We start from the raw sequence: 53,342 nt of genomic DNA, 5'->3' as shown, positions 1-53,342 counted from the left end.
CACCAGACCCCCAACCACAACCCCAGAACAACAACCCCAGGACCACAGCCAAAAACCCAGCACCACAAACCCAACAAAAAGGCACAAAAAACATGACACACTATCGAGATCTCAAACAACACACCCACCGGGCTCGCCACCTGCGTTCCGCAGATCGCTTCTTCCCGGAAGCGCTCGATGAACTTTAGCGAGTCGATTTCCTTGGGTCAAACCGGGAATCCGTGATCCCCGTCATCCCCATTCTCGGCCCTCTGAAGCCATCGACACCCGGAAGGACTTTTAGGATCTCTCCTTAACGGCCCCCGGGCCGCAGAGAACATTACGCACAAGGTCAACGACGGTCAAATGGTCGGGCGGTGACGGTGCCCACACGGCGCCGTCACCGCCCATCACCCGTGTTGGAGGCGCCCGGGAATACCCCGGGCGCGGCTCACGACCGGCGTGCGACTGCCAGGTTCCGCCGCCCCTTGCGCACCAGGATCATGCCCCCGGCCAGCAGGTCGCCGGCGTCCACGGGCCTGTCCTCGTCAGTGACCTTGACATTGTTGAGGTAGGCCCCACCGGCTGCCACGGTCTTGCGGGCGGCGTTGCGGCCTCTCTCCAGGCCCGCGCCCACCAGCAGGTCCACAATGGTCGACTCCCCCACCACGAGGTCGGTGGTTGGCAGAGAGGCCGTGGCCGCCGCAAGGGTTTGCTCGCTCAGCTCGCTCAACTCGCCGCGCCCCCACAGGGCCGCCGTCGCCGCCTGGGCCTGCTCCAGGGCGTCGGCCCCGTGCACCCATGTGGTGACCTCCTGGGCCAGGACGCGTTGAGCCTCACGGGACTTGGGGTTGGCGGCGGTCACCTGCTCCAGGTGTTCAATCTCCTCGCGTCCCAGGAAGGTGAAGACCTTGAGGAAGCGGATGACGTCGGCGTCGTCGGTCTGGAGCCAGAACTGGTAGAAGGCGTAGGGGCTGAGCATCTCGGGGTTGAGCCACACCGCCCCCCCGGCCGTCTTACCGAACTTGGTTCCGTCGGCCTTGGTGATGAGCGGGTTGGTCATGATGTGAACCGAGGCGCCCTCGACCTTGTGAATGAGGTCCATGCCGCCCACCAGGTTGCCCCACTGGTCGTTGCCGCCCACCTCCAGAGTGCAGCCGTAGCGCCGGTACAACTCGAGGTAGTCATTGGCTTGGAGGATCTGGTAGCTGAACTCGGTGAAGGAGATGCCCTCCTCGCCGGCCAGCCGCCGTGCGACGACGTCCTTGGCGAGCATGGTCCCCAGGCGGAAGTGCCTGCCAATGTCGCGCAGGAAGTCGATGGTGGACAGCTGTGCCGTCCAATCCAGGTTGTTGACGATCCGCGCGGCGTTCTCCCCTTGGAAGTCAAGCAGATTCTCCAGCTGCCCCTGGAGCGCCTGAGCCCAAGAAGCCACGACGTCCTTGTTGTTAAGGGTGCGTTCGGTATTGCGGCCGCTGGGGTCCCCAATGAGGCCGGTGGCACCGCCCACCAGGGCCAGGGGCCGGTGGCCGGCGAGCTGGAGGTGGCGCATGACCTTGACCGCCACGAGGTGGCCGTGGTGCAGGGAGGCGCCGGTGGGGTCGAAGCCGCAATAGAAGGTGATCGGTCCCTGGCCCAGCGCGGTGCGCAGGGCATCGAGGTCGGTGTGCTGGGCAATGAGGCCCCGCCACTGCAGCTCGTCAAGAACGTCGGTCACGGTTCTACCTTTCACTTGGAGGGGCTGACTGCCCCGGGCACAGTCTGTCATGACCGCTTTCCCCCGCCCGCGTCAACCCGCCTCCGGAACCGGGCGGGCGCCGCCCCGGCTCAAGCGTCACCCGGCCAGGCCCAGGCGTTGGGCGTAGACCGGCCAGCCGCCCGCCCGCCGTGCCGCCTTGCCCGCCTCCAGCACCAGCCAGTGGAGTTCCTGGTGCTCAGCGGCGCTCAGGGACTCGGCGTTGACCGCTTCCTCAAGCAGACGGCGAGTGGACTCGTAGTCCCGCCCCACTGGGGCGCCCAAGGCCCCGAGCATCCGCCTGGCGTAGGTATCCCAGATGAAACGGGGGCGGTCGTACACGTAGAGGCTGATGACGTCGGCACTCTCCGCCCCAATGCCCCGCAGGCCCATAAGGGAGGAGCGCAAGGCGTCGTCGTCCAAGGAGTCGGCCCCGCGCCCCGGCCCCGTGGTCAGCCAGGTGGCGACGGCGCGCAAGGTGGCGGACTTACCGGTCATGAAACCCGAGGGGCGGATGAGCCTGCTCAGGGAGCCCTCGCCCTCAAGCGGCAGGGCCAGCAGCGCCGTGGGCTCCAGGGCCCCGGCCGCACGCAGGTGCTCCAGGGAGCGCAGCACGTTCCCCCAGGCAGTGTTCTGGACCAGCACCGCCCCAACCATGATCTCGAAGCCGGAGTCGGCGGGCCAGCGGGCGCCCGGCCCCAACTCGGCGCGCAGGACCTCCAGGAGTCGGCGCAGCCGCAGCGGGGCCTGGTTGCCCTCCCCGCTCACCGGTCGACCTCCCGCACCTCGTCCGCCCGGCGGTCCCAGACCAGGGTGTAGCGGTAGTAGAAGCGGCGCCGGAGCCGACTGCCTGGGAGCAGTCGCGCGGCCGCCCGCCGGATCTCGGCCAGGGACTCACGGGGCTGAGCCACCGGCACGCCAATGTCGGGGGTCTCGTGGTGCCAAAGGCTCGCCACGCGGACGGGCAGCACACTCACCCCCGAAACGATCCAATCCCAGGCGCTTGCGTTCGCGGCGAGCCCGACGACGATGAGCCGCCCGCCCGGCGCCACCAGGCCCGCCAGGCGCTCCAGCCCTTCCTCCAGCGGCAGGTGGTGGAGGACGGCCACGCAGGTGACGGTCTGGAAAGTCCCCAGGCCGTCAACCGGCTCCGGATCCAGGACGTCGGCCCGGAGCACCCTCGCTCCCGGCGTGCCCGACAGCCGGGAGCGGGCTCGTTCAACCGAGGGCGGGTCGAGCTCGATCCCCACGACCTCGTCGCACACACCCGCCAGGCGCTCAAGGAGCAGTCCCTCCCCGCAGCCGACATCGAGCGCCCGGCCTCCCCGAGCGGCGGCGTGCGCGACAACCTCGTTATGGAAGGCGGCATTGTGGTTCCAGTAGGTGTTTGGACTCCGGCTCACTGCTTGCTCCTGCGTGGCGAGGCCGGTTTGTACGGGGAGACAGTCGGTTCGCCCTCGCACCAGAAGCGCCAGGGGAAGGCCTCGGAGCCACCGGGTCCGGAGACGCCGGTGCGCGGGCCGGTGCGCACCCGTGCGGGGTCGACCGGCTGGTCGGGCAGGGTCAGGCTCACCCGTGTCCCGGGCGGCCCCAGGGCGGCACCGTCATCATCTCGGGTCAGCCCTAGGGCCGCGCACAGCCGGCCCGGGCCACGAGCCAGATCACGGTCGGTGCGGGCCTTGGGCCGACGGCGGCGTGCTAGCTCCAGCCCCTCGGTGACCTCTCCGGCGCGTAGGAGTACTGCGCGCGAGTCGCCTTCGGGGCCGGTGACAATATTGAGGCAGTGGTGCATCCCGTAGGTGAGGTAGACGTAGATGACCCCGCCGGCCTCGAACATGGTGGCGTTGCGCGCGGTCCGGCCCTTGAAGGCGTGAGAACCGGGATCGGTTTCACCGCGGTAGGCCTCCACCTCCGTCAGACGCACCGAGACGGTGCCGTGAGCATCCGTGGCGGAGACCAGCGCCCCCAGGAGTGCGGGGGCCACCTCCAGGGGGTCACCGGCCAGGAGGCCGGTCAGGACCGCGGGCAGATCGGCGGGGCCGGGCGGCGCCTGCGCCCCGGCGCCCTGGTCCGTCCTGCGGGAAGGCGGCCGGTCCCGGCCGGGTCGGACGACGGCGTCAGGCATCTCGGGTCCCCGTGCCTTGCCCTGTCGCCTTTGAGGCCGGCCGCGCGGGTTCTTCCAGGAGGGGGCCCTCGCCGGAGAAGGCCCGCAATTCGGCGCAGTGGGCGCCGGCGCGGGTCAACTGCTCCGCCACGCGCACTGGAGCGGTGCCGCCGTGGCCGGTGCGAGCCGCCACAGAGCCCTCAAGGCTCAGGACCTGGCGCACCTCGGGGGTGAGTCTGGGGTCAATGGCGGCGAAGTCGGCGTCGGACAGGTCCCACAGTTCGATTCCCCGCTCCTCGCAGACTCGCACGCAGGCCCCGGAAACCTCGTGCGCAACCCGGAAGGGCACCCCGTTCTTGACCAGCCACTCGGCGACGTCGGTGGCCAGGGAGAAACCCTGGGGGGCCAGGGCCGCCATGCGCTCATAGTGGAAGGTCATGGTGCCCACCATGCCCGCTACGGCCGGAAGAAGGAACGTCAGGGTGTCGACGGCGTCGAACACCGGTTCCTTGTCCTCTTGCAGGTCCCGATTGTAGGCCAGCGGCAGGGCCTTGAGGGTGGCCAGCAGCCCGGCCAGATCCCCGATAAGACGCCCGGCCTTGCCTCGGGCCAGCTCGGCCACATCGGGGTTCTTCTTCTGCGGCATAATGGAGGAGCCGGTGGAGTAGGCATCGTCGAGGGTGACGAAGCCGAACTCCTTGGTGTTCCAGATAATGACCTCCTCGCTCAAGCGCGAGACATCCACCGCGACCATGGCCAGAACAAAACTGAGTTCGGCCACAACATCGCGGGCGGAGGTGCCGTCAATGGAATTCTCCACCGAGGCGTTGAATCCCAGGCCCACGGCCACGGTGTCAGGGTCCAGCCCCAGGGTGTTGCCCGCCAGCGCCCCCGAGCCGTAAGGGCTCACGGCGGCGCGCGCATCCCAGTCCATGAGCCGCTCGACGTCGCGCATGAGGGGCCAGGCGTGGGCCAGAAGGTGGTGGGCGACCAGCACCGGCTGAGCGTGCTGGAGGTGGGTGCGCCCAGGCATAATCGCCTTGCCGGCGGCCGCGGCCTGGTTGACCAGGGCGTCCACCACGTCCAGGACCAGCCCGGCGAGGTGGCGCGCTTGGTCGCGCAGGTACATGCGGATGAGGGTGGCGATCTGGTCATTGCGGGAGCGGCCCGCCCGCAGGCGCCCCCCCAACTCCTCGCCGGCACGCTCCATGAGGCCGCGCTCCAGGGCGGTGTGAACGTCCTCGTCGGCGGGGTCAGGGGCGAAGGCGCCGGAAACCACGTCTTCCTCAAGACGGTTCAAGGCGTCGATCATGCCGGTGAGTTGGCCCTGGTCGAGGAGTCCCGCGCCATGCAGGGCGCGGGCGTGGGCGCGGGAGCCGGCAATGTCGTAGCGAGCCAGGCGCCAGTCGAAGTGGGTCGAGACGCTGAGCGCGGCCAGGGCGTCGGCGGGGCCGCCCGCGAAACGGCCGCCCCACAGGCTCAGGGGGGCGGGGGCGTCAGATGTCCGGGACTGCTCACTGCTCATGGCCCCATCATGGCCCATGTCGGTGGCTCGCCGTCATCTCGACCCTCCTGTAGAGTCCCAGCCAGGTGCCCAAGGCGCACACCACCACCCAGTTACCCTCCGAAAGCAGCCGGGACTCAGTCAGCGCCTGCACGGCCAGAGCCGTTGTTAACAGCACGGGAAGAAGAACAGAGGGGTCGGAGTCCAGATACCGCAGCGCCAACCGCCCTGTTTGCAGCAGCAGCTGGACCATGAGCACGACGATCAGCAGCGCGCCGACAATCCCGGTTTGGAAGAGGGCTTCAACATAGGCATTGTGGGCGCTCATGGTAGGGGTGCCGTCGGGGCGTATGACGAGGGTCTGAAAGAGCGGGATCCATGGCTCCCAGTACATAATCCAGCCCCAGCCCAGGATGGGGCGTTCCTGCCACAGCTCGATCACTCGCTCCCAGATCACCCACCGCCCGGTCATGTCGGAGCTGCGCCCCAGGAGCATGGTGACGCCCCTGTGGAAAACCAGTGCTAGGAGCCCCGCGGTGACACCAGCGCCCGCGGCTAAGACAACAGCGCGTCGTCGTCGCCCGCCCTCCAGCCTCCGCAGCCACCACAGCAGGAGGGCCAGGGCCCCGCAGACCACTGCGGCCACAGTGACAGTAGCGGATCGGGTCAAAAGGAGAGTGACCAGGCACAGGGTGGACCACACCAGGAGATGGGAGCGGCTGATCTGATCGTCACGCCACCGCACCACCACGCAAATGAGCGTCAGGAGGGCCACGAAGGCCAAGGGGTTGCGGTTGCCGATAATGCCCTGGATCGGCCCGCCCTGGAGCAGGCGGGCCTCGCTCCAGTAGTACGACGGCGGGATGTGCTCCCAGTGCCGCATATACAGGGGCGGAAGGGGACGGCCCAGGATCAGGGCCACGTACGCCTCCAGGGCCAGGCTCAGGGCAATGGTCGCCTCGAGGGCGCGTCCGAGGGCCACGGTGAGTTGGCGCAACGATAGGCCGCAGCCCAACAGGATGCCGGTGGCGCTGGTGGCGGCCATGAGCGCCGCGGCCAGCGCGGTCTCATGGGGGAACTGGGACCAGGCCAGGCTGAGCACGCATAAGGCGGTGTAGGCGCAGGAGGCCACGGGCAGGCTGCGCCAAGGGATGCGGTGCCCCTCGCGCACGAAGACGAGCAGGAGGAGGATACCGCTGACGGCGGCAATCCCCCCGAAGGGGACCCAGCCAACGATGTTACGAACCCCTTGTCCGGAAAAGGTCAGGAAAAACGCCCAGGTGCCCAGTGCGGGCAGAAACCTGCGCGACTCCTGCCGCGCAGGAGCGGCGTGCGTCCCTGTCTGCCCCATGCGATCCTTCGGCCGTCTGCTGCGTCGGCAATGCTCAGGCACGGCCGAGGGCGGTTAAGGCCCGCCGAGACTCCATAGTAGAAGGTTTTCACACTAGCGAGTGGCACAACGCGTTGACGGTGCTCTGGTAGAGGCCCCCATGAGCATGGGGAATCTGCGATTGAGGTTCTTATGTCTCCTGTGTTTCGGGCCACAACATGAAACCATTGGTTCATGTCTGAGTCTCCAAACGCCCTCTTCCCCGGCAAGCAGTTCATCTCCACCGTCCTTGAGGCCCTGGACGCCAAGACCAGGATGACCGGCACCATCGCGCACCGCTACCTCATGCGCGCCGCCATGGCCGGCATGATCGTGGCAGTGTTCTACATCGTCAACTACGCCATTGTGGGCGTCTTCGACGGCATTAAGGTCGGCGACGCCTCCTTGGCGGGCCTGGGACGCATCCTGGGCGCTCTGTGCTTCGGCCCGGCCCTGGTGTTCATCTACTACACCAAGTCCGAGCTGCTGACCTCCAACATGATGGTGGTGGTCATTGGCGCCTACTACCGCAAGATCTCCTGGCTGCGGGGCTTGCGCGTGCTGGGCATGTGCCTGCTGGGCAACTTCGTGGGCGGCCTGGTCTTCGCCGTCATGTACCACTTCTCGACCCTGGTGGACAGTGCCACCGGCGACCAGGCAGTGCATTCAGTGGAGGCCAAGCTCGCCTATCTCGACTCACTGTCCTCCATGGGGGACCTCTTCGTGCGGGCGATCCTGTGCAACTTCATGATCAACCTGGCGATGCTGCTCATCTACAACGGCTTCATCAAGGAGGACTGGTCCAAGATCTTCTCCATGATCATGGCCGTGTTCGTCTTCGCCTTCCTGGGCCTGGAGCACTCGGTGGCCAACACGGTGCTTTTCTCGGTGGTGGGCCTGACCCACGGGGTTAACGTGCCCTTGGCGCTGGGGAACGTGGCGATCGCACTGCTGGGCAACTTCGTGGGCGGCGGGCTGCTCATTGGCGCCTACTACGCCTACGCCAACGACGACACCCGCTGGCTGCGCAGCCACCCGGAGACCGCGGCCCAGGGGGCCCAGACCCCGGCGCGCGCCTCGGGCAATGGCCGCAAGTCAGGGGCGAGGAAGGGCAAGCAGCGCCGCCGCTGAAAGACTCCGCGAGCCGTTCATCGATAACCGGGATAACCGGCTCCGGGCGCGCAATGGTTTCCCATTGCTCCTGCGCGCCCGGAGCCGCAATCGGGGTGGATGAGCCCTTGGAAGAGGAGCCCCTTGAGGGCCGCGCGCAGCAGCGCCCTCATCTCAGGAACCCCGACGAACTCAGAAGCCGACGCCCTGGCCCATGCGCACGTCGCGGGCGGCCGCAAGTTTGGACTGCATGCCATAAATCTCGATGAAGCCGCGCGAGGATGACTGGTCGAAGGTGTCACCGGTCTCGTAGGTGGCCAGATTGAAGTCGTACAGACTCGACTCGCTGCGCCGCCCATTGACGGTGGCCCTCCCGCCGTGCAGGACCATGCGGATCTCGCCGCTGACGTAGCGCTGGGTGTCCTCGATGAAGGCGTCCATGGAGCGCTTGAGCGGGGAATACCACTGGGCCTCGTAGACCAGTTCGCCCCAGACCTGCTCCATCTGACGCTTGTAGCGACGCTGAAGGCGCTCCAAGGTCACGGCCTCCAGGGCCCGGTGGGCCTCAATGAGGGCGACCGCTCCAGGAGCTTCGTAGATCTCGCGGGACTTAATGCCCACCAGGCGGTCCTCGACCATGTCAATGCGCCCCACGCCCTGGGCCCCGGCGCGGCGGTTCATCTCCTGGATGGCCTCCAGGGGGGTCACGGGCTTGCCGTCAATGGCCACCGGGATGCCGGTCTCAAAGGTGATGACGACCTCGTCGGGGAGCGGCGGGTAGGTGGGGTCGTCGGTGTAGACGTAGACGTCCTTGGTGGGAGCGTTCCACAGGTCCTCCAGGAACCCGGTCTCAATGGCACGGCCCCACACGTTCTGGTCAATGGAGAAGGGGTTGTGCTTGGTGGTCTCAATGGGCAGATCGTGCTTCTCGGCATAGTCAATGGCCACGTCGCGGGTCAGGGCCAGGTCGCGCACCGGGGAGATGCAGTCCATATCGGGGGCCATGGAGGTAATGGACACCTCGAAGCGGACCTGGTCGTTGCCCTTGCCGGTGCAGCCGTGGGCCACGGTGTGGGCGCCGAACTGGCGGGCGGCCTTGACCAGGTGCTTGGCAATAACCGGGCGCGACAGGGCCGAGACCAGCGGGTAGGTGCCCTCGTAAAGGGCGTTCGCCTTCAGGGCCGGCATGCAGAAGTCGGTGGCGAACTCATCGCGGGCATCGGCCACATACGCCTCCACGGCACCGCAGTCCAGGGCCCGCCGGCGGATAACCTCAAGATCCTCCCCGCCCTGGCCGACGTCGACGGCGACGGCGACGACCTCGCGACCCGTCTGCTCGCCGATCCAGCCAATGGCAACAGAGGTGTCCAGGCCTCCGGAGTAGGCCAGGACGACGCGGTCCTTGTGGATGCTCATGGGTTCTGCCTCCTGAGTGCAGTGCTGGCGTAGTCCAGCGGGTTCGGTTGGGGAGCTGGTGGGGTTACGGCCCGGTTCCATGGCCGCCTCCCGGAGGCCGGGCGGGTGAGTCGAGAAGGTCGGCCGGGAAGGCCGGCCGGCGGACGGCGGCGCCCGGGTGCCGCCGTCCCGCACCGGGCTCAACGGCGAGCGCCGGGGTCGGCCAGGGCCAGCAGGTGGGCGGCGACCTGGGCGGCCGCCCGCTCGGAGCGGGTAATGACCAAGACGGTGTCGTCCCCGGCAATGCAGCCGAGTACATCGGGCAGGATGGCGTCGTCGACGGCACTGGCCAGCAATTGAGCCGCCCCCGCGGGGGTGCGCAACACCAGTTGGCTGCCGGCCCACTCCGCGGTGACCAGCAGGTCGGCGCACCAGCGGGCCAGGCGGGGTGTGGTGTGATCCGCCAGGGACTCATCGCCCCCCACGGCGCCGGTATTGACCTGTCCGGGCGCCCCGGCCTCCGGTATGGCGTAAACCTGGGCGCCGCCGGCAGATCGGAGCTTGGTGGCGCGAAGCTCAACCAGGTCGCGTGAGAGCGTCGCCTGGGTGGTGGATACGCCTCGAGCGGCCAGGGCGCCCCTGAGTTCGGCTTGAGAGCGAATCCGCTCCTTGGTGAGGATTTGGGCAATGAGGGCGTGGCGGGCGGCCTTGGTGGCTGGTGCCGCCGGGCTTGGGGACTCGCTCATTGGGCACCTTCTGTGGCAGTTCTAGTGGCGAGGATGTCGGTGAGCACCGCGGTGAAGGCATCGGCATCGGCATCGGACAGGATGAAGGGCGGAGCCAGGCGCAGGGTGTCCGGGCGCGGTGCGTTGACAATAAAACCGGCTCGGACCAGATCCTGGACGACCTGCCCGGCCTCCCCCACACCCGCGGCCAGGCCCAGACCGAGCAGCAGACCGCGGCCGCGCACCTGGGCCACGCCGGGCACGGAGGCGAGTTGCCCGGACCAGCGCCGGCCCAGAGCACCGACTCGCTCCAGCAGGCCCTGCCTGGAGATGGTGTCGATGACGGCCAGGGCGGCGGCGCAGGCCACGGGGTTGCCGCCGAAAGTGGTGCCGTGCTGACCGGGGCCGAGTAGGTCCGCCGCCGACCCGGTGGCCAGGGTGGCTCCAATGGGCACTCCCCCGCCCAAGCCCTTGGCCACGGTGACAACGTCGGGCACCACCCCGGGGGCCAGGAGGTGGTGCGCCATCCAGGCCCCGGTGCGGCCCATGCCGGTTTGGACCTCGTCGACAATGAGCAGGGCGCCCGCTCTCTCAGTGGTCTCGCGAGCGGCCTCCAGGTAGCCGGCGGGCAATTCGCGCACACCGGCCTCCCCCTGGATGGGCTCCAGAACCAGGGCGGCGACGTCGGGGCCCATGGCCTCGGCCAGAGCGGCCGCGTCCCCGGCGGGGATGAACTCGACCCCGCCGGGCAGGGGTTCAAAGGGCTCTCGGTAGGCGGCCTTGTGGGTCAGGGCCAGGGCGCCCATGGTGCGGCCGTGGAAGGCGCCCTGGAGCGCCAGAATGCGGGGGCGCTGCGCCCCGCCATGACGGCGGGCGATCTTGAGGGCCGCCTCGTTGGCCTCAGTACCAGAGTTGGCCAAGAAGACTTTGGAGGAACCGGCCGGCGTCCGGGGGAAGGTCAGATGGGCCAGCTCCTCGGCCAGAGTCACCTGGGCGGGGGTGGTGAAGAAGTTGGAGACGTGCCCCAGCGTGCTGAGCTGCTCGGTGACGGCCGTAACAATGGCGGGATGGGCGTGGCCCAGGCAGTTGACGGCAATGCCGGCCAGCAGGTCAATGTACTCCGCACCGTCGGCATCCCAGACGCGGACGCCGCGGCCACGCACCAGGACGCGGTCGGGGGTGCCGAAGGTGTTCATGACGGCCTCGGCATAACGCCTGCGCCATGTCGTGTTGTCCGGCGCTTCTCCGGCCGCGGCACCGGTGGCAGAAGGGGCGCTCATAGGGTTGGGCCCCCCTTGGTGCGTGAGCACCCGGTAACCTCGGGGTGGACGACGGTGCCGACGCCGTCGTCGGTGACGATCTCCAGGAGCATGGAGTGGGGCTGACGCCCATCGACAATATGGGCCTGCCCCACTCCCCCGCGCACGGCCCGCAGGCAGGCCTCCATTTTGGGGATCATGCCCGAGGAGAGCTCGGGCAGAAGCGCCTCCAGGGCGTCCACGCCAATGCGCGAGACCAGGGAGGCGCGGTCGGGCCAGGCCGAGTACAGGCCCTCGACGTCGGTGAGCACAATGAGCTTCTGGGCTTTAATGGCCACGGCGATGGCGGCGGCGGCCGTGTCCGCGTTGACATTGAGGACGGTGGTGGAGTCCGCGACCATGGGCGCCACCGAGGAGATGACCGGGATGCGGCCCTGGGCAATGAGGTCGAGGATGGGGCGGGGGCTCACCTCGACGACATCGCCGACGAGACCCACATCCACGCTCTCCCCCTCCACGGTGGCCAGGCGCTGGCGGGCGCGCAGGAGCCCGCCGTCCTCGCCGCTAATGCCCACCGCCGCCGATCCTTCGGCATTGAGCAGGGAGACGAGCTCGCGCTGGACTGAGCCGGTGAGGACCATGCGCACCACATCCATGACCTCAGGGGTGGTGACGCGCAGGCCACCACGGAACTCCGAGGAGATGCCCAGGCGCGAGAGCATGGAACTGATCTGGGGGCCTCCGCCGTGAACGACGACGGGCTTGAGGCCGACCTGGTGGAGGAAGAGGACGTCGTCGGCGAAGGCCCGTTTGAGGTCCTCGTCGATCATGGCATTGCCACCGTACTTAATGACAATGGTGGCGCCCTTGTAGGCGCGCAGCCAGGGCATGGCCTCCAGAAGGACGGAGGCTTTTTGCCGGGGGGTCAGGTGCTTGGTCAGAGAGCTCATGTTGTGTAGTCCGCGTTAATGGTGATGTATCCGTGGGTGAGATCGTTGGTCCAGACGGTGGCCTGGGCGTCACCAACGTTCAAGGCGATGTCGATGCGGGTCTCACGGGCGCTCATGTCCACTTCGGAGCGGCTGGTGGCCGGCTCGCCGTGGCTGAAGATGGTGACGCCATTGATGGCCACGTCCACCTGCTCGGGGTCGAAGGGGCACGCCTGCTCGGGGACGGTGCCCAACTGGGACAGGACACGGCCCCAGTTGGGATCGCCCCCGGCCACGGCGCACTTCAGAAGGTTGGAGGCGCTCACGGTACGGGCGGCGATCTCGGCGGCGGCCTCGGTGGCGGCGCCGGTCACGGTGATGGCGATGTCGTGGGTGGCGCCCTCGGCGTCGGCCACGAGGCGCCTGCCCAGGCGCCCCAGCACCTCGGTGACGGCCTTGTCGAACTCGGCCCGGCCGGGGGTGGCACCTGAGGCGCCGGAGGCCAGGAGCACAACAGTGTCGTTGGTGGACATGCACCCGTCAGAGTTAATGCGGTTGACGGTGCGGGCCACGGCCGCGGACAGGGCGGCGCGGGCGGTCGGGGCGTCAATGACCGCATCAGTGGTCAGGACGGCGAGCATGGTGGCCATGCCGGGGGCGAGCATGCCGACCCCCTTGATCATGCCGCCAATGGTCCACCCGCCGGCATCCAGGGCGTCCTCCTTGGGGACGGTGTCGGTGGTCATAATGGCGCAAGCGGCCTCATGGGCGGCCCGAGAGGTCGTTTCCAGGGAGGCGGCCGCCTCGGCGGCACCGCCCAGGAGCGCCGCCATGGGCAGGGGCTCACCAATGACCCCGGTGGAGCACACCAGCACCTCCTCGGCTTGACAGCCCAGCAGCTCGGCGATGCGGGCGGCGGTGGCGGCGGTGTCGGCGGTGCCGCGCTGACCGGTGCAGGCGTTGGCCGAGCCGGAGTTGAGTATGACGGCCCGCGCCACGCCGTCGGCCACCGCCTGCCGGGACCAGACCACGGGGGCGGCCACAACTCGGTTGGTGGTGAAAACGCCCGCAGCCACGGCCAGGGGGCCGTTGTTGACCACGAGGGCCACGTCGGGCCTGCCGGAGGCCTTGAGCCCGGCACGCACGCCCGCAGCGGAAAAGCCCGTGGCAGCGGTAACACTCATGGTGCAACTCCTTGGGTGAGGATGCCGGTGGTCTCAGGCAGACCGCGGGCCAGGTTAAGGCACTGGAGTGCCGCGGAGGCTGTGCCCTTGCCGAGGTTGTCAATGGCGCACATGGCGATAACGGCGCCGGCTGTGCGGTCAATGGCGACCTGGACGGTGGCCAGGCCGGACCCGGCGACGGCGCCAGTGGTCGGCCAGGTGCCCTCGGGGAGGAGATGGACGAGGGGCTCGCCACCGCCGGCCCGCCCGTAGGCGGTCTGCCAGGCATTGCGCAGGAGGGGCCCGGGGTCGGGGGCCCGGCGCAGTGCGGGGGCCATGGGTGCGGTCACGGTGGCCAGGATGCCGCGGCTCATGGGCACCAGGACGGGGGTGAAGGACAGGCGGATGCCGCCCGGGGCGCCGGCGACCCGGAGGTTTTGGATGATCTCGGGGATGTGTCGGTGGGTGCCGCCCACGGCGTAGGGCTGGGCCGAGCCCAGCGCCTCGGCGGCGCTCAGGTGCGGTTTGAGGGACTTGCCCGCCCCGGAGTAGCCCACGGCCAGGACGGCCGTGATCGGCGGGGCCTGGGGGCCGGTGTCAATGAGTCCCGCGGCAACGCCGGGCTGGAGGGCCAGGGTGACCGCGGTGACATTGCACCCGGGCACCGCAATGCGGGCGGCGGCGGCGAGTTCAGCGCGCTGGGCGGCCGCGGCGCCCTCCCCGGCGTGGAGGAGTTCGGGCATGCCGTAGGTCCACGCCTCGGCGTAGGGGCTGTGCTCACCGTAGAAGGCGGTCCAGGAGGCGGAGTCGGTGAGGCGGTGGTCGGCGCCGCAGTCGATCAGCAGGGAGGTGGCCCCTTGGGCGGGGGCGGCCTTTTCCAGGGCGGCCGTAATAGCCCCGGAGGCGCCGTGCGGTAGCGCCAGAACCACAATGTCGTGGCCGGCGAGGTGCTTGACGTCCGTAGGGGCTACGACTTTATTGGCCAGGCCCACGAGGTGGGGGTGGTGGTCGCCCAGGGGGGTTCCGGCTGAGGAGTTAGCAGTGACGGCGCCAATCTCAATGCGGGGATGCTGGGCTAGGAGACGAAGGACCTCTCCCCCGGCGTAACCGGTCGCGCCCGCGACAGCTGCTGTCCACGTCATGCGAAGACCATACGTCGTCATGCATAGAAATACGAAATAGGGTGGCGTGAGTCTGCTCGTCGCCTTGCTCACAGCGCCCCAAGGCGTCAGCACAGGCCTGTGCCAGGGGCGGCGCACGCCTCGGTATGCGGCGCATACCTTGGTTATCTTGCTTGGTTATCTTGGTATGGGGCGGCCGGGCGGCGCACACCGGGCGCAGCGCGGTGGCGGGATGCATACCGGATCGACCGGGCCGCCCATCGGGCGCGTGCCGCCAACGACATGGAAACGACATGGACCAGGCGCGGGCGCCCTTCGAGTTCAGGCGCGGGCCAGGACCGTGGTGGCGATAGCCCGGCCCCACTGGCGCACCGAGTCCCAGTCGCGGAAATCGCCCTCGGACGCTCCACCGAGGCGGGCAATGGAGCGCTCGCGCAAGGAGAGCTCAGTGGGGGCGAAGCGGCCCGGGAAGGTGACGTGGTCCTCGGGCTCAATGAGGAGCAGCACCGGGCCAATGCGGTTGGGGTCGGCGATTTCACCCTTGGGCAGACCTGACAGGCCCACTGAGAAGGCCCACACGGGATGGGCGGCCAGCTCGTCACGGAAGCGCTCAGTAAAGGCGACGGCCTCAGGGGTCCACTTGGTCATGTACACGGCACTGCCCAGGATGAAGGCGTCGTAGCCCTCGACAGTGGTGACGTCCTCGGGGTGGGCCTGGTCGACGTCAATGCCGGCAACGCGCAACTCCTTCGCGATCGCGGCACCGATCTCGTCCGTGGAGCCGTGGCGCGATGAGGTTGTGAGCAAGAACTTCATGCGGCAAGTATCCCGGGTCTCCCCGGGTGCGGCGCGGCGCCCGCCGTCTTCCCGGGGTGAGGCCCCCCACACCCTCCCGACCCCTCAGGCGCGCAGTTCGGCGCCCAGGCGCTTGGCGGCGCGCTTGACCACGCGCTTGCGCACGGCGGCGGTCTCCTGGGCCGTCAGGGTGCGGTCGGGGGCGCGCAGCACCAGAGAGAAGGCCAGGGACTTGCGCCCCTGCCCCAGCTGGGGGCCGCGGAAGACGTCGAAGAGGCGGACCTCCTCGGCCAGGTCCCCGGCCGCCTGGCGCACCACCTCCTCCACGTCGCGGGCTGTGACGGCCTCATCAACCACCAGGGCGATATCCTCCTTGGCGGGCGGGAAGGTGGAGACGGCCCGGACCTGCAGCACACCGGCCGCCTCGACAGCGTCCAGCATCGGTTCCAGATCGATTTCGACGGCGCAGCTGCGCTCGGGCAGGCCCAGTGCGCGCGTGACCCGGGGGTGGAGCTCCCCGGCGTGGGCCACGACGGGCCCGGCCTGGACCTGCTTGCCCCGGCGCTCACCGGGCAGGCGCAGTTCTGCGGTGCGGCCCGGGTGCCAGGGGGCGTAGGGCTGGGGCGGAGCGGCCGCCTCCAGGCTCAAGCCCAGGACGGCGGCCACTGTGCGCACCACCTCCAGGGCGTCGGCCCAGTCCCAGGCCCGGCCCTGGCCCAGGACGCCGCTTCGCTCCCGCTCACCGGCCAGGACGGCGGCGACATGGGTGGGCTGGGCGGGGATGCCCGCCTCGAGTGCCTCAATCTCCTCATCGGTGGGGCGCCGCTCCACCCCGGGGATCGCCGCGGGCACGGTCCCGCCGGGGCGGGTGACGGAGCCGACCTCGAAGACGGCGACGCCGGACAGCCCTCGGGAGACGTTGCGGCGGGCGGCCTCCACCAGGGAGTCCAGGACGCAGGTGCGCAGCCAAGGCGCATCCTCGGCCAGCGGGTTGGCCAGGCGCACGGCCTGACGCCGTTCGTCGCCCTGGGGGATCTCCAGGAGGTCGTGAACGTCCCCGATGAAGGGGTAGGAGAGCACCTGGGTCAGGCCCGCGTCGGCCAGGGCGCGCGCCACCTCGCGCCGGGCGCGCTGGCGCAGGGTCAGGCCGGTGCCCGCGGGGGCGGTGGGGACAATGACGGGGATGTTGTCGTAGCCGTCGATGCGGGCGATCTCCTCGGCCAGGTGGGCGGGACCCACCAGGTCGGGGCGCCAGGTCGGGGCGGTGACGCTCAGCAGCTCGCGGCCCTGCTCGTCAGCGCCGGCGGGGCGAACCGTGCAGCCGATCATCTCCAGGATCTCGATGACCCGCGGCGCGCCGTAGGCCACCCCGGTCAGCCGCTCGGCGGCGTCGGCGCGCATGACGATGGGGGGCATGGGGCTGGTGCGATCGATGTCGGTGGACACGGGGTCGGCCACCGCCCCGCCGTACTCCACCAGCAGGTCGACGGCGCGCTGGGCGGCCACCGGGGCCAGGGCGGTGTCCACGCCTCGCTCGTTGCGCTTGGAGGACTCGGTGGGCAGGCGGTGGCGGCGGGCCGAGCGGGCGACGGAGACAGCGTCGAAGTGGGCGGCCTCAATGAGCACATCAGTGGTGGACTGGTCGACTTCGGCGGCGGCTCCGCCGAAGACGCCGGCCAGGACCAGGGGGCGCGAGCCCTCGCCGCCGGCGGAGTCGGAGATGACCAGGTCCTCGGCGTCCAGGGTGCGGGTGACCTCGTCGAGGAAGGTCAGCTGCTCCCCGGCGGCGGCGCGGCGCACCACAATGGGGGGGCACAGCTTGTTCAGGTCGAAGGCGTGCAGGGGCTGGCCCAGGTCGAGCATGACGTAGTTGGTGACATCCACGGCCAGGGAGATGGGGCGCATTCCGGCGGCGGTGAGGCGCTCGCGCATCCAGGCCGGGGAGGGGGCGGCCGGGTCAATGCCGCGCACCACGCGCGCCACATAGCGGTCGGCGCCGGGGCGCCCGTGGATGGGGGCGGGGTCTTCGGCGATGACCACCGGGAAACCGCCCTCGCCGCTGCGGGCCACGCCGGCCGGGTAAAGAGCGGGGTTGGCGGCGTCGGCCGGGTCGGTGAAGCGGGCGCCGGTGGAGTGGGAGTACTCGCGGGCCACCCCGCGCATGGAGAAGCAGTAACCGCGGTCCGGGGTCACATTGATCTCCAGGACCTCCTCCCCCAGTCTCAGCAAGAGGATTGCGTCGGAGCCGGGGGCGGGTATCCCCTCACCGGCCCGGTCGTGCTCGGCCAGCCACTGGTCGAGCACAATAATGCCGGTGTGGTCCTCGCCGATGCCGAGCTCGCGGGCCGAGCAGATCATGCCGTCGGAGATGTGCCCGTAGGTCTTGCGGGCGGAGATGGCGAAGTCGCCGGGCAGGACGGCGCCGGGCAGGCTGACCACCACCGAGTCCCCGACGTCGAAGTTGTGCGCCCCGCACACAATGCCGCGACTGGGCAGGTCTGAGGGCTCCTTGCCGGTGCCGGGGGGGTCGTTGTACGCGCCCACGTCTACGCGGCAGTAGTTAATGACCTTCCCATTGGACTGTTTCTTGGACTCCAGGGTCAGGACTCTGCCCACCACCAGCGGGCCGGTGACGGCCGGGGGGACAATGCGCTCCTCCTCCAGGCCCACGCGCACCAGGTCGGCCGCCAGCTGCTCGGCACTCAGGTCCGCGGGGGCGTCGACGTGCTCGCGCAGCCACTCAATGGGGACGTATGGCATGTCAGTGGCCCTTTCCGGTCGTGCCGAACTGCTGGGAGAAGCGGATGTCGCCCTCGACAATGTCGTGCATGCTGGCGATGCCGTGACGCAGCATGAGGGTGCGTTCCAGGCCCATGCCGAAGGCGAATCCGGTGTACTCATCGGGATCAATGCCGCAGGCGATGAGGACATTGGGGTTGACCATGCCGCAGCCGCCCCATTCGATCCACCCGGGGCCGCCCTTCTTCAGGGGGAACCACAGGTCCATCTCGGCGCTCGGTTCGGTGAAGGGGAAGAAGGAGGGGCGCAGGCGCACGCGCGCCTCGGGGCCGAACATGGCCCGGGCGAAGTGGTTGAGGGTGCCCTTGAGATGGGCCATGGTCAGGCCCTTGTCGACCGCCAGGCCCTCAACCTGGTGGAAGACGGGGGTATGGGTCTGGTCGAGCTCATCGGAGCGGAAAACCTTGCCGGGGCAGGCCACGTACAGGGGCGGGTCGGCCGCGAGCATGGCGCGGGCCTGAACCGGGGAGGTGTGGGTGCGCAGGACCAGGTTTGCGGGCTCGCCGCTGGCGGCACCGACCGATTCGCCCTGGATGTAGAAGGTGTCCTGCATCTGGCGGGCGGGGTGGTCGGCGTCGAAGTTGAGGGCGTCGAAGTCGTACCACTCGTGCTCGAGTTCGGGCCCCTCGGCGATGGACCAGCCCATGGCGATGAAGAAGTCGGAGATCTCCTCGACGAGCAGGTCCAGGGGGTGCCGGGCGCCGCCGGCGGTGCGGTCGGTGGGAACCGTGACGTCCACCGCCTCAGTGCGCAGCATCTGCTCCTCGGCAGCGGCCTCCAGGACCTCCTGGCGGGCGGCCAGGGCGGTGTTAATACGGCCCCGGGCCCCGCCCAGGAGCCGGCCGGCCGTCGGCTTATCCGCCTTGTCCAGCCTGCCAATGCCCCGGTTGGTCAGGGCCAGGACAGAGGAGTCGCCGGTGTAGGCCAGGCGCGCTTCCTTCAGGGCGGCCAGGGAGTCAGCGGCGGCCACAGCCGCCAGGGCCTCCTCGACAAGATCGTTAATGCCCACCTCGTCCAGGGGTGAGAGCGCGCCGGGTGCGTCAGTCATGGTTATGCCCTCCCGCCGGGGTTGGTGTCTCGTGCCGGGTCCCAGGGTAGTCGGCCCTACCGGCAGGTCCGAATCCGGGTCGGGTATCGGGCGCGCGGGCCCCGCCCGCGTCGTCTACCGCCCTGGCCACGTTCAGCATCCGAGGTGACCAGTCCCCGCCACCTCCCGGGGGCCCGGGCGGGGGAAAGAAACTTCGATGGCGTCCGTTCCGCCTACCGCCACCTCCCGGGGGCGCGGGCGAGGGCGGGCCGGGGTGTGCGGTCGCCCTCCTGAGCGACGCAATGTGCCCCGGGCCCGCGGGCGCGGGCCCGGCTCAGCCCAGGCGGGCAATGGTGCGGTCAGTCACCTCGTAGGCGCTGACGGCGCCCCCTGCCAGGGCCTCCACGGCGCGGGGCCGCACCAGGAGGGCGCCCACGACGGCCGCGGTCGGCAGGAGGCTCAGCGGGTCGCGGACCGGGGTGAGGACCTCACGGCTGCCCGCGAGGGGCGGGCCCGCGCCCAGGGCGCGGCCCAGCGCGCCCAGCACCGCCCGGCGCCTCCCCTGCCGCTGGGCCGCCCCCAGTGCGAGGGCCATGGTCGAGCGGGTGCGGACCCCGGGCCGAGCGATCAGCACCCGGCGGGGAAGCGGCCCCCCGGTGGCCAAGGCCATGGTCAGCAGCGGCAGGTTGACCCCGGAGGCGGCGGCGTTGCCGGGCTCCGTGGTGCGCGGGTTGCACTCGATGAACCGGGGCCGACCGGTGGAGCCGGTGAAGTAGTCGCAGGTGAGGCCGCCGTGCCAGGACAGTCGTCGGCCGATCCGGGTGACGGCCTCGACCGCGGCCGGGTCGCTCACCGACAGGCGCGCCGCCGCGGACCCTCCCACACCGGTGCCGATGCGCTGGCTGCACGCGACCGCGACGAGCCGACCGTGGTCGAACAGGGCGGCCACCTGCCGGTAGGCGCCGGCCACGGGCGCCTGCACCATGACCGGGGCGCCGCCGGCCCCCAGGCAATGCCACGCCGCGACCGCCTCGGCACGCGTCCTGGCCCGGCGCACGCCGCGACCGGCGGTCGAGTAGGCGGCCTTGACCCACACCGGGTACCCCACCCGGTCCAGGTCTGCCTCGCCACGGACCTCGTGCCAGGCCGGTTGGGGGACGCCGAGCTCGTCGCACACCCTGGCGAAGGCGGTCTTGGACTGCACCTGGGCGAAGGCCTCTGCCCCGGCCACGGCCAGCCGCCCGGAGGCGTGGGGCAGGTACCTCCTGCCCGCCGCGAGCAGCCACGCCTGCTCGTGCGTGGCCAGCAGCGCCCGGTACCTGCCCGTGGCCAGCAGGGCGTCGAGGGCCCGCAGATACCCCACAGGGCTGGAGCCCGGGGCCGGGACCCGGCGCACCGCCCGGCACCAGGTGCTGAAGGAGGCCAGCGGCCAGCCCACCGGGGAGGCCACCTCCACGTCGACCCCGCAGGAGCCGAGCACCGTCACGGTCTCCCGGGCGGTCAGGCTCGCCCCCTCGGACAGCAGCACCCGGTCGCGGACCATGGCGGGATCCTAGCTCCTGCGTCGGATGGTGGACCGTGGCCGCCCGCCGGCCTGCCGACGGCGGTTGACGGTGACGCAACGTCACCTGGTGGGATGGGCCCATGCGCACCAGGGAGATCGCCGAGGCGGCGTCCACCACTCCGCGGACCATCCGCCACTACCACCAGCTCGGGCTGCTGCCCGTGCCGCCCACGGTCCGGGGCCGGCGCGACTACGGCATTGAGCACCTCGCCCGCCTCCTGCGCATCCGCTGGCTGGTCGGCACCGGCCTGAGCCTGGGCCAGGTCGCCGCCCTCCTGAAGGCCGACGCCTCGGGGGACGACCGCCAGCAGATCCTGGCGGACCTGAGCGCCACCCACGCCTCCATTCGCGCCGAGCAGCAGCGCCTGGGTAAGCAGGCGACCAGGATCGAGCAGCTCATTGCCCAAGTCGAGGACGGCGGGCCGCTCTCACCCCTGCCGACCCGCCTGGCGGGCTTCTACGACGCCCTCCGGGAACGGGTGCTGGCCGCCGGGGGCAGCACCCGCGGCCTCGACGTCGAGCACCAACTGGTACAGGTCCTGGCGGCCCTCCGCCTCATCCCTCCCAGCGTGGAGGCCTTCATCGCCGCCCTCGACCACAATGACCTGGACCTGGCGGCCGGCCAGGTGGCGGCCTTCACCGCCCTGCCCGGCCTGCCCGCCGACGAGCGCGACCGGCAGGCCCGCGCCCTGGCCGAGCGCACCTGGTCCCTGCTGGTGCGTCACCAGGAGCACGTCTTAGCCGTGGCGCGGGACCTTCCCACCGGCCACTCCGGGAAGGCCCTGTGGGCTCTGCTGGGACGCCTCGCCGAGGTCGCCTACTCCGACGATTCTCAACGGGTCTTCGTGGCCCACCTGCTGGAGCTCATCCTCGACGATCCCCCGCTGGCGGCCGCGATCCGCCGCTCAGCGGGGACGCAGGAGGTCCGGCTATGAGGGCGCGCGACGACTCCGCCCCAGCGATCCGGGCCCGGGGCCTGGTCAAGCGCTTCGGGCGCACCACCGCCCTCAACGGACTCGACCTCGCCGTGGCCACAGGATCCATCCACGGCTTCCTTGGCCCCAACGGAGCCGGCAAGTCCACCACCATCCGGATCCTCCTGGGCCTGTACCGGCCCGACGCCGGCCAAGTGCACGTCCTGGACCGCATCCCGGCGCACGAGGCCTCGGCCATTAACCGGGAGGTGTCCTACGTGCCCGGCGATGTGGCCCTGTGGCCGAACCTGACGGGCGGCCAGGTCCTTGACGCCCTCGCCGGCCTGCGCGGCAGGCGCGACAGCGCCCGGGAGGACAGGCTCATCGAGCGCTTCGAGTTGGATCCGTCGAAGAAGGTGCGCACCTACTCCAAGGGCAACCGGCAGAAGGTCGCACTCATAGCCGCCCTGGCCGCGCCCACCCGTCTGCTCATCCTCGACGAGCCGACCTCTGGACTCGACCCGCTCATGGAGCGGGTCTTCGCCGAGGAGGTCGCCGCAGCCGCGAGCGCGGGGCGCACTGTCCTGCTTTCCAGTCACATCCTGGCCGAGGTGCAGCACCTGTGCTCGGCGGTGACTATTGTCAAGGACGGGCGCGTGGTGGAGGACGGTGACCTGGAGCATCTGCAATCCCTGGCGGCCACTCGCATTGGGCTGCGCGCCGCCCCCGGGCGGCTGGCGTCGCTGGCCGCCGCGCTGGCGGCCCTGGGCGCCGCGCCTGAGGAGGACGGGGACCGGTTGACTCTGCAGGTCGCTTCAGATCAGGTGCCCGCGGTCCTGGGCGTGGTTGCCGAGCACCGGGTCACGGACGTGGTCTGTGGGCCCGCGAGCCTGGAGGACCTGTTCCTGCGCCACTATGAGGACGTTCGATGAGGGGCGCCGGACTGGGGCCGCGCGGGTCGGGGTTGCGCGGGTCGGGGTTGCGCGGGCTGGGGCGGGCGGTGCGCCTGATGCTGTGGCGGCTGCGCCTGCAGGTGCCCGCCTGGGTGTTGCCCCTGTGGGCGCTGGCGGCCATGACACCGAGCTACAAGAGCGTTTACCCGTCGCTGGATTCACGGACCGCGCTCATTGCGGCCGTGCGGCAGAACCCCGGCACCCGCCTGCTCTACGGGGTCCTGCCGCTGCCCGGGAGGATCGGGCAGCTCGCCCAGTGGGAGATTGGCAGCCACCTGCTGGTGTGCACCGGTCTCATGGCCGTGCTCCTGACCTGCCGAATGCTGCGGGCCGATGAGGACGAGGGCCTGGTGGAGGGGCTTCGGGGCGCGGGCGCGGGACGGTGGGTGCCCTTTTTGGCCCCTGTCCTGGTGGTGTCCGGGGCGGTGGCCCTGCACGCGCTCGGCGTGGGCGCCGTCATGACCCTCTTGATCGTGCGGGTGGAGGAGTTGACTGTCTCCGGGGCGTGGGCGCTGGCGGGCACGGTGGCGGTGGTGGGCTGGGCCTTCATGGGAGTGTCCGCGGTGGCGAGCCAGCTGGCCCGCAGTACGGTCGGCGCGCGGGGCCTGTCCCTGGGAGTCCTCGGGGCCGCCTTCGTGCTGCGGGTGGTGGCCGATGAGGCTGACGCGTCCTGGGTGCGGTGGTTCAGCCCCCTGGCCTGGCGGGACCTGGTGGAGCCGTATACCCACGACCGGGTGGCTCCTGTCATGGGGTGCGCTGTCTGCTGTCTGGTGCTGATCGTGGTGGCGGGGGTGCTCTACGCGCGCCGGGAGTACCTGGGCGGCTATCTCCCGGACCGCTCCGTGAGTTGGCGCCGGTGGCGGGTCCACGGGCGCGCTGACCTGTTGGCGCGCCTGTGCCTGCATCCCGTGGTGGGTTGGGCGGTGGCGGTGGCGTGCGTCTCTGCGCTCTTGGGCACCATGGCCGGCAGCATTACGGATCTGCTCAAGCCGGGGTCGCCGACGGCGCAGATGGTGGACGCGATGGCGTCGGGCAGCCCGGTGGTGCAGTTCATGGACCTGCTGACCGTTCTCACCGTCCTGCTTGTGGTGACGGCGGCAGTGGATCGGGCCGGTTCTTTAGCGGAGGCGGAGCGTCGGGGGCTGGTGGAGGCGGAGGTCGCGGTGGGGACCTCCCGCTCCCGGATCTTCGTGGTGCAGGCCGGTGCCGCGGTGGTTGAGGGGGTGGTCCTCCTGCTCGTCTCGGGCGGGGCGTTCGCGGCGGCGACGGCGGGGCAGATCACCGAGGACCATGCGGTGGGGCGTGCTGTTGTCTACACGGTCAGCCAGCTGCCGGGGATGCTCGCGGCGGTCGGGATAGCCCTGGTCCTGGTGGGCTCGGCCCCACGGTGGGTGCCGCTGGCGTGGGCGGTAGTGGCCTGGAGCGGCTTCGCCCGGTTCCTCGGCGGGCTCGTCGAGCTGCCCGCCTGGGCGCGGGACCTCAGTGTCATTGGCCACCACCTTGACGTGGTCGGCCCAATGGGCTGGAGGCCGCTGGCGGTCCAGGCGGCGGTGGGTGTGACGGGCGCAGCCATCGGACTGCTGGCCTACCGCCGCCGGGACCTGGGCGCCTGAGCGCCCGCCGCTACCGGTGGGCGGCGAATGCGACACCGAGGCCTCTTGGCGGGTCGCGGACCGCTGGCGGGGTCCTCCAGGGAGAAGATCTGGCTCGTCTTGGTACCTCCGGTCTTGAATACGCCCGCCTGTTTAATGGCCGAGGCCCAGGTGGATGCCGCCACTGCGTCGTCGCCGGCCACGGGGCCGGAGTTAATGACGGCGTCGTAGTCGGCGTCCTGGGAGTTGGAGGAGACCGCCTGCCCGTCCGCGCCGGTGTCGGCGCAGGCAGCCAGGACGGTGGCCAGGGTCAGGGCGCCGCTGGCGCCGAGCAGGGAACGACGGGAGAGGGTCGTCATGGGGTGTCCTTTCACATGTGCCTGGCTGGTTGCCGTCGGCGGATTATTGGTGGGAGGTGGGGGCCGGCCCTCAGTGGCTGAGGACCTTGGACAGGAAGTCGCGGGCGCGCTGGGTGGCCGGGGCGGCGAAGAACTCCTCGGGGGGCGCCTCCTCGACGATCTGGCCGGCGTCCATGAAGACGACCCGATCGGCCACGGAGCGGGCGAAGCCCATCTCGTGGGTGACCACGAGCATGGTCATGCCCGAGGCGGCCAGGTCCTTCATAACGTCGAGAACCTCGGTGATCATTTCGGGGTCCAGGGCGGAGGTGGGCTCGTCGAAGAGCATGACCTTGGGGTCCATGGCCAGGGCGCGGGCGATGGCCACGCGCTGCTGCTGGCCGCCGGAAAGCTGGGCGGGGCGCTTGCCCTCCTGGTCGGCCAGGCCTACCCGCTCCAGCAGTTGGCGTGCCCGGGCGACGGCGTCGGCCTTAGGAAGGCGGCGGACCCGGATGGGGGCCATGGTGATGTTGTCCAGGACGGTGCGGTGGCCGAAGAGGTTGAAGGACTGGAAGACCATGCCGACCTCGGCGCGCAGGCGGGTGAGTTCCTTGCCCTCTTGCGGCAGGGGGACGCCGTCGATCTCAATGGTCCCCGAGCTAATGGTCTCCAGGCGGTTAATGGTGCGGCACAGGGTGGACTTGCCTGAGCCGGAGGCGCCGACGACGGCGACGACCTGGCCGGAGTGGATGTCCAGGGAGACGTCGTCCAGGGCGGTGAACTCGCCAAAATACTTGGTGACGTGGCTCACTCGGACCAGCGGGGTGTCGTCTGGTGCGGGGCGGGCGGGATCGGTGGTGCTCATCGTGTCCTCATGCAGGGGTTGCGGTGAAGGGGGTGAGCGTCCGGCGGCACAGGGGTACCGCGGTCCTGCCAGCGAGGTCAGGGGATCCGGACGCTGCGTGCGCCGGATCGGTTCAAAAGTGTTGGGCCACCGGGCACTTCAGGTCAGGGCCGGCAACACATCAAGTCGCGCACGGGCGCCACCTCGCCAGCAGCCACGGCCGTGCGGGCTCGTGATCCGCTGGCGAGAACCGGGGCGCGATGGGCGCCAACGCGTATGGGCTCAGCGGCCCTCTCGGGGCCGGATTGCGTCCGTGTGACGCTCCTGGCAGACCCCTTGGCGAAGGTCCACCAGTGTCCACCAGGTCAGGCACCTCCACACCCACTCCAGGGGGCCGTAGCGGAAGCCTCTCAGCCACAGGCGCGCCACCACGGACTGCACGACCAGCACCAGGACGGCTACCGCCAAGAGCGGCCGGAGGTCACGGCTGCTCGCCCAATGCAAAGCCGAACCAATGGCGGCCACAATGAAGCTCGCACTCACGTAACAGGTCAACGCCATCTTCCCCAGAGGCTCGAAGAAGGCGATAACGGGTTTGCGGATCGGGGAGGAGCAGGCGAGCGCGATGAGGCAGATGTAGAGCATGGCCTGCACGCCACCGGCAATACCACCGAAGTACCCGTACCTGGGGTCGCCATCAATATCGTACGTCTGCGCGTAGACGGCTGGGATTGTCAATGCCGCCGCCGCGGCGGTGGCCAGCACCAGGCGGCGGTCGGGATGCTCAAGGCGGGCGGGCAGGCCGTAGGCGGCCGCGGCGGCGCCCAGGAGGAATAACGGCGGAACATTGATGACGCTGGAGCCGACCCAGGCGAAGGATGCGATGGTCCCGGTCACCGCCAGCACCGCCACCAGCCAGCGCGGGGCCTTCAACACGACCGGCAGCACGAGGAGCCCGACCACGGCATACACCTTAAGCACCTCGCCGGGGTACACCAGGGAGTGCAGCACTCCGATCGCCAGCAAGGCGATTAGGCGCCTACCCACCACTGTCCAGGGCGAGGCACCGCGCCTGGACGCCGAGTCGGCGACGAACTTCAGGCTCATCCCGAACATGAAGGCGAAGATCGGCACGAACCGGGTGGAGACCAGGTAGTGGAGGGCCGCCGCCGCCGTCGAGGGCGCATTAGTCGTCACGGGCGCATCCCAACCCAGATGCGTAATGTCCCCGATGTTGACCAGGAGGATGCCGCAGACGGCGAAGCCGCGCAATACGTCGATGACCCGGTAACGGGGCGCGGATCTCGGCAGAGGCGACTCGCCCACTGGCGCCCCACCACGCTCCTCGCGGCGGGGCCGGGTGAGGTATTGACCAGAGGCGGTGCGGAAAACAGGCGGTGCGGTTGGAGTGCTCATGTCTTTGAACACTAGGGGCGCCCACCAGCCGGATCCAGGGAAAACCGCGTTATTCCAACTCGGGATGGATCCTTTGGAGCGCTTTTCCACCCATGGGTGGACTCGCCGCGACCACCGTGGATCTCACCGGCTGCGCTCGGGACGGACCAGGCCCGTCTCGTAGGCGAGCACAATCAGCCCCGCACGGTCCCGCAGGGAGAGCTTGTGCAGAAGGCGGTTAATGTGGGTTTTGACGGTCGATTCGGCCAGGACGAGTTTTTCAGCGATCTCCCGGTTGCTCAGCGCCCGACCCACTAGGGCCAGAATCTCCTTCTCCCTGGCGCTCAGGGGCGCCAGGCGCCCGTCGTCCCCGGGCGACCGGCCCGGGCCCCGCCCGCCGGCCGTGCTCCTCGCACCGTCCAGTTCTGGTGCTTCCGGCGCCGCCCTGGAGATCCAGTGGCTCAGGAGTCGACGCGTGGCCGAGGGCGCCACCACGCTGTCGCCGCGGGCGACGGCCTTGACTCCGGCAATGAGCTCGGGGGCCGTACTGTCCTTGAGGAGGAATCCCGAGGCCCCACAGCGCAATGCCTCCACGACGTACTCATCGAGGTCGAAGGTGGTCAGTATGAGAACCCGCACGTGCGGGTGGCTGCGGGCCAGCTCGCGTGTGGCCGCAATCCCGTCCATCCGGGACATGCGCACGTCCATGAGGACCACATCGGGCCTGCGGGCTCGCACCGCGGCCAGGACCTGGTCCCCGTCGTCGGCCTCCCCGACCACAGTGATGTCTCGGCGGGCGTCCAGGATCATGCGGAACCCGGCCCGCACCAGGGTCTGATCATCGACAAGAAGCACGCGAATTGGGTCAGTCATCACTCTGGGGCTCCCGTCTGGGTGGCGCTGGTGTCACTCCGGGCCGATCCGGTCCTGTCGTCATGCGACTGTTCGCCAGGCACCCATGCCTCGACGAGCAGGCCGCCACCGTCGCCGGAAGCGACTCGCAGACTGCCTCCCACGGCCTCCACCCGGCGTCGGAGGCTGCGCAGCCCCTGGCCACTGCCGCCGGTGTCATCACCGCCGTCTCCACCAGGTTGGCGGCCGGGACCGTCGTCGCTCACTCGCAGGATCATGGCCTCGGGGGCGGCAATGAGCTCGACCAGGATTCGGCTGGCGCCGGGCGCGTGCTTAATGGCGTTGGTGACCCCTTCTTGCGCGACCCGGTATAGGGCCAGTTGCGTCTGAGGCCCGGGCGGGGCGTCCCGAAAGCGGTGCAGGTCGGTTTGACCGCGGGCCTCCAGTTGTACGGGGGCGCCGGCGTCGACGGCTGATTGCACTAGTGCGGGCAGGTCGGCCAGGCCCGGGACGGGGTGCAGCAGCTCCGTCGAGCCTGTCGCGCCCAGTAAGCCGTCGGTGGACGCCCTGAGGGATCGTGTCAGGGCGCGGGTCTGCCCCAGCGCGTCGCGGGCCGTGGCCAGGACCGTCGCCAGGGCTTGACCCACCTGCTTCAAGCGCTCCTCGGCATCCAGGCTCGTCTCCTGGGCGCCGAGGGTGGCCAGGTAGTGGCCCGCTTCGGCCTGCACGGCGATCAGGGCGAGGGCGTGCCCAACGACGTCGTGCACCTCGCTGGCAATCTCGGAGCGGAGGGTGGCCGCCTCAGTCTTGAGGCGCTGATCCTGCTCCGCCCGGCGGGCCAGGACCTCGGCCTCGCGCGCCTGCACGACGCTGCGGCGCAGCGTCACCAGGCGGCCCATCGCCCATGCGAGTAAGCCCAGGGTCAGTTGGAGAACGAGGAGTGTGATGAGGCTCTGCCAATACATCGGGTCCGGGACGACGCCTCGTTCGTCCTCGGTCCACGCCACCGCCGCCACAACGCACCCGGCGCCCATGAGCCCCAGCCACACGGGCTGCAATCGTCGGCGCCCCCGCTCCCCCAGGCGGAAGAGTGCGAACAGAACGATGAGGTCGGCCGTCAATGACCCATTGATGAGAAGGAGTTGAAGTCCTGCAAGCAGAAAGACCACGGCCAGCATCACATCGGTGTCCAGGCGCCGCCACCATGTCGCCGCCCACGCCACGCACAGTGCTACAACCGCGCCCCAGTTCCCGGTCGCATTCCACACCTCCGGCACCATGTTGACCAGCATCAGCGTCATGACGGCCGTCCACAGCATCCGCAGGATGAGCGAGGAGCGCACGCCTACGACGGCGCTGGCGAGCCCACGTAATCCGATGCGCATTGCTCACCGCTGCGCCCGGGCGCTGGCGTAGAGGCAGAGGGCTGCGGCCGCGGCCACGTTGAGGGATTCGGCCCTGCCGTGGATGGGGATGGAGACGACGGCGTCGGCGCAGCTCAACGCTTCAGGGGTCAGCCCGTGCGCCTCGTTGCCCAGCAGCCATGCGGTCGGCGCCGTGAGCACTGCCCCGGCATTGAATAGGTCCAGGGTGCCGCGGCCGTCGGCGGCCAGAACCGTCAGTCCGGCCTCACGCAGGGCGGCAACGACGTCGCCAAGAGCCCCGGCGGTGACCACGGGCAGGTGGAACAGGCTGCCGGCGGTGGCGCGCACCACCTTCGGTGAGGTGGAGTCCACGCTCCCGCGCACCAGGACGACCGCATCAGCCCCGGCGGCGTCGGCAGTGCGGATAATGGTGCCCGCATTGCCCGGGTCCTGCGCCTCGGTGAGTACCGCCACCAGCGTGGCCCCCTCCAGGGCCGCGGCCAGGGCCCGGGCGCCGCAGACCTCCTCGGTCCTGGCGACCGCCAGTACTCCCTGGCTGTTCGTGCTCATGGCCGCCATGACGTCGGCGGAGACCAGGTGGGTGTAGATCCCGGCCGCGCGGGCCTCTTCCCAGGTCCTCGAGTGCCGGCCGGCCGCCTCCTGGGTCATGTAGACATCGCGCACGCGCCCCGGCGCGAAGCGGACTGCTTCGCGCACCCCCTGGGGCCCCTCGACCAGGAACTGCTGGCGCCTGGTGCGGGCGCTCTTACGAGCCAGCCCCGCCACCCGGCTCACCCGCTGGGAGGAGGGGTTAGTCAAAATGGTGGGGGTCCCAACGCCGCTCATGGCGCCCAGTCTAGGTGGGATGCTTCTTCGCCTCGTCGGCCCCAGGCGCCTCAGCGCTGCCCCCTGCACCTCGACAACACCTTGATAACCCCGGCATGACTGCTGATTGCCGGGGCACTCCAACCGGCTCAACGAGGTCAGAGCCCGCCCCGCGGCCAGCGGGTTGAGGCGTGGACGGCACGAGGAGTGGACGGCGCCGTCCACCTGCTGGTGGGCGGCGCCGTCGAGTGGAACCAGGCGGGGCGGGGCCCGCTGGTGCGATTGTCAGGTGCGGTGTCAGGCCTTGGGGGCGTTAACGTCCTCTGGGAGGGCGGTGCGAGCCACCTCGACGAGTGCTTTGAAGCCGGCCGGCTCGTTGACGGCGAGCTCGGCGAGCATACGGCGGTCGATCTCAACCCCGGCCAGCCCCAGGCCCTGGATGAAACGGTTGTAGGTCAGGCCCTCGGCGCGGGCGGCGGCGTTAATGCGCTGAATCCACAGGCGACGGAAGTCGCCCTTGCGGGCGCGACGGTCGCGGAAGGCGTAGACGCCGGAGTGGGTGACCTGCTCCTTGGCCTTGCGGTAGAGGCGCGAGCGCTGCCCGCGGTAGCCCGAGGCCTGCTTCAGGACGGTACGACGCTTCTTGTGGGCGTTGACAGCCCGCTTCACACGTGCCATGTGATGACTCCTTCGGTGGTAGGGCGGTCAGCGACCGAGCAGCTTCTTGACCTGGCGCAGATCGGCGGCGGCGACCGGCTGGTCCTTGGACAGCCTGCGCTTGCGGCGGGAGGACTTGACCTCCAGCAGGTGGCGCTTGTTGGTCTGCTCGCGCATGAGCTTGCCGCTGCCGGTCACCCGGAAGCGCTTCTTGGCACCGGAGTGCGTCTTGTTCTTCGGCATGGTGGATTTCCTCTTCTTGGCCGCCGGCCCTGCCGGGCCGGGGCTGCGGACCCCGCACGCAGTGGCGAGGGGGTGGGTTGTGGTTCGTGGTGTCAGGCGCGCCCTCCAGCACCAGCACGCGCTACAGCGCCGGCGCGGCTGGCGCGGGCGGCCTGCTTCTCCGCCCGACGGTTGGCGCGGGCCTCCTCGCGGCGACGGCGCTGGTCGGACTTGACTTCGGCCTTCTTGCGCGTCGGGGACAGAACCATGACCATATTGCGGCCATCCTGGCGCGGGTGGGACTCAATGGTGCTCAGCCCGCTGGTCTCCTCGGCTACGCGTTGGAGCAGCCGAATGCCCAGCTCGGGGCGGGACTGCTCGCGCCCGCGGAAGCGGACAATGCACTTGACCTTGTCTCCGCCCTGAAGGAAGCGCTTGACGTGACCAATCTTGGTCCCATAGTCGTGCTCGTCGATCTTGGGGCGGAACTGGATCTCCTTGAGCTGCGTGTTGGCCTGGTTGCGTCGGGCGTCGCGCGCCTTCATGGCCGACTCGTACTTGAACTTGCCGTAGTCCATGAGTTTGCACACTGGGGGGCGCGCATCCGGCGCCACCTCGACGAGGTCCAGGTCGGCCTCCTCAGCCAGGCGCAGGGCGTCCTCCACTCGGACAACACCGACCTGCTCACCGCTGGGGCCGACGAGGCGCACCTCATGGACGCGGATCCGGTCGTTAATACGGGGCTCGCTGATGACAGTTCCTCACTCTTGGCGACGGTCGACCGTTGCAGCGAAGAAGGCCCCCGCCGCTTAACGCGGGCGAAGGCCTGGCATGTGCTCTGACGAGCGCAGCCGGACGCGGCGTGGTGCCACTGGCCGGCTGCCGAGGATTGCTCCTCGCATGACCCGGTCCCCGCGAGGGACCCAGGTGGGATTTCTCCGCTTGCGTGCCGGAGACATACTCCGACCGGTCGGGAAGAGAGCCTACCAGAGCATGAAGTCCTGGTTCCAGGGCGATGGCGCGGCCCACCCCCGTGAGCCCGCCCACTACCTACCGGCCCCTCCAACCTCCCTCCAACCCCGGCCCTTCCAACCTCCCTTCCAACGGAATCCTCACAGCACAACGTCCGTGGACGTTGTGCTGTGAGGATTCCGTTGGAGGGGGGTGCGCCGATGGCGAGGCGGAGGGGGTGCGCCGGCGGAGGGGAGGGGGCGCCGACGGAGGATCGGGCGGCTCGGTTCAGGCGGGCAGGGGGCAGAGTTCAACCGTGTCGATGAGCTCCCCCCAGGCGGGGTTGGCCATAACGTGCTGGCAGGCCTCCAGGGTCGCCGCCACAGCGCTGCGGCCGCCGGCGGCGTCAATGCGGATGAGAACCCGCAGTTCGGCGCTCTCCCCGGCGGCAAAAGCCACCGCGGTCACGCCCTCGAGCGGCTCAAGCCGGGTGCGGATCTCCTCCTGGACGGGCGGGTTCTCCCAGGAGGGGACCCAGGCCCGCCCTCCGGCGAGGGCGACCACGGCCGGGCGCGGCACGCGCAGGTCCTGGCTGCCGGGGTCCAGGACCCACAGCCGGTCGGTGGTGGCGCAGGCGACCTGAGCGGCGCGTTGAGGGACGACGGGAACGGGCCGCACGTTCGTGCGCCAGGTGCGCATGGCGGCGGCGCTGGTGAAGACGGGCAGCGCCTTGTGCCCGTCGGGCAGGGTCACCGCGAGCGCGGCGGCGTCCTGGCTGGCGTCATTGGTGTGGACGGAGTGCTGAGGGATCTCTGTGCCGGCGTCCCTGCCCAGGTGGACTACCCGCGGCGCCGGCATGCTGTGAGCCGCCACGGGCACGATAACCCGGGATGCCCGCAGGGCGGCCACCACCTCGACCATAGCGGCACGAGCCTGGGCCGGTCCTTGAGCAGCGGCGGCCCGATGGGCTTCCAGTGCGGCCAGGACATGAGCGTCGGCGGAGCCGTCGTCGTCGGCGAAGGGTGTGGGGGCGGCCAGAAGGCGCTCCATCTTGGCGCGGGCCGCGAGTGCTGCGACGACTTGCGGTGAGCTCCCATGCGTGCCGGGCTCGTTGGGCGCGGTTGCCTCGCTCATAGCGCTCTCCTTGCTGTACCTGGCTGTACCTGCCCGGGGTCCCCCGGGCAGGACTGGACCCTACTGCCCATGAGCTCCCCGGAGGAGTGGCCATTTTATGTCCCCGCCCACCATTAGTCTGAGGCGGTGATATCGCTCTACTCCTTGAAGTACTGGTACACCCGCAGGCTCGGCTTCCTAGTGGAGGGCTCGGTTCGTCGAGGCATCTCCCCAGACACCTGGACCGCCGTTGGCGTGATCGCCGCCGCCGCGGGGTGCGGCGCCCTCGTTATGGGGTGGTGGCCCGCCGCCTTCGTGCTGCTTGCCGCGCGCCTGGGCGGGGCGAACCTGGATGGGGCGGTGGCGCGGGCCCGGGGCCTCTCCAGGCCTTTCGGGTTCGTTCTCAACGAGGTCGGGGACCGAGTTTCGGACCTGCTGGTCATGGGCGGACTGGTGGGTTTGGCCCTGCGCACCGGCGCCTCCCTTGGGCCGGTCGTGCTCACGCTGGTGGCGGCTCTGGCGGCCACTTTGCCGACTTTCGCCTCCCTGGCGGCAGCCGGGGCGGGCGCTCCCCGGCTCAACGGCGGCCCCTTCGGTAAGACCGAGCGCTGCCTGGCCGCGGTGGTCGCGGCGGCGCTGCCTCAATACCTGGCGGTCATCGCGGGAGTGATCATTATCGGCTCGGTGCTCACGGCCTCCATCCGCATTCTGCGCACTGCCCGGGCGCTGCGTGGTACGAGCGGCCCGGCCCCGGCCGATCTTGTGGCGCCCCCTCCCCCGGAGGACATCGCCCGCATGGGGCGGGCGGACCGCGCCCCACTGGCCGCGCCGGCTTCCGCCCCCGGCCGGGACCCCGGGGTTGCGGCGCCGTCCCGCACTGGCAGCACCCCCTCCCCCGCCCCCGGCACGGGCCCAGAGGCTGGCCGGCGAGCACTTGCAGCTGACGCCCCCGCCCCCGGCACGAGCGCCCCTACGGGGCGCGGCGCATCGACGCCCGGGCCCCTTGAGCAGGACACGGATCTATGACCGCTCTTCTTCCCCTTTCGGCGCCGGCCCTGCCGGTGCCCTCCCTGGCTGCGGCCGACGGGTGCGCACCCATTAGTGCCGTTAATGTCGTTGATTGGTTGCTGGGCGGCGACCGCTCCTGGACCTTCGTCGTGCCGGGCACCGGTTGGGTGCTCACCGGCCGCGCCGTCTTCCTGGCGGCCATGGCCATTGGCATCCTGCTACTGACCGGCCTTGGGGTGGCCGCCTCTGGGAAGGCTGAGTTGCGCCGCCGCTGGACCACCTGGGCGATCATTGTCCCCACTGTTGGTATCCCCATCTGGGCGGGCCGGGGCACGACGGCGCTGCTAGCGGCTCTGCTCGCCCTCCAGGGGGTGCGTGAGTTGTCCCGCCTGGCTCGGCTTCCCCGCGCCGAGACCCTCCTGCTGGGGCTGCTGGCCCTGGCCTACCCCGTGGCGGCTTGGCTGCGCCCGGGCCTGCTGGGGCTGGCGCCGCTCATGGTGCTCGTGTGCGCCTTGCCCGCGGTGCTGGCCGGGGACACTGCTGATGGAGTGCGCCGGGCCAGCCTGGCTGGTTTCGCCTCGGTGTGGATCCCCTGGTCGCTGGCGCACCTGGTGGTGCTGTGGCAGGACGCTTTCCTCATTGCCTTCGCCGCGGCCGCGGCCGATGTGGCGGCTTGGGCCGGCGGCACTTTCCTGCGGCGTTTCACCTGGGCGCGCCGGCCCCTGTCCCCCCTGTCCCCGAATAAGACCCTTGGCGGCCTGGTGGGCGCCGTGGTGGGCGCCGTCCTCATTTTGACGCTCCTGGGGCAGATCACCCCTGGGCTGGTGGTCGCCGTGGGGCTGGGCGGGGTGCTGGGGGATCTGCTGGAGTCAATGATGAAACGCGCCGCCGGGGTCAAGGACGCCGGAGCCTGGCTGCCCGGTTTTGGCGGACTGCTGGATCGTGTCGACTCCCTGCTCCTGGTCCTTCCCCTGGCCGCTGTCCTGGGGTAGTCCCGGAGTAGCCCGGTTCCCTCATGCCGACCCTTCCGCCGGCATTGACTTGGTAGAGTCGAGTTGATGCCGTCGTTACCGTCTTTTCCGTCCCTGCCCACCCTGCCCTCGCTGGCGAGCGGCGTATCCCTGCCCGGTTCAGCGGGCCTGGCCGCTGCCGGGAGGCGCCTGCGCTCCATTGTGCGCACGCCCCAGAAAGTGACCTGGCGGGCGGTAGCGCGCCAGCGCTTCTGGTCGGCGGTGATCGCACCTTTCGGCGGGGTGCACGTCGAGGGCGAGTTCGACGACGAGGGCCCCTACATTGTGGTGGCCAACCACGGCTCGCACGCGGACACCATAGCCATGATGGCCGCTTCCCCCACCATCTTGCGCGTGGTGACGGTGGCCGCCCAGGACTACTGGTTCACCAGGCCCTCTCGGCGGGCGGTGGCGCGCGGGTTGTTGGGCGCCTACCCGGTGCGGCGCGACGGTGAAGGCGCCTACGAGGAATTGCGCGGCACTTTGGCTCATCGCGTCGCGGAGTCCATGAGTGTGCTCATCTTCCCGGAGGGGACCCGTTCCAAGGACGGCCGGGTGGGGCGCTTCCACACTGGGGCGGCGCGCCTGGCCCGCGACTTCGGCATCCCGGTGCTGCCGGTGGCGCTGGTGGGTTCACGTCAGATGCTGCCCAAAGCCGGCGGGGGCCTGCCCCGCTACTCGCCTGTGGAGGTGCGCGTGGGCGAGCCGATCGCTCCTTCGGATGACGTCGCCGCCGTCAGCGAGGCGGCGCGCGCACAGATTGTGGCAATGCTGGAGCGGCCACGGCGTCCTGCGCCGGTTTCGGACGTGCACGAGGTTGTGGCCCAGGCGATGAGCGGGTGGCGCGGGGACGCCATCATGTTCGCCTGGGGCGCGGCCGAGGCCGTGTCCTTCCCGGTGATGGCGGAGATGAGCCAGGTGTGGCTGGGGGTGACCCAGCCCCGGCTCTTGTGGCGCCGGGCCGCCATGGTGACGGCCGGCTCGGTCGCGGGGGTCGCCATGACGCATCTACTCTCCCGCTCCGGGCACCGCCCGCCGGCACCATGGACGACGCCGGCGATGAGGGCGGCCACGGCCCGTTATCTGAGGCGGGGCGCCCAGGGCTACTGGAGGCAGGCGCTGACTGGGATCCCGGTCAAGCTCTTCGCCGCGGAGTCCGGTCGGCGCAATCTGCCGTTGGGCCCGGTGCTGGCCAATGCGGCGGGCGAGCGGGCCGTCCGCATGGCCGCCTCCACGGCGCTGGTGGCGGTGCTGGAAAAGCCCCTGGGGCCCCTGTGCCGCCAGCACTACGGCCCCTACCTGGCGGCGACCGGCGCGGTGTTCGGGGTGGCGCTGCGCGCCGTCATCCGCCATTGGGAGCGTTAGTCGCGGCCTTGTTCAGGATGTTTCAGGATGCTCAGGGCTGGTCTTCGCCGCGGGCCACACGCAGGGCCTCGGGGAGGGTGAAATTGCCGTTGTAGAGGGCCTTGCCGACAATCGCTGCCTCTACGCCCTGGTCGGTGAGCCCGCGCAGGACGCGCAGGTCCTCCAAGGTGGCGATGCCGCCGGAGGCCACGACCGGGGCACTGGTGCGGTTGCACACGGCGCGCAGGAGCTCAGTGTTGGGACCGGTCAGGGTGCCGTCCCTGGTGACGTCGGTGACGACGTAGCGGGCGCAGCCGGCGGCGTCGAGGCGGGCCAGGGTCTCCCACAGGTCGCCGCCCTCCTTGGTCCAGCCACGGGCCGCCAGAGTGGTGCCGCGCACGTCCAAGCCCACCGCCACCTGCTCGCCGTGTTCGGCAATGACCCGTTCGGTCCACTCGGGGTTCTCCAGGGCGGCGGTGCCCAGGTTGACGCGGGCGGCGCCGGCGGCCAGGGCCCGCGCCAGGGAGGCGTCGTCGCGGATGCCACCGGAGAGCTCGACCTTGACCCCGACCTCACCAACGATCCGGGCCAGCAGCTCGGCATTGGAGCCGCGGCCAAAGGCGGCGTCCAGGTCCACTAGATGAATCCACTGGGCACCGGCCCCGGCCCAGTCGCGGGCGGCGTCCAGGGGGCTGCCGTAGTCGGTCTCCGAGCCGGCCTCGCCCTGGAGCAGGCGGACGGCCTTGCCGTCGGCGACGTCGACGGCGGGAAGAAGGGTGAGCATGACGGTCTCCTCGTGGGACGGGGGTCGGCCGGGTGTCAGAGGGTGGTGAGCCAGTTGCGCAGGAGCTCAGCACCGGCGTCGCCGGATTTCTCGGGGTGGAACTGGGTGGCGGACAGGGCCCCGTTCTCCACGGCGGCCACGAAGTCCTGGCCGTGGGTGGCCCAGGTCGCCTGTGGCAGGCGCGTAGGGCCGGCCTCCATGAGGCTGGCCGGGTCGGTTGTGGCCGCGTAGGAGTGGACGAAGTAGAAGCGCTGGTCGGCCACGCCGTCGAAGAGCACGCTGCCGCTCGGGGGGCGCACCGCGGACCAGCCCATGTGGGGCACGATGTCGGCGCGCAGGCGGGTAATGGTGCCGGGCCACTGGGCCAGGCCGTGGCTGGTGGTGCCGTGCTCCTGACTGGAGTCGAACATGACCTGCATGCCCACGCAGATGCCCAGCACCGGGCGGCCCCCGGCCAGGCGGCGCTCAATGAGGCGCGGCGCCCCAACCGCGCTGAGTTGGCCCATGACCGCCCCGAAGGCCCCCACCCCGGGGACGACGAGCCCGTCGGCGCCGGTGACGGCCTCCTCGTCGGCGGTCAGGGCGACGCGGGCGCCGACGCGCTCCAGGGCGCGCACAGCCGAGCGCACGTTCCCGGATCCGTAGCTGAGGACGACGACGAAGGGCTGCTTCACACCGTTGAGGGTACCGGCTCGCCCCCGGGGTGGCCTCCGGGTGTCCACGCTGCGAGTCCAAACCGGGCGCGCCGCGGGGCGGGCGCGCTCAGACGCCCCGGGGCGTCCGGGAGTCGGCTTGCGCGGCCCCGGCTCGGGGCGCCGGGCGGTACCGGCTGCTCGGGACGCCGGGCGGTGCCGCGCCCCGGGCATGTGAGGAGAGGTGCGGGTTCGGGGCCACAATGGGCCCGTGTTCACGCCCCGCCCATCCGCACAACCCGCCGTCCCCGCCGTGCCCCGTAGGAGCGTGGTGCGCGCAGGCGCCCTCGTCCTGGGGGCCGCCGCTTCGCTGGTTGGCTGCGTGAGAGGCGACCCCGCCCCAGGGGCCGGCTCGCCATCAGCCGTGCCGGCAACGGCCCCGCCAGTGCCGGCCTCCCCCACACCGTCGCCCTCGGCGAGCCCCGCGCCCTCCCCCTCACCGAGCTCGGCGAGCACCCCGGGGGGCGTGAGCCGAGAACAGATCGTGTCCTCCTATGCGGGCCGCTCACCGGCATGGTTCGACCTGGCTGGGGAGGGCATCGTTTCAACCACTGGGGCCGGCGGGGTGTGCCTGACCCTGGACGCCTGCGGGGGGCCGGGCGGTTCACAGGTCGATGAGGCGCTTATTGACGTCCTGCTTGGGCTGGGGGTCCCCTTCACCGCCTTCCTCAACTCCCGCTGGGTCGAGGCCAATCCCGGCGCCACTGGGCGCCTGGTTGACAGCGGGGTGGTCGAGATCGCCAATCACGGCACCGCGCACTTGCCGCTGTCAGTGTCTGGGCAGAGCGCCTACGGGATCGCCGGGACCGCGGACGCGGGCGCGGTCTACGACGAGATCATGGGCAGCCAGCAGCTGCTCATGGAGAGCACCGGCGCCACCCCGCGCTTCTTCAGGCCCGGCACGGCGCACTGGGATGATGTTGCCGTGGCCATTGCCGGCGACCTGGGCCTGATGGCGGCCGGGTTCTCGGTCAACGGTGACGCCGGGGCGACACTGAGCGGCCCGGCGGTGGCCGCGGAGGTGGAGGCGGCCGGGGCCGGGGACGTGGTCATCTCCCACATGAACCAGCCCGGCAGCGGCACCCGGGAGGGCTACGAACTGGCCATCCCCCGGATGCTGGGGGCGGGTACCGTTTTCCTCACTCTTTCGGCGGCGCTTGGGCTCGGTTGAGACCAATGCGCCCCAACGAACGGGGTGCACCCGCCGACCCGCTCAGGCCCCCTGGCCGCCCCGGCGCAGGCCCCGCCCGAGCCAGCGCACGACCCGCGAGGGCTTGGCCTCGCTGCTGTGCACGGCGCCGGGGACCTCCTCGGCCTTGACGACGCCCAGCAGGATGTCCTCGACGACCTGGTCAACACCGGCGAGCAGCAGCCCCGCTGAAGCCTCCCCACCGGCCTTGCCGTTGACGTAGTGGCGCGCGGCGATGGTCCCCGACAGCCCGGATTCAATGCCGATATCGGTGGCGAGGTCCGCGGTCATGAGCACGGATCCCCCCCGGCTAAGCCGCGAGAGGGTGCCGGCGAGTTCGGCGGCCTCAGTGGGCTCGGAGTCGGCCCCGCCCAGAAGCTCGGAGACGTCCCATTGGGCATGGGCGGAGACGAACTCCTTGACGGCCACGGCCCCGGAGCTGGTCGGGACCACAATGCAGTCCTGGCCGGCCATGGAGCACAGGCCGGCCAGGACCTCGGCCTTGAGGATCGGGGTCAGGACGACGGCGACCTTGACGGCCTTCGCTGCGGGGGCGGCCGGGGACCCGTCGGCCTCCAGGGCGGCGGCCAGGGCGGCGACCTCGGCCTGCTGCTCGGGGGTCAGGGGGTCCTCCTGGTCCTCAGCCGGATGGTAGATGTTGGCGGGCAGGTCGGCGGGGTCGGCCGGCTGCGGGGTCTCCGGGGTCTTGTGGGGGGTGGTGGCGTCGGGCTGGTCGTCTGCCGGTGGGGCGGCCAGGTCGGCGAGGTCCTCGGGGATCTCAATGCCGCTCATCATGGCGGTGAACTCGGCGTCGAGGTCCCAGTCGTCTCCGTGGGGGCCGGTGGTGTCACTCATTACAGGGTTCCCTTGGTTGAGGGGATGGAGGTCACGCGAGGGTCGGGTTCGACGGCGGCGCGCAGGGCGCGGGCCAAGGCCTTGAACTCGGCCTCAGCAATGTGGTGGGGGTCGCGGCCTGAGAGCACGCGCACATGCAGGCAGATGTGGGCGTGGTAGGCAATGGCCTCCAGGACGTGGCGAACCATGGAGCCGGTGAAGTGCCCGCCGATGAGGTGGTGGACGAAGGCCTCCGACTCCCCCTCGTGGACCAGGTAGGGGCGGCCCGAGAGATCGACGACGGCGTGGGCCAGGGCCTCGTCAAGGGGGACGGTGGCGTCCCCGAAACGTTTAATGCCGCGCTTGTCCCCCAGGGCCAGGCGCAGGGCCTGGCCGAAGCAGATGGCGGTGTCCTCCACAGTGTGGTGGACGTCAATGTCAGTGTCGCCTGAGGCGCGCACGCTCAGGTCGATCAGGGAGTGCTTGCCCAGTGCCGTGAGCATGTGGTTGTAGAAGGGGACTGTCGTCTCAATGTCCGTTGTGCCGGTGCCGTCGAGGTTGATCTCGACAACGACACTGGACTCGCTGGTGGTGCGTTCGATGCGGGCAGTGCGGCTCATGGACGGGTCTCCTTTATGACGGTCACGAGTGCGGAGCGGAACTGCTCCATCTCCTGCGGTGTCCCGATGCACACCCGAAGGTACCCGGTCGGGCCGACCACGCGGATGAGAACGCCGCGATCGAGCAGGCGCCTCCAGACGTCCTGGCGGTCCTCGAAGGGCCCGAAGAGGACGAAGTTGGCGTCGGAGTCGTAGGCGGTCAGGCCCTGCTCGCGCAGCCAGGGCACCAGGACGTCGCGTTGGGCGCGCAGGGAGGCGACCTGGCTCATGAGCTCCTCGCGGTGGGACAGGGCCGCCAGAGCGGTGGCCTGGGTGACTGAGGAGAGGTGGTAGGGCAGGCGGACCACGCGCAGCGCATTCACGACTTCGGCGCAGGCCGCCAGGTACCCCAGGCGCAGCCCCGCCATACCGAAGGCCTTGCTCATGGTGCGGGATACCGCCAGGTGAGGGTTGGCGTCCAGGAGCTCCAGGGCGCTGGGGACGCCCGCGCGGCGAAACTCCCCGTAGGCCTCATCAATGACGACGATGCAGTCGGTGGGCTCGCCGGCGGTGGTCGCCGGGCCGCGGCCGCGCGCGGCGTCGAGGATGGACTGGACGGCGCCCAGTTCCAGTCCGGTGCCGGTGGGGTTGTTGGGGCTGGCCAGCAGAATGACGGCGGGGCGCTCGCGGTCAATGGCGGTGGCCACGGCGTCGAGGTCGAGGGTGAAGTCTTCGCGGCGGGGCGCGGCGACGTAGGTGGTCAGGGTGTCGCGGGCGTACTCGGGGTACATGGAGTAGGAGGGGGTGAAGGACAGGCAAGCACGTCCTGGCCCGCCGAAGGCCTGGAGGATGTGAAGCATGACCTCGTTGGAGCCATTGGCCGCCCAGATGCGCTCCCAGGACAGGCGCACCTTGGACTCGACGGCCAAGTAGTCCGCCAGGGCCTGCCTGAGGGCGGGGAAGTCCCGATCCGGGTAACGGTTGAGTCCGGCAGCGGCTTTCGTGACCGCTTGAGCAATGTCGGCGATAACACCCTGCGAGGGCGGGTACGGGTTCTCATTGACGTTGAGGCGCACAGGCACCTCGAGCTCAGGTGCGCCGTAGGGCGTCTCGCCTTCAAGACCTGGCCGAAGAGGAAGTGTGCTCACGAGCCAAAGTGTAAGCAGGCCGGCGCCCACCACCGCCTCCATGTCCATCCATGTCCATCCATGTCCATCCGGGTCCATCCGGCCGGCATCGACGGCGCCGGGTAACCGGCCCGCACCAGGGCCCGGCGGCGACCACCAGTGGCTCCGCTGCCGGGGCGGCGGGAGTGCTCGCGCCACCCCGGAACCAGAAATATAGAATTTTAGAACATTCTGGATGTTCAAACAATATGACTTGTTTTGCGTCAGTTACGAGTCCACGCCGGTCATGACCGGCCTGGGAGTCATGGACCCGGGGGCGTCGTGCTGTTCGCGCCGGACTGTGAACTGGAAGGAGTACCGTGAGCGCCGGTAATAGCATCGAACCCGAACGATCGGCTGAGCGTTGTCGTCCGACACGACGCCGTGCATGAGGAATGCCGCCGCCCCGGCCCGCTCCATGAGCAGCCCGGCCCTCCTGTCGTCCAGTTCCACCAGGTCGATAGTGAATTCGCCTGAGCCGAGCCTGACGCCGAACACGGTCTCCAGCGTGTCGTAGATCGCTATTTCCTCGACATCCATGTCCCGGAGCCCGGCGAACCGGGGCCACGGGAGGAACAACTCCTCGAGGGCCACCGGTTCACCGTTCGCCTTGCGAACCCGTTCGACGCGCACGAGCCGCTCGACTCGGGGACCGAACTCGCCATTCGTGTTTCCCACCAGTCCCAGATCGACCAATTCCGAGCTGGGAGTGAGCCCCGCATCCCGGATCTGCTGAGAAAAGCCGAGCAACTCGTGCGCAGTGTAATTGAGCCTGCGCGGCGTCACGAAAGTCCCCCGGCCGGCCATCCGCTCCACAAGCCCCTCGTTGACCAGGCGCGTGATCGCCTGCCGTGCCGTGCCACGGCTGACGGAATACTTCTGGGCCAACTCCAGCTCGGTTGGCAGCTGGGTGTCCGCCGCGAGCGCGCCCTGCTCAATATCCGCCTTGATCTCAAGATAGATCCGCTCGTGGAGCGACCTTTGGGAGCCCTTCACGCCTGCCATGCGTCGGATTATCGCAGAGGTTCAGGCTCGGCTCTCGGCGCTGATGTACCGTCTCGCTGTCTGGGCGACGGCCTCCCGGGCAACGTCGTCGAACGAGGTCCCCACCACGAGGACATTGACCCCCGTGCCCCGGAATGCCTCATAGTTGGTGACATTGATGCCGCCCTCGGCCAGCGTCGGGACGCTGACGGTCTCGACGAGGGCGGCCAGGCGCTCCTTGATCTGCGCGGGGATCTCCCCCGCGGCGGCCCCGCCGTAGGACATGCCCGTCATGAGTCCGATCATGTCGACGCCCAGATCCTCCATGCGGCGCGCCGTGCGGGCCACCTCCTGCGCGGTGGCGGCCTCAATGCCGAAGGGGTGACGGTCGTCGGGATGGGCGATGTAGGCGTCCACGGTCAGGCCGGCCCGATGGGCGTCGCGCACCCAGGACTCCAGGTCCTCAAGGCTCGATTTGTGCGTGTGGAGCCCGTCCGCACCGGCAACGGCCAGATCGAAGAAGGTGCTCTCGTCGAGCCCCACCGGCTGCACCTCCGTGAATCCCCCGGGGATCCCCACGGTAATGAAGATCTCCGGGCCGGCGACGGCGCGGACCCCGTTGACCACGCGGATGAGCTCGGCGTGCTCCACCTCGTGCCGAACGCTTTCAGCCGAGTGCATGTCCGTGACCCCGCGAACCCCTCTGGCCAGCGCAATGGCCGGATGGTTGGGCTCGAGCATTTTGACGCCGGTGTCAATGACGGCGCGGGCCAGTCGGGCGTCGTCCGCGGTGATCCCCGTGCTCAGCAACGTGGTCCCGCCGTGCTCCCGGATCGCCCCGCGGACCTTGGCCATGGCTGCGGCCCGACGGCGGTCCATGTCGTGGGTCTGGTAATGGTTCATCTCCGTGTCTTCCTTTCCGGTATCCGTCGGGGGCCGCTCAGGCGTCTGACCGGTCGGCGGCGTTCTGCTTGCTTTGCTTGAGGTGAATAGTGTTGGTGGCGAAAGTCAGGGCGAACGCGATGGCGAATGAGGTCAGCATGGCCAGAACCAGCCCCACCGCATTGGTGGAGATGAACGGGGCCAGGAACGCGGGAAGATAAGCGGAGGCCTCGACCCCGGTGGCGCCGACCGCCATGCCGCCGGCCGTGGCGGCCAGAAGCGCTGTCGCGAAGATCTTCTTGTCCCCGAACATGAAGGGATAGGAGGACTCGACGAACGTGCCGAAGAAGAAGTTGACGGCCGCCCCCGAGCCGGCAAGTGCGCGCTCCCCACTGGTTCGGGGACGGACGACATTGGCCAGGGTGATTCCAAGCGACGTCATGACCAGCGCCACCATGTCAATAGCGCCGAAGAAGCTGTGCCCCTTCTGCCCCATCTCCAGCAGCACCAGGGGCAGAATCACCGAGTGGTACACGCCCCCAATAATGGAGGGCCACATTGCCAGGCCGGCCAGCGCCCCCGCCAGGAGGGGGCTGACCTCCAGCGCCCATTCAATGGCCGTCTTGACCCACTCGCCGAGCAGGGCGGTGAATGGCGCCAGAAGGTAGTAGACCACGAGCCCGGGAATCAGGCCGCCCAGGGCCCCGGTGACAATATTCGCAGTAGTCGCGGGGAAGTGACTGGCCAGCGTCCACTTGATCAGGAACGCCGCCAGGAGACCGGAGAGGATTCCGGCGACCAGGCCCCCCAGGAGTCCTCCGGGCGCGGCGAGAATCCCGGCGACGGCTCCGGCGACGAGGCCGACCTCGTCGAGCCCGGAGATCTTTCGTGCGGCGACGGCCGCAACGACAATGGGCAGCGACGCGATCAGAAGGTCGAAGACGTCGGTCAGGGCGCCCAGGACCGGGATCTTGCTGAGAGCCAGGACCAGGGCCAGGCAGATGAACGCGGGGATGCTGCCCACCATGATCCCGCGAATGCTGATCCGCCTCCACGCGGCCTCGTCCTGCGCCGCGCCCCCCGCCGAGGAGGAGCCGAGCACGGGGCGGTACTTAACGCCCAGCGCCTTGGCGAGTCCCGAGACGTTCGCCACGGCCCTTGTGGCGCTGTTCGTGCCGGTGGTCCCCGAGGAGGCGACCACATTGGCCCCCAGCGACTGCGCCTTGGCGATCGAGGTTCCCCCCGTGCCCACGACCGGGATGCCCTTTAGCGCCGCCGCGGCAATGGCCTGGGAATTGGTGTCGTCGGGATCGCAGCTCATGAGGATGAGGCCGGAGATGTCGCCGGCGCGCACGCGGGCGGCGATCTGCCGATCGCGCTCGCGGGCCTTCGCATTGACCTCCTCCAGGGTTCCTGACGCCGACACGACGGGGGCGCCCTGCCTGAGCTCCCACAGCTCGGCGGGAGTGCTTGCCGAGATTCCATCCATAGAGGATTCCGCCCCAACGAACTGGACGTCGTCCAGGATGAATCCCGCCGCGTCGATCTGCTTCTTCGTGTCGGCGATCAGCCGGGCCGGATCGCTCCCGCCGTGGCTGCGGAGATTCCCTCCACTACTTCCCAGGATCACAATTCTGTGCAACACCTGCTTGACGTCCTCTTTGACCATCGCAGTTGACCTTTCGCGCATCATTGACTGTGCACCCGGAGGGCGGGCCCGGGTCCGCGATCAGCCCGGCGCCGACCCTCTTGTCGACCAGTGCAGACTAGATGATATAGAACATCTATATCTTTGTCGATTGGCGGTCATCTATGATCTGCACCACATATTTGCCGTGCGGGCGCGTCCCGACCCCGCACGCCCGACCGCTGGCGCCCGAGCCGGGGAGCGCCGGGTCGGGTCAGCGGCGCGGGCGTCTTTGACAGCGGGGGCAGAAGACGTGGCTGCGCCCGCCAATGGTCTCGGCGCACAGCACTGTCTTGCAGCGGCGGCACTCCTGGCCCGCTCGACCGTAGGCGGCCAGTTCGCGGGCGAAGTACCCGGCTGTTCCCTCGGCGTCGACATAGAGGGCATCGAAGCTCGTCCCGCCCGCTGTCAGGGCGCGCTCCATGACCTGGGCGGTGGAGGCCAGGAGGCGCCCGGCCACGAGCGGGCCCAGCGCCTGCCCTGGGCGCAGCCCGTGGATGGAGGCGGCCCACAGGCCCTCGTCGGCGTAGATATTGCCCACCCCTGAGACAATCCCCTGGTCCAGCAGGAGAGTCTTGATCGGGCGGCGCGAGGCCCGAATAAGGGCGATGGTCTTGGTGCCATCCAGGTCGGGGTCAAGCAGGTCCCGGGCAATGTGCGTCGCGTCGGCGGGGAGGAGCGCTTGGGGGGAGCCGAGTCCGCCCGGCGCACCGTCGTCGGTGGATACCAGGTCGACGACGTGCAGGCCGCCGAACATGCGTTGGTCCACGAAGTCCAGGGCCGCCCCGCCGGGGGCGTCGGCGTCGTCGGGCTCCAGGTGGAGGCGGACGCGCAGGTGACGCGGGCGGGGCCAGGGGTCTCGCTCCGGCGCGGGGGCGCCGGGGGCGTCCTCGGGCCCTCCCGGCGCCCCCGGCCGCAGCGGCGTGCCCCGCCCGTCGGCCCGGGTGCCGGGCCGCTCGGCGTCCGCCCCCAGGGGCGCCCGACGGCGGGCCCGCTCGCCGTCGGCCGGCGGGCGAGTGCCGCGCACCAGGAGCTGACCGCTCATGCCCAGGTGGGCGGCCAGGGCCCGGCCGTCGTCCAGGGGCAGCCACAGGAGTTTGCCGCGGCGCACCGCACCGGTCATGGTGCGCCCGCTCACGGCTCGGGCGAAGGCGTCGGGCCCTCCGCTCTGGCGGCGCAGCGGCCGGGGGTGGAAGACCTGGACGCCGGCGATGGTGCGCCCCGCCAGGTGGCGCTCCAGGCCGCGGCGGACGGACTCGACCTCGGGCAGCTCGGGCACCGGGACCCCTTAGGATCGGGGGCTGCCCGGAGTCATGCTCTTGGAGGCCGGCCCCCGGCGGGCGGCGCGCCGGCGGCTGGTGGTGCCGCCCGCGGTCTCGCCACCCGGGGCGCCCGCGGCCGGGGGCCGGCGCGGGGTGCTTGAGCCGGCAGTCCTGGCCTTGCCCCCGGACCCGGTGCTGGCGGCCTGCTGGGCCTTGAGGTCGGCGCGCAGAGCGTCGTTGACGCCGGGCAGGTTGAGGCCGCCGTCGCCGCGCGCCGCCAGGATGGTGGCGTAGGCGGCCTCGGCGGCCCTGTGCTCGGCGATCTTCTTGGACGGGCCGGTGCCCTCCCCCAGCACCTCGCCGTCGACCAGGGCGTGGGCGTGGAAGACCCGGTCGTGGTCGGGGCCGTCGCCCTCGACCTTGTAGGAGGGGTTGCCCAGGCCGTGGGCGGCGGAGAGCTCCTGGAGGCTGGTCTTCCAGTCCAGGCCGGCGCCGCGGATGCGCGCATCGGACAGGAAGCGCGCCACCAGCCGCTCGACGACGGCGCGCGTGGGCTCCAGGCCGTGGGTCAGGTAGGTGGCGCCGATAAGGGCCTCGACGGTGTCGGAGAGGATGGAGTCCTTGTCCCGCCCCCCGGAAAGGGCCTCGCCCTTGCCCAGGCGGATGAATTCCCCCAGGCCGAGGTCGCGCCCCGCCCCGGCCAGGGCCGGCTCGGAGACGGTGGCGGCGCGCATTTTGGCGAGCTGCCCCTCGGGGACCTCGGGGTGGGTGCGGTACAGGTACTCGGTGACAATGATGCTGAGCACGGAGTCGCCCAGGAACTCCAGGCGCTCGTTGGTGGGCAGGCCACCGTTCTCGTGGGCCCAGGAGCGGTGGGTCAGGGCCAGGTCAAGCAGCTCGGGGTCAATGGCGGGACCCCAGCGGTAGACCAGGGCCTCAAGGTCGGTGCGGGCGGGGCGGGGCTTGCGGCGCGACGCCATTTAGGCCTCCTCTCGACAGGAGTGCGCGCCGGTGGGGGCGGGGGCCTGGACCCCGGCGCCGTCGGGGACTGGATCGTCGGTCCCGGCGCCGCCCGACTGGGGCCGGTCCGCGTCGGTCAGCAGCCCGGCCAGGGCGGACCAGCGCGGGTCGAGGACCTCGTGGCTGTGGCCGGCCTCCAGGTCGTCGAGGCGCTCGCCGCACTGCGAGCACAGGCCCGCGCAGTCGGGGCGGCACAGGGGGCGGAAGGGGAGCTCCAGGACGAGGGCGTCGCGCAGGGCCGGCTCCAGGTCGAGGGAGGTCGGCCCGACGAGGAAGAACCCCTCGGCCTCCTCGTCGCCCTGCGCGATCTGGGCGGCACGGGCCTCGGGCAGCAGGTAGAGCTCGTCAAAGGCTATGGTGCGGTCCTCGTCGAGGTCGCGCAGGCAGCGCACGCACTCGCCGTGGATATGGACCCGGGTGCGGGCGCGCACGAGCACGCCGTCCTCGACGCTGGTCAGGCTTGCATCCAGGACCACCGGGGTTCCTTTCTGGACGCCAATGACCTCGGTACCCAGGTCGGCGGGGGCGGGCTCCTCCAGGTGGATGTTCTTGGTACTGCCCGCCTGCTGGGGCAGGTCGACGATGTCGACGACGAGTCCGGGCATGGCTTCCTCCTGCGTGGCGGCGGTGCGGGACGGTGTGTCCCGGGCGCGAATGTACCCGCCTGTACCCGCCCTCGCCTCAGTGGGCGGTGGCGGGGTCCACCGACCAGCCGGCCCAGCGGCGGGGGAAGCCACCCTGGGCGGGTTCCTCCGCGCTGGAGGCCGAGCGGTGCTCCATGCGCTGGGCCAGGACCTCGCGACCGGCGCGCACCTGTTCGCTGAGGCGGTCGATCTCGCCCTCCAGGGTGGCCAGGGAACGATCGCAGTAGTCGTCGGCGCCGTTGCGCAGCTGGGCGGCGTGCTCTTCGGCGGCGGCAACAATGGCGTCGGCGCGGTCATTGGCCTGGTGGACAATGTTCTCCCCGGCGATGAGCCGCTCAGCCTCCTCGTGGGCGTGCTGGATAATGCGCTCGGACTCCTCGCGCCCTTGGGCCAGGACGGCGTCGGCGTCGGCGACGATCTGCTCGGCGCGGCGCAGGGCCGTGGGCACCGCCTGGCGGGCGCGGTCAATGAGCCCCAGGGCCTCGTCGCGGTTGAGGATGGCCGACGAGCTCATGGGCATGGAGCGGGCCGTGGCGATGAGCTCGTCGAGCTGGTCGAGGATGAGCAGCAGGTCGTCGCCGGCGTCGCGTTTGGTGGTCACTGGCGGGGTCCTTCCCTTCGGTGTCTGGTGGGCTGCGGTGCTCAAGCACCGGCGAAGGCACGTGTCAGGGCGCGCAGTACAGGGGCGGGGACGAATGCGGTGACATCTCCACCATGGCGGGCTACATCCTTGACCAGCGAGGAGGAGACGTGGGCGTGGGCGGGCGCGGCCACCAGGAGCACGGTCTCGGGGGCGCCCAGGTCGCGGTTGAGCAGGGCCATGGGCACCTCGGCGTCCAGGTCCGTGCCGTTGCGCACCCCCTTGACAATGGCGGTGGCCCCCCGCTGGACGCAGTAGTCGGCCAGCAGGCCGGGGATGGTGTCGACCTCGACGCCGGGCAGGTGGGCGCAGGACTCCCGGGCCAGGGCCAGGCGGGTGTCAATGTCGAGCAGGTGGCTGCCGGTCTTGGCGGCGTTGTGGGCCACCCCCAGGACCACATGGTCGAAGAGCGCCGTCGCCCGGGCCACGACGTCGATGTGCCCGAGGGTGATCGGGTCGAAGCTTCCGGGGTACACGGCCAAGCTCATGGGCGTCACGCTAACGGCCCCCTCCCGCCAGGTGCGGGACGCGCGCCGAGACCGAACCAGGAGGCGCAGCACACTGCCCGATCCAGGTCCTGTCCGCGGCCGAGCCGGCCCTCGACCGCGCCCGGCCCGGGTGGACCGTGCTGCCTGGGGCGGCTCTACCGACGCCGGCCCTCGGCCGCGCCGGGCCTAGGCGGACCGTGCCCCAATCCAGAACTCGATTACCACCGGGCGCGGTACCGCCGCGTGCTCGGGGCGCACGTCGGGGCCGCAGGAGCGCGAGCCAATGCCGTGGTGGAGTGCATCCAGGTGCAGCCAGAGGCGGGAGTCGGCGACGAGCTCCTCCACGTGCGCCGCCGCGGTGAGGTTGTCCAGGCTCCAGGGGCTCAAAGAGAAGGAGACGGGGGTGCCCGGGTCGATGAGCACCACGACCCGATGGGCTCGGCCCTTGAGCCACAGGCTGCGCAGTCCGGGCCGGTTGCCGCCTTCTTGGGGGCGCACCGGCTGCTGCCACATGCGTCCCACGGGCGCGGCGAAGACCCCGTGGCGCACGGCGCCGGCGAGGTCGCTGTAGGCGGGGGCCGGGCCGGTGCCGCTCCAGGTGGCCTCACTCAGTTCGGCGGGCAAGCCCAGGCACACCCCTAGGCGGGGCAGGACCGGCGGGAGGTCCCCGGTGGGCACGATCCGGGTGCGCAGGCGCACCCCGCCGCGTTCGGCGCGCGCGGTGGTGGTCACTTCCAGGGTCCAGGTGCGTGAGGGCGCGGAGCAGCGCGAGCGCACCGTCACGCAGTCCCCCTCCGGCTCGGTTTCCAGGTGCCGCCGGTTCATGAGGTGCAGGCGGGCCTGGCGCCAACGGTCGGCGCTGGAGGGGCCCGACCGTCCCGCGCCCGCCCCCAGGGCGGCCCTGGTGGGGGCGGCACGCCAGTAGTCAAGGGGGCCGTGGCCCTCGTCATTGTCGGTGGGGGCCCGCCAGATCGTGGGCAGCGGGCCGACGACGCTCACTCCGGCCAGGGTGGTGAGCAGGCCGGCGCGGTCGAGGTGGGCCGGCCCCAGGTCAATGCCGCCTCCGGGCCGGCGGGCGGGGGCGGGGGCGCTGCCGGCGGCCCCCTGGGGGCTGCGCAGACCGTGGATGACGGGCACGCGCACTTCACGGATGCTCATGACGCGGCGCCCGGCGGCGTCGCTGCACCCCACCTGGGGCAGGAGGCGGGCCCCGGTGGTCGGGTCGATCTGGCGGGGGCCGTCGTCGTCGACCCCGGCGATGACGGGGTCCAGGACGGCGGTCAAGACCCGCAGGTCCTGGCCCTCGCCGGCGCGGGAGGCCAGGGCCTGGGCGAGGTCGGGGACGACAATGGTGCCGGACTCCCCCGGGCCCAGGACGGGCAGGGGCTCCTCCCCGCGGGGGACGGCGTCGGCGGTGTCCTCCGACGCCAGTTGCCAGATGAGGAGCATCCCGGTGGTGGTGCGGGTGTGGTGGCGGTTGCGCACGGCCACCACGCCGGGGACGGCGGGGTCGGCGGTGGCCAGGACGGGGGCGACCGCGTTGGCCCAGGCGGTGGTGCCCGCTGAGGGTCGGGAGGCGGCTGAGACCATGCCGTCGCACACGAAGCTGCCGTCGTGGACGGTTTCACCGAAGTCGCCGCCGTACCTGAGGGCGCCGGCGGCTCCGGGTCGCGGATCGACTAGGGCGTGGTCGCGCCACTCCCATACGAATCCTCCGGCGTGGCGGGGGTTGGGCTCGATCTGCTCCGTGTAGTCCTCGATTCCGCCGGGGCCGGTGCCCATGGCGTGCAGGTATTCGCACATTATGTAGGGCAGGGTGCGCACGCGGGCGGCCTGGGCGGGGGTGAGCCTGGCGGCGGGGTGGCCCGCCCAGGCGATGGGGGCGGCGCCGTCGGGGTCGGTGGCCCCGCGGGCGACGACGGCGGCGACCTCCTCCGTGGTGGGGTACATGCGCGAGTGCATGTCGGTGTAGGCGCATTCGTGGTCCCCTTCGTAGTGCAGGGGGCGGCTGGGATCACGGCGGCGGATCCACTGGGCCATGGCCGCCAGGTTGGCGCCGGTGCCCGACTCGTTGCCCAGGGACCAGAACAGGATGCAGGGGTGGTTCTTGTCGCGCTCGACCATGCGGCGGGCGCGATCCAGGCAGGCTTCCCTCCAGGCGGGGTCGGCGGTCGGGTTGCCCGCCCAGCCGTGGAGTTCGAAGCCGTGCGTCTCCAGGTCGCACTCCTCCATGACCCACAGGCCGATCTCGTCGGCCAGCTCCAGCAGGCGCGGGTGGGGCGGGTAGTGGGAGGTGCGAATGGAGTTGACGTTGTGGGCCTTGGCCAGGGCCAGGTCTCTCCTGGCCCAGTCCTCGTCGAAGACGCGGCCGCGCAGGGCGTTGATCTCGTGCCGGTTGACGCCGGCGATGACCAGGCGCCGCCCATTGACTCTGATCTGACCGTCAATGACCTCGACGCGGCGAAACCCTGTCACGAGGCGGGCGGTTTCCCCGGCCGCCGCCACGACGACGTCATAGAGGCGGGGGTGGTCGGCGCTCCAGGGCTCGACCTTGCCCACTTCCAGGTGCCGGGTGCCGGGGCCGGGCAGCCGGGCGCTGCGCCCGAGCCCGGGCACGGTGACCTCCACGGGGAAGGCGGCGAAGGAGCCGGTGACCTCCACGTCCAGGGAGCCGGTGCCGGTGGCGGGGTCGTAGTCGGAGCGGACCCAGACGTCCTCTATGCCGTTGGCGGGGCGGTGCAGCAGCTCGACGTCCCGGAAGACGCCGGGCAGCCACCACTGGTCCTGGTCTTCGAGGTAGGTGCCCGGCGACCACTGGGAGACCCGCAGGGCCACGGTGTTGCGGCCCGGGTGCAGCAGGCCGGTGACGTCGAGTTCCTGCGGCAGGCGAGAGCCCTGAGTGGAGCCTACCCAGGTGCCGTTGACCCACACTGAGGCGAAGGACTCCACTCCTTCTAAGCGCAGGTAGTCGCGGGCGCTGGGGGCGGCGGCCGGCGGCCGGGCGGCGTTGGCGATGGAGTCGACGGTGTCGTGCTGGGGGTTGGCATTGCGACGGGCCGCGGATCTGGGCAGCGGCCAGGTGGCGGGCAGCTCGAAGCTGCGGACATGGTCGGCGGTGGGGTTGGCGTCGGGCACGAAAGGCGGGTCGACGGCGATGGGGTACTGGACGTTGGTGTAGGCGGGCAGGCCGCGGCGCCCTTCCCCTGTGAGCACCCAGTGGGCGGGCAGGTCAATGCTCTCCCAGGGGCCCAGGCTGGAGTCAGTGGTGTCGAAGCTGGGCTCGATGGGGGCGCCCGTCTCGTCCAGGCCCTCAGGATGGGCGACTGGGTGGAGGCGGAACGCCCACGAGCCGTTGAGGCTGAGGCGGGGCGCGTCCGTGCGCAACCAGGACCGGGGCGCGACGCGTCTACCGCGGCCCGGTGTGGGCTCGTCGGGCAGCTTCCAGGGGGTGGTCAGGGCCGGATCGGCGTGAGAATCGGTGGACGACATTCGTCCCTCTTCTAATTGTCGATGTACTGCTCTTCGGCGGGATGCCCGCAAGCCTAACGGGACGGGGGCAGGCTCTCACGTAAGGTCTGCTTATGGCCAGAATCGTTGCCGGGAAGGTGGGCGGACGGCGCATTGACGTGCCGCGCTCAGGGACACGGCCAACCTCGGAGCGGGTTCGTGAGGCGGTGTTCGGACGCCTGGAGCACTATGGCGTGGTCGACGACGCGCGGGTCCTGGACTTGTGCGCGGGTTCTGGGGCCCTGGGCCTGGAGGCCGCTAGCCGGGGGGCCACGGACGTCACCTTGGTGGATTCGAGTCGGGCGGCGATCAAGGTGTGCAAGCGCAACGCGCGGGCTCTGAAGCTGCGCGGCGTGCGCGCGGTGGCGGCGAAGGCGGCCACGTTCTTGGCCGGGACGGCGGGGGCGCCGGTGGATCTGGTTCTCATTGACCCGCCCTATGATCTCGATGAGGCCGGCCTTCTGGCGATCCTTGAGCCGTTGACCAGGATTAACGATCCGTGGCTGGCGCCGGGGGCGGTAGTGGTGGTGGAGCGCTCCGCGCGCGCGCCCGAACCGCTATGGCCCGCCGGCCTGACGTGTTTTTCCTCGCGGAGGTACGGGGAGACCATGATCTGGTTCGCCGAGCCGGCCATGAACGCCGAGGGGGCGTGAAGACATCCGCGCCGGGTATTAGACCCCCGCACGGGCCCTGACCTCATGTGGGCCACGTGGCGCTCCCCGTCCCTGGCCGACGTTCATGCCCGCTCGGCTGACATCCGCGCGCCAGCACCGCAGGGGCTCGGCAAAGTCGTTTGTTGTGGGGCTGGCCTGGGGTGATGGCGGGTTCTGGGGGTGCGGGGGTTGCGGCGTGGCCTGCCTGGGAGATGATGGATAGCGCTTAAACAGTCCTGCATTCCTCGAAGGTGAGGCCACGCCGCTATGCCATCCTGCCCCATCGAGGTCCTGTCGCGCCAGAGTCTGCTCGATGTCCTGGCCAAGGTATCCGACCCCAGAGCCCGCAGG

48 protein-coding genes and 2 pseudogenes are annotated in these 53,342 nt (G+C 70.5%); 10 read left to right on the top strand and 40 right to left on the bottom strand.

Annotated elements, in window-relative coordinates; all coding sequences use genetic code 11:
* Positions 1 to 188 (top strand): hypothetical protein (locus EUC46_RS12755; protein ID WP_206645952.1); only part of this gene is annotated, 188 nt, incomplete at its 5' end.
* A 242-nt stretch (positions 189 to 430) separates the two neighbouring features.
* On the opposite strand, the gene tyrS is transcribed toward EUC46_RS12755, so the two are convergent.
* The 6 genes from tyrS to EUC46_RS09540 form a co-directional block, all read right to left on the bottom strand.
* Positions 431 to 1,696 carry a tyrosine--tRNA ligase gene (gene tyrS, locus EUC46_RS09565; protein WP_128773937.1) on the bottom strand — a complete coding sequence of 422 codons (1,266 nt, stop codon included), beginning with the start codon at positions 1,694 to 1,696 and terminating at the stop codon, positions 431 to 433.
* A 117-nt stretch (positions 1,697 to 1,813) separates the two neighbouring features.
* On the bottom strand, positions 1,814 to 2,482 hold the full coding sequence (locus tag EUC46_RS09560; RefSeq protein WP_241655516.1) for an endonuclease III domain-containing protein: 669 nt from the start codon (positions 2,480 to 2,482) through the stop codon (positions 1,814 to 1,816).
* Positions 2,479 to 3,117 (bottom strand): class I SAM-dependent methyltransferase, encoded by a 639-nt coding sequence (locus tag EUC46_RS09555; RefSeq protein ID WP_128773936.1) that lies wholly within the window; start codon positions 3,115 to 3,117, stop codon positions 2,479 to 2,481. Before EUC46_RS09555 ends, EUC46_RS09560 begins: the two co-directional genes overlap by 4 nt.
* The gene (locus tag EUC46_RS09550) at positions 3,114 to 3,839 is read right to left on the bottom strand and encodes a DNA-3-methyladenine glycosylase (RefSeq protein WP_128773935.1); all 726 of its coding nucleotides are present in this window, start codon (positions 3,837 to 3,839) and stop codon (positions 3,114 to 3,116) included. Before EUC46_RS09550 ends, EUC46_RS09555 begins: the two co-directional genes overlap by 4 nt.
* Positions 3,832 to 5,361, bottom strand: coding sequence for an argininosuccinate lyase (argH, locus tag EUC46_RS09545; RefSeq protein ID WP_421701645.1), 1,530 nt, complete (start codon positions 5,359 to 5,361; stop codon positions 3,832 to 3,834). Before argH ends, EUC46_RS09550 begins: the two co-directional genes overlap by 8 nt.
* Complete coding sequence (locus tag EUC46_RS09540) at positions 5,351 to 6,673, bottom strand: O-antigen ligase family protein (protein ID WP_128773933.1); 1,323 nt, start codon at positions 6,671 to 6,673, stop codon at positions 5,351 to 5,353. Before EUC46_RS09540 ends, argH begins: the two co-directional genes overlap by 11 nt.
* Positions 6,674 to 6,886: 213 nt before the next feature.
* Here EUC46_RS09540 and EUC46_RS09535 point away from each other — a divergent pair, with 213 nt between their 5' ends.
* Positions 6,887 to 7,822 carry a formate/nitrite transporter family protein gene (locus EUC46_RS09535; protein ID WP_128773932.1) on the top strand — a complete coding sequence of 312 codons (936 nt, stop codon included), beginning with the start codon at positions 6,887 to 6,889 and terminating at the stop codon, positions 7,820 to 7,822.
* A 171-nt stretch (positions 7,823 to 7,993) separates the two neighbouring features.
* Here EUC46_RS09535 and EUC46_RS09530 read toward each other — a convergent pair whose 3' ends face one another.
* From EUC46_RS09530 to EUC46_RS09485, 10 genes are all read right to left on the bottom strand, one after another.
* The gene (locus EUC46_RS09530; protein WP_128773931.1) at positions 7,994 to 9,217 is read right to left on the bottom strand and encodes an argininosuccinate synthase; all 1,224 of its coding nucleotides are present in this window, start codon (positions 9,215 to 9,217) and stop codon (positions 7,994 to 7,996) included.
* A 179-nt stretch (positions 9,218 to 9,396) separates the two neighbouring features.
* On the bottom strand, positions 9,397 to 9,942 hold the full coding sequence (locus EUC46_RS09525; protein WP_128773930.1) for an arginine repressor: 546 nt from the start codon (positions 9,940 to 9,942) through the stop codon (positions 9,397 to 9,399).
* Entirely contained in the window at positions 9,939 to 11,201 is a 1,263-nt protein-coding gene (locus tag EUC46_RS09520) for an acetylornithine transaminase (RefSeq protein WP_128773929.1), read from the bottom strand. The genes EUC46_RS09525 and EUC46_RS09520 overlap by 4 nt, the downstream gene beginning before the upstream one ends.
* Entirely contained in the window at positions 11,198 to 12,130 is a 933-nt protein-coding gene (gene argB / locus EUC46_RS09515; protein WP_128773928.1) for an acetylglutamate kinase, read from the bottom strand. Before argB ends, EUC46_RS09520 begins: the two co-directional genes overlap by 4 nt.
* The gene (gene argJ, locus EUC46_RS09510) at positions 12,127 to 13,293 is read right to left on the bottom strand and encodes a bifunctional glutamate N-acetyltransferase/amino-acid acetyltransferase ArgJ (RefSeq protein WP_128773927.1); all 1,167 of its coding nucleotides are present in this window, start codon (positions 13,291 to 13,293) and stop codon (positions 12,127 to 12,129) included. Before argJ ends, argB begins: the two co-directional genes overlap by 4 nt.
* Positions 13,290 to 14,414 carry an N-acetyl-gamma-glutamyl-phosphate reductase gene (gene argC / locus EUC46_RS09505; protein ID WP_128773926.1) on the bottom strand — a complete coding sequence of 375 codons (1,125 nt, stop codon included), beginning with the start codon at positions 14,412 to 14,414 and terminating at the stop codon, positions 13,290 to 13,292. Before argC ends, argJ begins: the two co-directional genes overlap by 4 nt.
* A 300-nt stretch (positions 14,415 to 14,714) precedes the next feature.
* Positions 14,715 to 15,209: a flavodoxin domain-containing protein gene (locus tag EUC46_RS09500; protein WP_128773925.1), complete on the bottom strand. Its 495-nt coding sequence runs from the start codon at positions 15,207 to 15,209 to the stop codon at positions 14,715 to 14,717.
* A gap of 84 nt (positions 15,210 to 15,293) precedes the next feature.
* The gene (gene pheT / locus EUC46_RS09495; protein ID WP_128773924.1) at positions 15,294 to 17,948 is read right to left on the bottom strand and encodes a phenylalanine--tRNA ligase subunit beta; all 2,655 of its coding nucleotides are present in this window, start codon (positions 17,946 to 17,948) and stop codon (positions 15,294 to 15,296) included.
* Between the two features lies 1 nt (position 17,949).
* Positions 17,950 to 19,035 carry a phenylalanine--tRNA ligase subunit alpha gene (gene pheS, locus EUC46_RS09490; protein ID WP_128773923.1) on the bottom strand — a complete coding sequence of 362 codons (1,086 nt, stop codon included), beginning with the start codon at positions 19,033 to 19,035 and terminating at the stop codon, positions 17,950 to 17,952.
* A 313-nt stretch (positions 19,036 to 19,348) separates the two neighbouring features.
* Positions 19,349 to 20,557, bottom strand: coding sequence for an ATP-grasp domain-containing protein (locus EUC46_RS09485; RefSeq protein WP_128773922.1), 1,209 nt, complete (start codon positions 20,555 to 20,557; stop codon positions 19,349 to 19,351).
* A gap of 101 nt (positions 20,558 to 20,658) precedes the next feature.
* Between EUC46_RS09485 and EUC46_RS09480 the strand changes: the two genes are divergently transcribed.
* From EUC46_RS09480 to EUC46_RS09470, 3 genes are read left to right on the top strand one after another with little or no spacing between them, the layout of a single operon-like run.
* Positions 20,659 to 21,513 carry a MerR family transcriptional regulator gene (locus tag EUC46_RS09480; protein ID WP_128773921.1) on the top strand — a complete coding sequence of 285 codons (855 nt, stop codon included), beginning with the start codon at positions 20,659 to 20,661 and terminating at the stop codon, positions 21,511 to 21,513.
* Positions 21,510 to 22,424: an ABC transporter ATP-binding protein gene (locus EUC46_RS09475; protein WP_128773920.1), complete on the top strand. Its 915-nt coding sequence runs from the start codon at positions 21,510 to 21,512 to the stop codon at positions 22,422 to 22,424. Before EUC46_RS09480 ends, EUC46_RS09475 begins: the two co-directional genes overlap by 4 nt.
* Positions 22,421 to 24,058, top strand: a complete 1,638-nt coding sequence (locus tag EUC46_RS09470) for an ABC transporter permease (RefSeq protein ID WP_128773919.1) — start codon at positions 22,421 to 22,423, stop codon at positions 24,056 to 24,058. Before EUC46_RS09475 ends, EUC46_RS09470 begins: the two co-directional genes overlap by 4 nt.
* 71 nt (positions 24,059 to 24,129) lie before the next feature.
* On the opposite strand, the pseudogene EUC46_RS09465 reads toward EUC46_RS09470, so the two are convergent.
* The 10 genes and pseudogenes from EUC46_RS09465 to EUC46_RS09420 all read right to left on the bottom strand — a co-directional run.
* Positions 24,130 to 24,396: pseudogene (locus EUC46_RS09465) on the bottom strand (glutamate ABC transporter substrate-binding protein); the annotation flags it as partial.
* A gap of 70 nt (positions 24,397 to 24,466) precedes the next feature.
* Positions 24,467 to 25,240: an amino acid ABC transporter ATP-binding protein gene (locus EUC46_RS09460; protein ID WP_128773918.1), complete on the bottom strand. Its 774-nt coding sequence runs from the start codon at positions 25,238 to 25,240 to the stop codon at positions 24,467 to 24,469.
* A gap of 261 nt (positions 25,241 to 25,501) precedes the next feature.
* Positions 25,502 to 26,635 (bottom strand): DUF418 domain-containing protein, encoded by a 1,134-nt coding sequence (locus EUC46_RS09455; protein ID WP_128773917.1) that lies wholly within the window; start codon positions 26,633 to 26,635, stop codon positions 25,502 to 25,504.
* Between the two features lie 123 nt (positions 26,636 to 26,758).
* On the bottom strand, positions 26,759 to 27,487 hold the full coding sequence (locus EUC46_RS09450; protein WP_128773916.1) for a response regulator transcription factor: 729 nt from the start codon (positions 27,485 to 27,487) through the stop codon (positions 26,759 to 26,761).
* Positions 27,487 to 28,851, bottom strand: a complete 1,365-nt coding sequence (locus EUC46_RS09445; protein ID WP_128773915.1) for a sensor histidine kinase — start codon at positions 28,849 to 28,851, stop codon at positions 27,487 to 27,489. The genes EUC46_RS09450 and EUC46_RS09445 overlap by 1 nt, the downstream gene beginning before the upstream one ends.
* Before the next feature lie 3 nt (positions 28,852 to 28,854).
* Positions 28,855 to 29,676: a TrmH family RNA methyltransferase gene (locus tag EUC46_RS09440; protein ID WP_128773914.1), complete on the bottom strand. Its 822-nt coding sequence runs from the start codon at positions 29,674 to 29,676 to the stop codon at positions 28,855 to 28,857.
* A gap of 276 nt (positions 29,677 to 29,952) precedes the next feature.
* Positions 29,953 to 30,333: a 50S ribosomal protein L20 gene (gene rplT, locus EUC46_RS09435; protein WP_128773913.1), complete on the bottom strand. Its 381-nt coding sequence runs from the start codon at positions 30,331 to 30,333 to the stop codon at positions 29,953 to 29,955.
* 27 nt (positions 30,334 to 30,360) lie between these two features.
* The gene (gene rpmI, locus EUC46_RS09430) at positions 30,361 to 30,555 is read right to left on the bottom strand and encodes a 50S ribosomal protein L35 (protein ID WP_128773912.1); all 195 of its coding nucleotides are present in this window, start codon (positions 30,553 to 30,555) and stop codon (positions 30,361 to 30,363) included.
* Positions 30,556 to 30,647: 92 nt separating this feature from the next.
* Positions 30,648 to 31,271: a translation initiation factor IF-3 gene (gene infC, locus EUC46_RS09425; RefSeq protein ID WP_277750487.1), complete on the bottom strand. Its 624-nt coding sequence runs from the start codon at positions 31,269 to 31,271 to the stop codon at positions 30,648 to 30,650.
* 502 nt (positions 31,272 to 31,773) lie between these two features.
* Positions 31,774 to 32,619, bottom strand: a complete 846-nt coding sequence (locus EUC46_RS09420; protein ID WP_128773910.1) for an SseB family protein — start codon at positions 32,617 to 32,619, stop codon at positions 31,774 to 31,776.
* A 126-nt stretch (positions 32,620 to 32,745) separates the two neighbouring features.
* On the opposite strand from EUC46_RS09420, the gene EUC46_RS09415 reads away from it, so the two are divergent.
* The 3 genes from EUC46_RS09415 (at position 32,746) to EUC46_RS09405 (ending at position 35,981) form a co-directional block, all read left to right on the top strand.
* Positions 32,746 to 33,624: a CDP-alcohol phosphatidyltransferase family protein gene (locus EUC46_RS09415; protein WP_241655514.1), complete on the top strand. Its 879-nt coding sequence runs from the start codon at positions 32,746 to 32,748 to the stop codon at positions 33,622 to 33,624.
* A complete protein-coding gene (locus tag EUC46_RS09410; protein WP_128773909.1) occupies positions 33,621 to 34,598 on the top strand; it encodes a phosphatidate cytidylyltransferase in 978 nt (325 codons plus the stop codon). The genes EUC46_RS09415 and EUC46_RS09410 overlap by 4 nt, the downstream gene beginning before the upstream one ends.
* A gap of 66 nt (positions 34,599 to 34,664) precedes the next feature.
* Positions 34,665 to 35,981 (top strand): lysophospholipid acyltransferase family protein, encoded by a 1,317-nt coding sequence (locus EUC46_RS09405; protein ID WP_128773908.1) that lies wholly within the window; start codon positions 34,665 to 34,667, stop codon positions 35,979 to 35,981.
* A 31-nt stretch (positions 35,982 to 36,012) separates the two neighbouring features.
* On the opposite strand, the gene priA is transcribed toward EUC46_RS09405, so the two are convergent.
* Together priA and hisH are read right to left on the bottom strand one after the other, a co-directional pair.
* The gene (gene priA / locus EUC46_RS09400) at positions 36,013 to 36,744 is read right to left on the bottom strand and encodes a bifunctional 1-(5-phosphoribosyl)-5-((5-phosphoribosylamino)methylideneamino)imidazole-4-carboxamide isomerase/phosphoribosylanthranilate isomerase PriA (RefSeq protein ID WP_128773907.1); all 732 of its coding nucleotides are present in this window, start codon (positions 36,742 to 36,744) and stop codon (positions 36,013 to 36,015) included.
* 35 nt (positions 36,745 to 36,779) lie between these two features.
* A complete protein-coding gene (gene hisH / locus EUC46_RS09395; protein ID WP_128773906.1) occupies positions 36,780 to 37,418 on the bottom strand; it encodes an imidazole glycerol phosphate synthase subunit HisH in 639 nt (212 codons plus the stop codon).
* 484 nt (positions 37,419 to 37,902) lie between these two features.
* On the opposite strand from hisH, the gene EUC46_RS09390 reads away from it, so the two are divergent.
* Positions 37,903 to 38,607, top strand: a complete 705-nt coding sequence (locus tag EUC46_RS09390; RefSeq protein ID WP_164918799.1) for a polysaccharide deacetylase family protein — start codon at positions 37,903 to 37,905, stop codon at positions 38,605 to 38,607.
* A 42-nt stretch (positions 38,608 to 38,649) separates the two neighbouring features.
* Here EUC46_RS09390 and EUC46_RS09385 read toward each other — a convergent pair whose 3' ends face one another.
* The 12 genes and pseudogenes from EUC46_RS09385 to EUC46_RS09330 all read right to left on the bottom strand — a co-directional run bounded on the left by EUC46_RS09385 (position 38,650) and on the right by EUC46_RS09330 (position 52,320).
* Positions 38,650 to 39,480: a hypothetical protein gene (locus EUC46_RS09385; protein ID WP_128773904.1), complete on the bottom strand. Its 831-nt coding sequence runs from the start codon at positions 39,478 to 39,480 to the stop codon at positions 38,650 to 38,652.
* A complete protein-coding gene (gene hisB, locus EUC46_RS09380; protein WP_128773903.1) occupies positions 39,480 to 40,079 on the bottom strand; it encodes an imidazoleglycerol-phosphate dehydratase HisB in 600 nt (199 codons plus the stop codon). The genes EUC46_RS09385 and hisB overlap by 1 nt, the downstream gene beginning before the upstream one ends.
* Positions 40,076 to 41,248, bottom strand: a complete 1,173-nt coding sequence (locus EUC46_RS09375) for a histidinol-phosphate transaminase (protein ID WP_128773938.1) — start codon at positions 41,246 to 41,248, stop codon at positions 40,076 to 40,078. Before EUC46_RS09375 ends, hisB begins: the two co-directional genes overlap by 4 nt.
* A gap of 204 nt (positions 41,249 to 41,452) precedes the next feature.
* A complete protein-coding gene (locus EUC46_RS09370; protein WP_128773902.1) occupies positions 41,453 to 42,229 on the bottom strand; it encodes a GntR family transcriptional regulator in 777 nt (258 codons plus the stop codon).
* 21 nt (positions 42,230 to 42,250) lie between these two features.
* Positions 42,251 to 43,111, bottom strand: coding sequence for a beta/alpha barrel domain-containing protein (locus tag EUC46_RS09365; protein ID WP_128773901.1), 861 nt, complete (start codon positions 43,109 to 43,111; stop codon positions 42,251 to 42,253).
* A gap of 37 nt (positions 43,112 to 43,148) precedes the next feature.
* A complete protein-coding gene (locus tag EUC46_RS09360) occupies positions 43,149 to 44,759 on the bottom strand; it encodes a hypothetical protein (protein WP_206645951.1) in 1,611 nt (536 codons plus the stop codon).
* 232 nt (positions 44,760 to 44,991) lie between these two features.
* Positions 44,992 to 46,056 (bottom strand): bifunctional DNA-formamidopyrimidine glycosylase/DNA-(apurinic or apyrimidinic site) lyase, encoded by a 1,065-nt coding sequence (mutM, locus tag EUC46_RS09355; RefSeq protein ID WP_128773900.1) that lies wholly within the window; start codon positions 46,054 to 46,056, stop codon positions 44,992 to 44,994.
* Positions 46,057 to 46,242: 186 nt separating this feature from the next.
* Positions 46,243 to 47,019: pseudogene (rnc, locus tag EUC46_RS09350) on the bottom strand (ribonuclease III); the annotation flags it as partial.
* Complete coding sequence (locus tag EUC46_RS09345) at positions 47,020 to 47,664, bottom strand: YceD family protein (RefSeq protein ID WP_128773898.1); 645 nt, start codon at positions 47,662 to 47,664, stop codon at positions 47,020 to 47,022.
* A gap of 76 nt (positions 47,665 to 47,740) precedes the next feature.
* Positions 47,741 to 48,304: an ATP synthase subunit B family protein gene (locus EUC46_RS09340; RefSeq protein WP_128773897.1), complete on the bottom strand. Its 564-nt coding sequence runs from the start codon at positions 48,302 to 48,304 to the stop codon at positions 47,741 to 47,743.
* Positions 48,305 to 48,345: 41 nt separating this feature from the next.
* Positions 48,346 to 48,831 carry a pantetheine-phosphate adenylyltransferase gene (coaD, locus tag EUC46_RS09335; protein WP_128773896.1) on the bottom strand — a complete coding sequence of 162 codons (486 nt, stop codon included), beginning with the start codon at positions 48,829 to 48,831 and terminating at the stop codon, positions 48,346 to 48,348.
* Between the two features lie 186 nt (positions 48,832 to 49,017).
* Positions 49,018 to 52,320 (bottom strand): glycoside hydrolase family 2 TIM barrel-domain containing protein, encoded by a 3,303-nt coding sequence (locus EUC46_RS09330; protein WP_128773895.1) that lies wholly within the window; start codon positions 52,318 to 52,320, stop codon positions 49,018 to 49,020.
* A gap of 92 nt (positions 52,321 to 52,412) precedes the next feature.
* Here EUC46_RS09330 and rsmD point away from each other — a divergent pair, with 92 nt between their 5' ends.
* The gene (rsmD, locus tag EUC46_RS09325; RefSeq protein ID WP_128773894.1) at positions 52,413 to 52,991 is read left to right on the top strand and encodes a 16S rRNA (guanine(966)-N(2))-methyltransferase RsmD; all 579 of its coding nucleotides are present in this window, start codon (positions 52,413 to 52,415) and stop codon (positions 52,989 to 52,991) included.
* The last annotated feature ends 351 nt before the right edge of the window (positions 52,992 to 53,342 follow it).

Source organism: Actinomyces oricola, from assembly GCF_004104015.1.
In the GTDB taxonomy this organism is placed as follows: domain Bacteria; phylum Actinomycetota; class Actinomycetes; order Actinomycetales; family Actinomycetaceae; genus Actinomyces; species Actinomyces oricola.
The sequence above is the reverse complement of the archived record's forward strand: the minus strand, read 5'-3'. Positions and strand labels throughout refer to the sequence as shown.

Coding starts and splice junctions, on each gene's coding strand:
- EUC46_RS09550 (WP_128773935.1), bottom strand. CDS start 3,839: ATGCCTGACGCCGTCGTCCGACCCGGCCGGGACCGGCCGCCTTCCCGC.
- argH (WP_421701645.1), bottom strand. CDS start 5,361: ATGGGCCATGATGGGGCCATGAGCAGTGAGCAGTCCCGGACATCTGAC.
- EUC46_RS09540 (WP_128773933.1), bottom strand. CDS start 6,673: ATGGGGCAGACAGGGACGCACGCCGCTCCTGCGCGGCAGGAGTCGCGC.
- EUC46_RS09535 (WP_128773932.1), top strand. CDS start 6,887: ATGTCTGAGTCTCCAAACGCCCTCTTCCCCGGCAAGCAGTTCATCTCC.
- EUC46_RS09530 (WP_128773931.1), bottom strand. CDS start 9,217: ATGAGCATCCACAAGGACCGCGTCGTCCTGGCCTACTCCGGAGGCCTG.
- EUC46_RS09525 (WP_128773930.1), bottom strand. CDS start 9,942: ATGAGCGAGTCCCCAAGCCCGGCGGCACCAGCCACCAAGGCCGCCCGC.
- EUC46_RS09520 (WP_128773929.1), bottom strand. CDS start 11,201: ATGAGCGCCCCTTCTGCCACCGGTGCCGCGGCCGGAGAAGCGCCGGAC.
- argB (WP_128773928.1), bottom strand. CDS start 12,130: ATGAGCTCTCTGACCAAGCACCTGACCCCCCGGCAAAAAGCCTCCGTC.
- argJ (WP_128773927.1), bottom strand. CDS start 13,293: ATGAGTGTTACCGCTGCCACGGGCTTTTCCGCTGCGGGCGTGCGTGCC.
- argC (WP_128773926.1), bottom strand. CDS start 14,414: ATGACGTGGACAGCAGCTGTCGCGGGCGCGACCGGTTACGCCGGGGGA.
- EUC46_RS09500 (WP_128773925.1), bottom strand. CDS start 15,209: ATGAAGTTCTTGCTCACAACCTCATCGCGCCACGGCTCCACGGACGAG.
- pheT (WP_128773924.1), bottom strand. CDS start 17,948: ATGCCATACGTCCCCATTGAGTGGCTGCGCGAGCACGTCGACGCCCCC.
- pheS (WP_128773923.1), bottom strand. CDS start 19,035: ATGACTGACGCACCCGGCGCGCTCTCACCCCTGGACGAGGTGGGCATT.
- EUC46_RS09485 (WP_128773922.1), bottom strand. CDS start 20,557: ATGGTCCGCGACCGGGTGCTGCTGTCCGAGGGGGCGAGCCTGACCGCC.
- EUC46_RS09480 (WP_128773921.1), top strand. CDS start 20,659: ATGCGCACCAGGGAGATCGCCGAGGCGGCGTCCACCACTCCGCGGACC.
- EUC46_RS09475 (WP_128773920.1), top strand. CDS start 21,510: ATGAGGGCGCGCGACGACTCCGCCCCAGCGATCCGGGCCCGGGGCCTG.
- EUC46_RS09470 (WP_128773919.1), top strand. CDS start 22,421: ATGAGGGGCGCCGGACTGGGGCCGCGCGGGTCGGGGTTGCGCGGGTCG.
- EUC46_RS09460 (WP_128773918.1), bottom strand. CDS start 25,240: ATGAGCACCACCGATCCCGCCCGCCCCGCACCAGACGACACCCCGCTG.
- EUC46_RS09455 (WP_128773917.1), bottom strand. CDS start 26,635: ATGAGCACTCCAACCGCACCGCCTGTTTTCCGCACCGCCTCTGGTCAA.
- EUC46_RS09450 (WP_128773916.1), bottom strand. CDS start 27,487: ATGACTGACCCAATTCGCGTGCTTCTTGTCGATGATCAGACCCTGGTG.
- EUC46_RS09445 (WP_128773915.1), bottom strand. CDS start 28,851: ATGCGCATCGGATTACGTGGGCTCGCCAGCGCCGTCGTAGGCGTGCGC.
- EUC46_RS09440 (WP_128773914.1), bottom strand. CDS start 29,676: ATGAGCGGCGTTGGGACCCCCACCATTTTGACTAACCCCTCCTCCCAG.
- rplT (WP_128773913.1), bottom strand. CDS start 30,333: ATGGCACGTGTGAAGCGGGCTGTCAACGCCCACAAGAAGCGTCGTACC.
- rpmI (WP_128773912.1), bottom strand. CDS start 30,555: ATGCCGAAGAACAAGACGCACTCCGGTGCCAAGAAGCGCTTCCGGGTG.
- EUC46_RS09420 (WP_128773910.1), bottom strand. CDS start 32,619: ATGAGCGAGGCAACCGCGCCCAACGAGCCCGGCACGCATGGGAGCTCA.
- EUC46_RS09410 (WP_128773909.1), top strand. CDS start 33,621: ATGACCGCTCTTCTTCCCCTTTCGGCGCCGGCCCTGCCGGTGCCCTCC.
- EUC46_RS09405 (WP_128773908.1), top strand. CDS start 34,665: ATGCCGTCGTTACCGTCTTTTCCGTCCCTGCCCACCCTGCCCTCGCTG.
- priA (WP_128773907.1), bottom strand. CDS start 36,744: ATGCTCACCCTTCTTCCCGCCGTCGACGTCGCCGACGGCAAGGCCGTC.
- EUC46_RS09385 (WP_128773904.1), bottom strand. CDS start 39,480: ATGAGTGACACCACCGGCCCCCACGGAGACGACTGGGACCTCGACGCC.
- hisB (WP_128773903.1), bottom strand. CDS start 40,079: ATGAGCCGCACTGCCCGCATCGAACGCACCACCAGCGAGTCCAGTGTC.
- EUC46_RS09375 (WP_128773938.1), bottom strand. CDS start 41,248: ATGGAGGCGGTGGTGGGCGCCGGCCTGCTTACACTTTGGCTCGTGAGC.
- EUC46_RS09370 (WP_128773902.1), bottom strand. CDS start 42,229: ATGGCAGGCGTGAAGGGCTCCCAAAGGTCGCTCCACGAGCGGATCTAT.
- EUC46_RS09365 (WP_128773901.1), bottom strand. CDS start 43,111: ATGAACCATTACCAGACCCACGACATGGACCGCCGTCGGGCCGCAGCC.
- EUC46_RS09360 (WP_206645951.1), bottom strand. CDS start 44,759: ATGGTCAAAGAGGACGTCAAGCAGGTGTTGCACAGAATTGTGATCCTG.
- EUC46_RS09345 (WP_128773898.1), bottom strand. CDS start 47,664: ATGCCCGGACTCGTCGTCGACATCGTCGACCTGCCCCAGCAGGCGGGC.
- coaD (WP_128773896.1), bottom strand. CDS start 48,831: ATGAGCTTGGCCGTGTACCCCGGAAGCTTCGACCCGATCACCCTCGGG.
- EUC46_RS09330 (WP_128773895.1), bottom strand. CDS start 52,320: ATGTCGTCCACCGATTCTCACGCCGATCCGGCCCTGACCACCCCCTGG.
- rsmD (WP_128773894.1), top strand. CDS start 52,413: ATGGCCAGAATCGTTGCCGGGAAGGTGGGCGGACGGCGCATTGACGTG.